This window comes from Acinetobacter sp. 1294243, from assembly GCF_000588015.1.
Lineage (GTDB): Bacteria > Pseudomonadota > Gammaproteobacteria > Pseudomonadales > Moraxellaceae > Acinetobacter > Acinetobacter pittii.
The window spans coordinates 1-57,671 of sequence record NZ_JFXG01000002.1 but is presented as its reverse complement, the minus strand read 5'-3'; the positions used below and the strand labels follow the sequence as shown (position 1 = coordinate 57,671).

General features: G+C 37.2%; 57 protein-coding genes and 1 pseudogene (1 of these 58 running past the window's edge). 35 read left to right on the top strand and 23 right to left on the bottom strand.

The window, feature by feature from the left end:
- Positions 1–500 carry the 3' portion of a minor capsid protein gene (locus J655_RS07955; RefSeq protein ID WP_032052235.1) on the top strand. Its footprint begins 607 nt before the window's first position, so the window shows 500 of its 1,107 coding nt (coding positions 608–1,107); its start codon lies off the left edge, out of view; its stop codon occupies positions 498–500.
- Between the two features lie 162 nt (positions 501–662).
- Complete coding sequence (locus tag J655_RS07950; protein ID WP_017386735.1) at positions 663–926, top strand: hypothetical protein; 264 nt, start codon at positions 663–665, stop codon at positions 924–926.
- Between the two features lie 56 nt (positions 927–982).
- Here J655_RS07950 and J655_RS07945 read toward each other — a convergent pair whose 3' ends face one another.
- On the bottom strand, positions 983–1,837 hold the full coding sequence (locus J655_RS07945; RefSeq protein ID WP_032007432.1) for a DMT family transporter: 855 nt from the start codon (positions 1,835–1,837) through the stop codon (positions 983–985).
- A 223-nt stretch (positions 1,838–2,060) separates the two neighbouring features.
- On the opposite strand from J655_RS07945, the gene J655_RS07940 reads away from it, so the two are divergent.
- The 4 genes from J655_RS07940 to J655_RS07925 all read left to right on the top strand — a co-directional run bounded on the left by J655_RS07940 (position 2,061) and on the right by J655_RS07925 (position 4,423).
- Positions 2,061–2,930 carry a LysR family transcriptional regulator gene (locus J655_RS07940; RefSeq protein ID WP_032052234.1) on the top strand — a complete coding sequence of 290 codons (870 nt, stop codon included), beginning with the start codon at positions 2,061–2,063 and terminating at the stop codon, positions 2,928–2,930.
- 189 nt (positions 2,931–3,119) lie between these two features.
- Positions 3,120–3,251 (top strand): hypothetical protein, encoded by a 132-nt coding sequence (locus J655_RS24385; protein ID WP_002114618.1) that lies wholly within the window; start codon positions 3,120–3,122, stop codon positions 3,249–3,251.
- 274 nt (positions 3,252–3,525) lie between these two features.
- A complete protein-coding gene (locus J655_RS07930) occupies positions 3,526–3,813 on the top strand; it encodes a hypothetical protein (protein ID WP_032007430.1) in 288 nt (95 codons plus the stop codon).
- Between the two features lie 247 nt (positions 3,814–4,060).
- Positions 4,061–4,423, top strand: a complete 363-nt coding sequence (locus tag J655_RS07925; RefSeq protein ID WP_005073765.1) for a NirD/YgiW/YdeI family stress tolerance protein — start codon at positions 4,061–4,063, stop codon at positions 4,421–4,423.
- A gap of 90 nt (positions 4,424–4,513) precedes the next feature.
- Here J655_RS07925 and J655_RS07920 read toward each other — a convergent pair whose 3' ends face one another.
- Positions 4,514–5,020, bottom strand: a complete 507-nt coding sequence (locus J655_RS07920) for a GNAT family N-acetyltransferase (RefSeq protein WP_017480907.1) — start codon at positions 5,018–5,020, stop codon at positions 4,514–4,516.
- Positions 5,021–5,079: 59 nt separating this feature from the next.
- Here J655_RS07920 and J655_RS25115 point away from each other — a divergent pair.
- A pseudogene (locus tag J655_RS25115) lies at positions 5,080–5,190 on the top strand (hypothetical protein); the annotation flags it as partial.
- A gap of 37 nt (positions 5,191–5,227) precedes the next feature.
- Positions 5,228–5,656 (top strand): hypothetical protein, encoded by a 429-nt coding sequence (locus J655_RS07915; protein ID WP_017480908.1) that lies wholly within the window; start codon positions 5,228–5,230, stop codon positions 5,654–5,656.
- A 68-nt stretch (positions 5,657–5,724) separates the two neighbouring features.
- On the opposite strand, the gene J655_RS07910 is transcribed toward J655_RS07915, so the two are convergent.
- Positions 5,725–7,308, bottom strand: a complete 1,584-nt coding sequence (locus J655_RS07910; RefSeq protein ID WP_032007428.1) for an ATP-binding cassette domain-containing protein — start codon at positions 7,306–7,308, stop codon at positions 5,725–5,727.
- A 260-nt stretch (positions 7,309–7,568) separates the two neighbouring features.
- Complete coding sequence (locus J655_RS07905) at positions 7,569–8,012, bottom strand: universal stress protein (RefSeq protein WP_002115225.1); 444 nt, start codon at positions 8,010–8,012, stop codon at positions 7,569–7,571.
- Between the two features lie 290 nt (positions 8,013–8,302).
- Between J655_RS07905 and J655_RS07900 the strand changes: the two genes are divergently transcribed.
- The 3 genes from J655_RS07900 (at position 8,303) to J655_RS07890 (ending at position 9,590) form a co-directional block, all read left to right on the top strand.
- A complete protein-coding gene (locus J655_RS07900) occupies positions 8,303–8,530 on the top strand; it encodes a hypothetical protein (protein ID WP_002115208.1) in 228 nt (75 codons plus the stop codon).
- Between the two features lie 175 nt (positions 8,531–8,705).
- Positions 8,706–8,879, top strand: coding sequence for a hypothetical protein (locus J655_RS24380; protein WP_005068723.1), 174 nt, complete (start codon positions 8,706–8,708; stop codon positions 8,877–8,879).
- A 267-nt stretch (positions 8,880–9,146) separates the two neighbouring features.
- Positions 9,147–9,590 carry an RDD family protein gene (locus J655_RS07890; protein WP_005073782.1) on the top strand — a complete coding sequence of 148 codons (444 nt, stop codon included), beginning with the start codon at positions 9,147–9,149 and terminating at the stop codon, positions 9,588–9,590.
- Positions 9,591–9,650: 60 nt separating this feature from the next.
- Here the strand turns inward: J655_RS07890 and J655_RS07885 are convergent, their stop codons facing one another.
- A complete protein-coding gene (locus J655_RS07885) occupies positions 9,651–10,826 on the bottom strand; it encodes a benzoate/H(+) symporter BenE family transporter (protein ID WP_017480911.1) in 1,176 nt (391 codons plus the stop codon).
- A 186-nt stretch (positions 10,827–11,012) separates the two neighbouring features.
- Here J655_RS07885 and J655_RS07880 point away from each other — a divergent pair, with 186 nt between their 5' ends.
- The gene (locus J655_RS07880; protein WP_032052233.1) at positions 11,013–11,486 is read left to right on the top strand and encodes an Lrp/AsnC family transcriptional regulator; all 474 of its coding nucleotides are present in this window, start codon (positions 11,013–11,015) and stop codon (positions 11,484–11,486) included.
- A 53-nt stretch (positions 11,487–11,539) separates the two neighbouring features.
- Here the strand turns inward: J655_RS07880 and leuE are convergent, their stop codons facing one another.
- The 3 genes from leuE to J655_RS07865 form a co-directional block, all read right to left on the bottom strand.
- A complete protein-coding gene (gene leuE, locus J655_RS07875; RefSeq protein ID WP_016803130.1) occupies positions 11,540–12,190 on the bottom strand; it encodes a leucine efflux protein LeuE in 651 nt (216 codons plus the stop codon).
- Between the two features lie 75 nt (positions 12,191–12,265).
- Positions 12,266–13,255, bottom strand: a complete 990-nt coding sequence (gene tal / locus J655_RS07870; protein WP_017480912.1) for a transaldolase — start codon at positions 13,253–13,255, stop codon at positions 12,266–12,268.
- Positions 13,256–13,385: 130 nt separating this feature from the next.
- The gene (locus J655_RS07865; RefSeq protein ID WP_032007421.1) at positions 13,386–14,279 is read right to left on the bottom strand and encodes a LysR family transcriptional regulator; all 894 of its coding nucleotides are present in this window, start codon (positions 14,277–14,279) and stop codon (positions 13,386–13,388) included.
- A gap of 90 nt (positions 14,280–14,369) precedes the next feature.
- Between J655_RS07865 and aceI the strand changes: the two genes are divergently transcribed.
- Positions 14,370–14,804: a chlorhexidine efflux PACE transporter AceI gene (gene aceI, locus J655_RS07860; RefSeq protein WP_130625944.1), complete on the top strand. Its 435-nt coding sequence runs from the start codon at positions 14,370–14,372 to the stop codon at positions 14,802–14,804.
- Positions 14,805–14,868: 64 nt separating this feature from the next.
- Here aceI and J655_RS07855 read toward each other — a convergent pair whose 3' ends face one another.
- Positions 14,869–16,437: an acetyl-CoA C-acetyltransferase gene (locus J655_RS07855; protein WP_032042458.1), complete on the bottom strand. Its 1,569-nt coding sequence runs from the start codon at positions 16,435–16,437 to the stop codon at positions 14,869–14,871.
- A 235-nt stretch (positions 16,438–16,672) separates the two neighbouring features.
- Between J655_RS07855 and J655_RS07850 the strand changes: the two genes are divergently transcribed.
- The 3 genes from J655_RS07850 to J655_RS07840 all read left to right on the top strand — a co-directional run bounded on the left by J655_RS07850 (position 16,673) and on the right by J655_RS07840 (position 20,324).
- Positions 16,673–18,064, top strand: coding sequence for a 3-oxoacyl-ACP reductase (locus J655_RS07850; RefSeq protein ID WP_032007417.1), 1,392 nt, complete (start codon positions 16,673–16,675; stop codon positions 18,062–18,064).
- A gap of 74 nt (positions 18,065–18,138) precedes the next feature.
- Positions 18,139–18,993: a MaoC family dehydratase gene (locus J655_RS07845; protein ID WP_032052232.1), complete on the top strand. Its 855-nt coding sequence runs from the start codon at positions 18,139–18,141 to the stop codon at positions 18,991–18,993.
- Between the two features lie 71 nt (positions 18,994–19,064).
- The gene (locus tag J655_RS07840; RefSeq protein WP_032007414.1) at positions 19,065–20,324 is read left to right on the top strand and encodes a serine hydrolase domain-containing protein; all 1,260 of its coding nucleotides are present in this window, start codon (positions 19,065–19,067) and stop codon (positions 20,322–20,324) included.
- 48 nt (positions 20,325–20,372) lie between these two features.
- Here the strand turns inward: J655_RS07840 and J655_RS07835 are convergent, their stop codons facing one another.
- On the bottom strand, positions 20,373–20,951 hold the full coding sequence (locus J655_RS07835; protein WP_032007412.1) for a TetR family transcriptional regulator: 579 nt from the start codon (positions 20,949–20,951) through the stop codon (positions 20,373–20,375).
- A gap of 124 nt (positions 20,952–21,075) precedes the next feature.
- Between J655_RS07835 and amvA the strand changes: the two genes are divergently transcribed.
- The 6 genes from amvA (at position 21,076) to J655_RS07810 (ending at position 30,061) form a co-directional block, all read left to right on the top strand.
- The gene (amvA, locus tag J655_RS07830; RefSeq protein ID WP_032007411.1) at positions 21,076–22,554 is read left to right on the top strand and encodes a multidrug efflux MFS transporter AmvA; all 1,479 of its coding nucleotides are present in this window, start codon (positions 21,076–21,078) and stop codon (positions 22,552–22,554) included.
- 258 nt (positions 22,555–22,812) lie between these two features.
- Entirely contained in the window at positions 22,813–24,594 is a 1,782-nt protein-coding gene (gene cpaA / locus J655_RS07825) for a metalloendopeptidase CpaA (protein WP_032007410.1), read from the top strand.
- A 22-nt stretch (positions 24,595–24,616) separates the two neighbouring features.
- A complete protein-coding gene (cpaB, locus tag J655_RS07820) occupies positions 24,617–25,249 on the top strand; it encodes a metalloprotease secretion chaperone CpaB (RefSeq protein ID WP_032007409.1) in 633 nt (210 codons plus the stop codon).
- 123 nt (positions 25,250–25,372) lie between these two features.
- On the top strand, positions 25,373–27,508 hold the full coding sequence (locus J655_RS07815) for a DNA polymerase III subunit gamma/tau (RefSeq protein WP_032052231.1): 2,136 nt from the start codon (positions 25,373–25,375) through the stop codon (positions 27,506–27,508).
- Positions 27,509–27,653: 145 nt separating this feature from the next.
- Positions 27,654–27,806, top strand: a complete 153-nt coding sequence (locus tag J655_RS25110) for a hypothetical protein (RefSeq protein WP_155279910.1) — start codon at positions 27,654–27,656, stop codon at positions 27,804–27,806.
- A 26-nt stretch (positions 27,807–27,832) separates the two neighbouring features.
- Positions 27,833–30,061: a phosphocholine-specific phospholipase C gene (locus J655_RS07810; protein WP_032007407.1), complete on the top strand. Its 2,229-nt coding sequence runs from the start codon at positions 27,833–27,835 to the stop codon at positions 30,059–30,061.
- Between the two features lie 48 nt (positions 30,062–30,109).
- Here the strand turns inward: J655_RS07810 and J655_RS07805 are convergent, their stop codons facing one another.
- Together J655_RS07805 and J655_RS07800 are read right to left on the bottom strand one after the other, a co-directional pair.
- Entirely contained in the window at positions 30,110–30,544 is a 435-nt protein-coding gene (locus tag J655_RS07805; protein ID WP_032042460.1) for an acyl-CoA thioesterase, read from the bottom strand.
- Complete coding sequence (locus J655_RS07800) at positions 30,544–31,701, bottom strand: iron-containing alcohol dehydrogenase (protein ID WP_032052230.1); 1,158 nt, start codon at positions 31,699–31,701, stop codon at positions 30,544–30,546. The genes J655_RS07805 and J655_RS07800 overlap by 1 nt, the downstream gene beginning before the upstream one ends.
- Positions 31,702–32,042: 341 nt before the next feature.
- On the opposite strand from J655_RS07800, the gene J655_RS07795 reads away from it, so the two are divergent.
- Together J655_RS07795 and J655_RS25385 are read left to right on the top strand one after the other, a co-directional pair.
- A complete protein-coding gene (locus J655_RS07795; protein WP_029767006.1) occupies positions 32,043–32,372 on the top strand; it encodes a YcgJ family protein in 330 nt (109 codons plus the stop codon).
- 289 nt (positions 32,373–32,661) lie between these two features.
- A complete protein-coding gene (locus J655_RS25385) occupies positions 32,662–32,892 on the top strand; it encodes a hypothetical protein (protein WP_005068773.1) in 231 nt (76 codons plus the stop codon).
- 181 nt (positions 32,893–33,073) lie between these two features.
- Here J655_RS25385 and J655_RS07790 read toward each other — a convergent pair whose 3' ends face one another.
- A complete protein-coding gene (locus J655_RS07790; RefSeq protein WP_017480922.1) occupies positions 33,074–33,541 on the bottom strand; it encodes a winged helix-turn-helix transcriptional regulator in 468 nt (155 codons plus the stop codon).
- Positions 33,542–33,603: 62 nt separating this feature from the next.
- On the opposite strand from J655_RS07790, the gene J655_RS07785 reads away from it, so the two are divergent.
- The 5 genes from J655_RS07785 (at position 33,604) to J655_RS07765 (ending at position 37,802) form a co-directional block, all read left to right on the top strand.
- Positions 33,604–33,831: a tautomerase family protein gene (locus tag J655_RS07785; protein WP_002115197.1), complete on the top strand. Its 228-nt coding sequence runs from the start codon at positions 33,604–33,606 to the stop codon at positions 33,829–33,831.
- 256 nt (positions 33,832–34,087) lie between these two features.
- Positions 34,088–34,591, top strand: coding sequence for a low molecular weight protein-tyrosine-phosphatase (locus J655_RS07780; protein WP_002115216.1), 504 nt, complete (start codon positions 34,088–34,090; stop codon positions 34,589–34,591).
- A gap of 19 nt (positions 34,592–34,610) precedes the next feature.
- A complete protein-coding gene (gene murB, locus J655_RS07775) occupies positions 34,611–35,645 on the top strand; it encodes a UDP-N-acetylmuramate dehydrogenase (RefSeq protein ID WP_017480924.1) in 1,035 nt (344 codons plus the stop codon).
- A gap of 4 nt (positions 35,646–35,649) precedes the next feature.
- Complete coding sequence (locus J655_RS07770) at positions 35,650–36,774, top strand: YdcF family protein (protein WP_002115205.1); 1,125 nt, start codon at positions 35,650–35,652, stop codon at positions 36,772–36,774.
- Positions 36,774–37,802 carry an alpha/beta hydrolase gene (locus J655_RS07765; RefSeq protein WP_002115207.1) on the top strand — a complete coding sequence of 343 codons (1,029 nt, stop codon included), beginning with the start codon at positions 36,774–36,776 and terminating at the stop codon, positions 37,800–37,802. Before J655_RS07770 ends, J655_RS07765 begins: the two co-directional genes overlap by 1 nt.
- Positions 37,803–37,858: 56 nt before the next feature.
- Here the strand turns inward: J655_RS07765 and J655_RS07760 are convergent, their stop codons facing one another.
- The 3 genes from J655_RS07760 to J655_RS07750 form a co-directional block, all read right to left on the bottom strand.
- Complete coding sequence (locus tag J655_RS07760) at positions 37,859–38,353, bottom strand: hypothetical protein (RefSeq protein WP_017480925.1); 495 nt, start codon at positions 38,351–38,353, stop codon at positions 37,859–37,861.
- 62 nt (positions 38,354–38,415) lie between these two features.
- Positions 38,416–39,471, bottom strand: a complete 1,056-nt coding sequence (locus tag J655_RS07755; RefSeq protein ID WP_017387349.1) for a linear amide C-N hydrolase — start codon at positions 39,469–39,471, stop codon at positions 38,416–38,418.
- A 211-nt stretch (positions 39,472–39,682) separates the two neighbouring features.
- Positions 39,683–41,356, bottom strand: coding sequence for an FMN-binding glutamate synthase family protein (locus J655_RS07750; RefSeq protein ID WP_017480927.1), 1,674 nt, complete (start codon positions 41,354–41,356; stop codon positions 39,683–39,685).
- Positions 41,357–42,038: 682 nt separating this feature from the next.
- Between J655_RS07750 and J655_RS07745 the strand changes: the two genes are divergently transcribed.
- The 6 genes from J655_RS07745 to J655_RS07720 all read left to right on the top strand — a co-directional run bounded on the left by J655_RS07745 (position 42,039) and on the right by J655_RS07720 (position 49,209).
- The gene (locus J655_RS07745) at positions 42,039–42,569 is read left to right on the top strand and encodes a spore coat U domain-containing protein (protein WP_005068793.1); all 531 of its coding nucleotides are present in this window, start codon (positions 42,039–42,041) and stop codon (positions 42,567–42,569) included.
- Between the two features lie 82 nt (positions 42,570–42,651).
- Complete coding sequence (locus J655_RS07740; RefSeq protein ID WP_002115167.1) at positions 42,652–43,359, top strand: molecular chaperone; 708 nt, start codon at positions 42,652–42,654, stop codon at positions 43,357–43,359.
- Between the two features lie 40 nt (positions 43,360–43,399).
- On the top strand, positions 43,400–45,808 hold the full coding sequence (locus J655_RS07735; RefSeq protein WP_155762634.1) for a fimbria/pilus outer membrane usher protein: 2,409 nt from the start codon (positions 43,400–43,402) through the stop codon (positions 45,806–45,808).
- Complete coding sequence (locus J655_RS07730) at positions 45,799–46,827, top strand: spore coat U domain-containing protein (RefSeq protein ID WP_017480932.1); 1,029 nt, start codon at positions 45,799–45,801, stop codon at positions 46,825–46,827. Before J655_RS07735 ends, J655_RS07730 begins: the two co-directional genes overlap by 10 nt.
- A gap of 556 nt (positions 46,828–47,383) precedes the next feature.
- Positions 47,384–48,550: an MFS transporter gene (locus J655_RS07725; protein ID WP_205625442.1), complete on the top strand. Its 1,167-nt coding sequence runs from the start codon at positions 47,384–47,386 to the stop codon at positions 48,548–48,550.
- Between the two features lie 155 nt (positions 48,551–48,705).
- Complete coding sequence (locus J655_RS07720) at positions 48,706–49,209, top strand: hypothetical protein (RefSeq protein WP_002115710.1); 504 nt, start codon at positions 48,706–48,708, stop codon at positions 49,207–49,209.
- A gap of 48 nt (positions 49,210–49,257) precedes the next feature.
- Here J655_RS07720 and accC read toward each other — a convergent pair whose 3' ends face one another.
- The 7 genes from accC to J655_RS07685 form a co-directional block, all read right to left on the bottom strand.
- Complete coding sequence (accC, locus tag J655_RS07715) at positions 49,258–50,625, bottom strand: acetyl-CoA carboxylase biotin carboxylase subunit (protein ID WP_002115704.1); 1,368 nt, start codon at positions 50,623–50,625, stop codon at positions 49,258–49,260.
- Positions 50,626–50,642: 17 nt separating this feature from the next.
- Complete coding sequence (gene accB / locus J655_RS07710) at positions 50,643–51,062, bottom strand: acetyl-CoA carboxylase biotin carboxyl carrier protein (RefSeq protein WP_000354611.1); 420 nt, start codon at positions 51,060–51,062, stop codon at positions 50,643–50,645.
- A gap of 17 nt (positions 51,063–51,079) precedes the next feature.
- Positions 51,080–51,535, bottom strand: a complete 456-nt coding sequence (aroQ, locus tag J655_RS07705; protein WP_017480934.1) for a type II 3-dehydroquinate dehydratase — start codon at positions 51,533–51,535, stop codon at positions 51,080–51,082.
- 235 nt (positions 51,536–51,770) lie between these two features.
- A complete protein-coding gene (locus J655_RS07700) occupies positions 51,771–53,096 on the bottom strand; it encodes a Y-family DNA polymerase (RefSeq protein ID WP_032052228.1) in 1,326 nt (441 codons plus the stop codon).
- 267 nt (positions 53,097–53,363) lie between these two features.
- Positions 53,364–55,613 (bottom strand): TonB-dependent receptor, encoded by a 2,250-nt coding sequence (locus J655_RS07695; protein ID WP_032052227.1) that lies wholly within the window; start codon positions 55,611–55,613, stop codon positions 53,364–53,366.
- A gap of 153 nt (positions 55,614–55,766) precedes the next feature.
- Positions 55,767–56,540, bottom strand: coding sequence for an HpcH/HpaI aldolase family protein (locus J655_RS07690; RefSeq protein ID WP_032003848.1), 774 nt, complete (start codon positions 56,538–56,540; stop codon positions 55,767–55,769).
- Positions 56,533–57,671, bottom strand: a 1,139-nt coding sequence (locus tag J655_RS07685) for an IucA/IucC family protein (RefSeq protein WP_032052226.1), incomplete at its 5' end; no start/stop codon positions are given. The genes J655_RS07690 and J655_RS07685, both read right to left, overlap by 8 nt.

Genomic DNA, 57,671 nt, shown 5'->3' with positions numbered 1-57,671 from the left:
GAAGTCATATATCCAATCAGGCCTATTTAAACAGCTATAAACAGTTAAAGTTTGCATATGTCAGATTTGTAAGTGTTCTTGATGGTAGAACCTCAAAAGTATGTGCAGCCCTTGATAGTAGTGTGTGGAATATCAATGACCCTACAAAAAAAGTTCCGCCTTTACATCCTCATTGCCGCAGTATTCTAGTTCCAACTCATGAGGACGGTCAGCTAGTCGGCAGCCGAGCCTTCATTATGGATGAGAGAAAATTTAAGGATATTCCTAAAAATGAACGTGAACAGTTAATTGGCCAATTAGATGCAAATATGTCATTTAAAGAGTTTTTTAAACTAACAGATGATTTCTTTCAAAAAGAGTGGTTAGGGCCTAAAAGATATCAATTATATAAAGAAGGACAATTCGACTTTGATAAGTTTTTTGATCCAGAAGGACGATTGTATACACTTGAGGAGCTAAAAGAACTTGATGAGCGAGCTTTTAAAGTATTGGGATTGTGAGAGAGAGTAGAAGTATTAGAAATAGGATTTTTATCTTGAACAACTTTTTTAGTTTTAACTAAATACACACACTTAAACAATTAGTTGAAAAAAGTTTCAATAATCTAGCCAGATAGCATGTTAAGTTTTTCTCAATCATAAAAATTTAGAAAGGATCAAAACATGAAATTTTCCTACCAAGATCTTGCTGGAAATAATATTGAAGTGGAATGTGAAAGTTATATTCATATTCCATCAGGAGCAGCTGTAAAATCTACAGAAGCTGGCAATTACCACATTACTGAAAATTTCAGCTTCTATAAAAAAACTGAAGCTGATTCTGTGCCCATCTATCGATTTGCTATTGATCGTAATTCTAATGTTTTTAATAGCGATGAACTGCCAGCATTAGCTCAAATTGGTAAAGACTGGAAAAATTTAGACTAGTCTTTAACTCAGTATAAAGCCCTCAGTCGAGGGTTTTATAATCTACTTTAAATGATTTATTTCTTTTTAAATACAAGTGTTAAGCCTATTAAAATCGCAATCATTCCTATTAAGCCTGCAAGCGGCAACTTATTTTTTAAAATTAAAAAATCTAAAAGTGCAGTAACAACAGGGACTAAATAGAATAGGCTTGTCACATTTACAAGATTGCCCTGATTTAGAAGACGGTAAAGTAAAAGTTGAGCAACTACAGAAATTAAAATTCCAAGGAATAAAACCGAAATAATGAGTTGTGAATTCCACGTTATTTCAAAATGTTCAAATGGAACTATAAATAAACAAACTAGAAGGCTAACTATATATTGGAGCGGTAAGACATCTGTTGGGGCTTGTTGAATGTTTTTTTGCATGATGGCACCAAAAGTTATACAGATCAGTGCTGCTAAGGCAAAGAATATTCCGATTGGAGCGATAAAAGACATAGTTAAGCTTTTCCACACTAAAAGTATGAGTCCGGCTAAAGCAATCAATAGACCTAATAATCTCTCTTTTTGTAAATTCTTTTCTAAAAGACAAAGCGTCAAGATTGGCTGTATTCCCATGATTGTGGCCATTAAACCAGGGGTGACTCCGTGAGCCATGGCTTTAAAATAACAAATTGAATAACCTGCAATAATCAGTAGTCCAGTTAATAAAACTTGCTTTCGAGTTCCATACTTAGGTAAAAGTCTTTTTCTAAAAATAGCAATTAACAACAGAACAAACAAAGCTGTGGCAAAGCGTAGAATTAATAATGCTATAGGTGAGGCACTGTCGAGCCCCCATCGAGTAAAAATCGCAGCACTTCCCCACAGTAAAACGAAAGTGGATGTCGCACTTTGTGACGCAAGCAACTGTTTATTTAGGCGCATAAAACCTCCTCCTAGTGCGTAATACCTAAGAAATACGAAGTGATAAAATGGTTATTAAGGACAGTGATTAACGAGTTATTCAGTTGTTAATCAATTCATCGTTAGGGACGTTTAAAAATGAACTGTTTTAACTTTTTATAAGTTCAGTATGAGAGAAGCAATAAATAAAGAAAAGCGCATAATTCTTTTATATACTATTTGAAAATCGAATAGATAAATCGTAATGAATATAAAAAACTTACAGATTGATTGGTTAAAGTGTTTTGTCACTGTCGTTGATACAGGCTCATTGTCGAATGCAGCCCCTGAGTTATATCGATCACAGTCAGCGGTTAGCATGCAATTAAAAAAACTTGAAGAAGCCCTACATTGCCAACTTTTAATACGAACGCACCGACAAATTGAATTAACGTCTCAAGGACAGCTACTTTTAGGTTATGCACGCCGTATTTTAGATTTGCATGCTGAAGCCCAAATGGCATTTCACGGAGATGAATTAAAGGGCCGTATACGTCTTGGTGTACCTGATGACTATGCTTCTAAATATTTAACGCCCGTACTTAAACGTTTTGCACCACGTTACGGAGGGGTTGAAATTGAATTGATTTGTGAACAGTCGACTTCTTTAATTCCACGAGTAGAAAGCGGTGATATAGACTTAGCATTAATTTCGAGAGATAACGCTCGTCAAGGAACACTATTATTCCATGAACCAATGGTATGGGTTGGCTCTCCACAATTTGAACTCTGGCGAGAAGACCCGCTTCCAATTGCAGTTTACGAAAGTACTAGCCAAGCTAAAAAGAGTGCTATTCATTCTTTGGCATTACAAGGACGCCGTTACCGTGTGGTATACAATAGTTCAAGTTTGGCTGGTCAAATTGCAGCGGTGGAAAGTGGTTTAGCAATTGCCGTGTTCACACAGTGTAGTGCGCCTGAGCATTTAACTATTTTAAGTGCTGATCATGGCCTAGGACCTTTAGAACCTATGGAGGTCGCTGTTTATCGGAGTCGGGCATCTTTGGATTCTAAAGCTGTAGATCACTTATATGACTTACTCCTCAAAACGCTCAGGCACTCAGTTAATATTTAATTTAAGTTTATGTTAGGTGCTCGGCTTTGAACTTGTTGAGTTAAATTTAAATGAGCGCTTAAAGTCAAAACTAAATAGCTTTACATTTTTGCGCTAAATCTACAAAAAAGCCTAGAAACCTATGCTGATCGTAAAACTAATAAAAAGTATTTATTAACTCATCAATCTAAACAATTCATGAGGTGAAACATGACAAAAATTATAGCGACCTTGGGTTTAGCCGCCTTTATTTCTTTGAGTGTGAGTGCTTGCCAAGGTGAAAACGACACAAAACAGCAAGATAAAACCACAACTCCTCATTCAATGGATAAAGATTCATAATCTAGTTGAATGCCCAAAGCCCATCGTAAGATGGGTTTTTTTATATCTTTTTATTTTTGTCTTAAAGTGTGATTTGTAACTCAAAATATTTATTTTTAATGGCGCCGTTCAAAATATGTTGACTAATACACTTGGTTTTAAATATATTTAAATTCGAAACTCATTATTTTAAATAGAACTCTATATTTAAAGTAAATTAGTTCAAATATCCTCAGATCAGAAATTTAACCTTTAAGTTTGATTATAAAAATATTAACTAATCAAGGAGGTAGGTATGGACGCTAAATTTCATTCTGAAAATGAATATGGTTTTATTTTAAGTATATTGAACAACTATGTTGTTATAAAGAAGACATTAAAAGATGATCATTATCCTTATGATTCATTTGGTTATCTTCTTGCTCTTTATCAACCACTAAAAGTCTATATTCCTCAGCTTCCACATCCAAAAATTTATATTGAGGTTGGTGGAATTTCTTATGACAGAATGATTGTTATGCAAACAGAGGATGAGACAGAAGCCATAAATATTTTATTGAGTTTAGGACAACTTGTTGCCTAACAATGAAGTGATATTTTAATGCTGAGTTTAATTTACTTAAGAAAAAGCTTTCTTAAGTAAATTCACGAAAAAATAAAGGCCATAAAATAGTTGTTGGAAAAGAGAACTTAAAGAAATTTTTTAATGTTACTATTTATTATCATTAAACAAAGAACTTAATAAGATACAAAAAGCCACAAAAGCTAAATCTATAACTTTAAAAGAATTTGTTTATATAACTAAGAATATTAAAAAGTAGGTAATCGTCATGAAAAAAATACTTTTAACAGCATTGGCTGGATTTGCTTTATTAGGAAGTAGTGCTGTGATAGCTAAACCAGATGCTGCTTTATTAAACGAAGCAACAAAAAATGTAGTCACAGTGTCCAAAGTAAAAACTTTGGCTGATGAATCTGGAGTAACTTTAACTGGTACGATCGTAAAGCATATTGCTGGGGATCATTTTGAGTTAAAAGACGCTACGGGTTCAATCATAATTGATATCGATGATGACTTATGGAAACCTCTTGAACTAAAAGCAGGGGATAAAGTACGTGTCGTTGGTGAGGTAGATAAGCATAGAGTTAAGCCTACCGATATTGAAGTTTTCCAAATTGAGCGTGTTAAATAAAAGCTAATATTTTAAGTAAATATTGTTCAAAACCAATGAAAAAGAAAACTCCTATTTTAGGAGTTTTCTTTTAAAGATAGTAAGTTTTTATTATTGCATCGCATTAAAAGCCTCTTGGTATTTAACATTCGCTTTTGGAATATTGCCCGAGAAAGTTAGAGCCTGAAAATATTCACTCGGTACATCAGGCAAAATTAGCTCAGGATAATTTTTAAAACCAAATCGGCTGTAATAATTTGGATCACCTAATAAAACACATCCTTGAGCGCCAAGTTGTTTTAATTTTCCTAGTGATTTATTGATGAGAAGAGAGCCAACACCGCATCCTTGTTTATCTGGATGAACTGAGATAGGACCTAAACCATACCAACCTATTTCGCCTGAGCTAATCTCAACCGGAGAAATAGCAATATGTCCAATAATAGACTCATCTTCAATTGCAACTAGAGAAATAGTAAGTTGTCCGTGAGCTCTTAGACTATTAACAATAAAATGCTCGGTATGACTTGTGTGCTCAGCATTTTCAAAAGCTGCTTTTGTCAATTTTTCAATGGCTTCAATATCTTCGGCTTGCTCATCACGAATAATAATATTCATTAAAAACTCTTCCAGATGTATAAATTATCCATATACTTTAACTTTTAAATAATTATTGAAAAGAAGATAATTTAGATTTCTAAGATACTTTATTTGTTACTGGTTATAAAAAGCAACTACTACTCATCAAACTCATACATAAAGTAAAATTTTATAAAAATCATTTTTAATATAATCACTTTAAAAATAATTTTGAGGGTCAATAAGTTGAGAAAAATCATTAAAACATTATTACTATCTACGCTTATTTCAGCTACTTCGTTCACTGTCTATGCCAAAAATACTGAGCAAAAAGTTAATTTTTTACAAAGTTCACCACATACCATTTTAACTGGAAAATTTCAGGGCTACGATGATGTAAGGTATAGAATTTATGGAAAAAAAGGCCAAATATTAAAATTTGATATTAATAGTCTGGGGAATTTAGCCTACATAAATATTTTTTCACCTGGTAAAAAACCAGGTAAAGATAATGCACTATTGATTGGCTCAACTATAGGTTTTAAAGGAGAGCTTACTTTACCAGTTGACGGCGATTATATTATTCAAGTTTATCAAATGCGTAATAGTGCTCGTAAAAATAAAACTGTCAAATATACTTTAGAGCTCGAGTTATTAAGCAAAGTGAAACAATAATAACTGATGAAATTTACTAGCTCTCAAATGAGAACTAGTAAATTTGAAACTTGGTATATTACTAACTATTACGTTAAGGAAAATGACTCATGAATGCCCGAGCTTTCAACAAACAGTTGATCGTGTGAAACGAGCAATAACGCACCTTCATAACTCTGAATTGCATGAGCGAGTAACTCCCTAGATTCAATATCCAAGTGATTTTCTGGTTCATCTAATAACAGAAGTTCAGGTGCAGGGTTTAACTGGCTAAGAGCTAATAAAGCTACTTTTAATTTTTCACCACCACTTAACTGAGACAATAGTTGGGTACCTTTATCCCCACGAATTCGAAGTTGACCTAGCAAATTTCTCCATTCGAGTTCTGAAAGTTCATTATTCATGTGAGATAAATTTTCAATAACATTGATTTCATCACACAAAAAGCTAAAGTTCTGGTCGAGGTAGAAACACTCTACAGATAAGTGAATGCTGTCACAGGGTTGATTGTTTTGTGCATGAATTGCCTTAAGTAAAGTTGATTTTCCAATACCATTTTGTCCTGTTATGTGAATTTTTTGAGCTGCTTGTACAGCTAGATCGATGGGTTTTTGAGTACCATGTTTCAGTTTCAACTTTTTAATCCGCAGAATTTCACCAGATTTCTTATGAAAAGACGGGAAGACAAAATGTTGAGGTTTAACAGTTTCGAGAAGCAATTTCTTATCTTTTAAATCATTTTGACTGTTCGAAATCTGACGTTGGTGTTGAGACTGTATAGCAGCAATGCTTTGGCCTGCTTGTTCCTTTTTAAAGTCGAGCAAAATCTTGGCTTGAGAATTTGATTCTCTTAATTTATTTCCAGCACGCTCACGTTTTTGAGCTTTCATTAATACATCATGTTGCTTTTGCTTCATGTGTTTAACTTCACGTTGGTTCTGTTGAATAGATTGCTCTAGAGCTACAATATTGGTTTGATACTGCCCATAAAATTTTTCATAGTTTCCGGTGGTGTGATGTAGACCATGTTCATTTAAATGATAAATATGGTCGACTTCATTTAATAAATTCCGATCATGGCTAATGATAAGACTACCTGCCGGATGTTTTTTTAAATGATCGATTAACCATTGTCTAGATTCCTGATCTAGATGATTACTAGGCTCATCAAGTAATAGATAGTGGTCTGATTTTAAAAATAAACAGCTTAAAGCCAACTTGGTTTTTTGGCCTTCACTTAAATTTTTAACTGGGAAATCTAAATCTGTTGGTAGACCAGCTGATTGTAAGAGATTGTTCCATAAAATGGGCAGGTCCCATTTACCTTCCAATAAATCATAATCATCGAAGTCGGCATTACCTTGTTCAACTCTTTTAAAAGCATCGTAAATATCTAAAATATCTAAGGCTTCAGCAATTGTAAGTGCTGTCAAACGATGCAATTGAGGTAAATACGCATGTTTTACATGCCAAGATATTTGCCCTGATGTAACAACTGAATCTAATGCAAGCGTCTCATTTAACATTTGCATAAGCAAAGATTTGCCTTGGCCATTACGACCAATTAGGGCAGAGACCTGATTCGATTCAAGACTAAAATTTAGATGCTTAAACATTACCTTTGAAGGGAACTCTAAGGTAAGTTGCGATATTACACATGCCTGCTGAGTCATAAAAAACCTCATAAATACAGGATGTACAAAATAGGAAAATGATAATTTTTAATAGAGATGGTAAATCACAAAAATAGTCTATTTTGCACATCAAAAAAAGAAAAAATTGATGAGAAAAAAGACTTACTTCATTGGCGTGACTCACGAAATTGATGGAATAGTGAACTATTCTATAGAGTTTTTTAGTGGGTGTAAAATTTCTATAAGTTATTTTATTAAAAAGCCCAATTATTAGATTGGGCTTTTATCTTTCAAGTATTTTACTCTTTTACGACTAAAACTTGAATCTTGGTGCTATTTAAAACATCTTGAGCAAAGCTTCCCAAAATTAGTTTTTGGAAACCTTTACGGCCATGCGAACCAATCACAATCAAATCAGAACCTAAGTCTTCTACGGCTTTCAAAATACCATCTGAAGAAATTTCACCTTGAATGATTTGAGTTTCTGCATCAATGCCTTCTTCAGCACATAAAGCTTTAACTTTTGCGAGAGTTTTTTCTGCATTAGCACGTGCTTCAACAAAATAATCTTTTACAACAGGTGAGATATAATAAAAATCTACGCCACTAAAAGGATCTACCGCAACCAAACTAATGGCGGTCAATTTACTACCAAATGCTTTTGCAATATGAGCTGCTTGTCGAGCTGCTGCTAAAGAAATCTCAGAACCATCTACTGGTACAATAATATGTTGGTAATTCATGATCTTATTCCTCTTATTTACAGTTGTTATATGTATGAAGCTTTTATTAATTAAAGATTAACATATTTCATTCTTTGGAGACATCTCTTCAATTAAAAGTTATTGAAATTAAATAAAATAAATATAAATCAAATAATTGAGTTGATTACTTTGCTAGTTTTGAACTGGTAGGTAAGCTATAGACCTATAATTATTAATATTTACATGAAAATTACAAAAAATTACGGTTCATATTTCTGTCACAAAGAAGCCGTATAACAAAATAGTGAATTAAAGGGGGGCTAAGAAAGATGGCAGATTTAACAGCAAAGAAAGTCAATAAACTCATTGAAGAGTTTAGTCAAACAGGTAAAGAACCTCAAAAGTTAATCATTGGCTACAAAACTTATGCAAGACTGATGACTGAAGATAAATTTGCAGAAAAAGTTGTTCCTTCACTAGAAGACTCAAAAGAACGCTTATATAAAAACTTAAAAATTAAACTTGTGACTGAAAAACATTATTTTGAAATTAAATAAAACTTATGTGAACTTCATCACTGTCTATTAAACTAAATTAACACTAAATAAGTTTAATAACATTATTAATGTATGATGATACAAATTAATAGTGTAATCAACATTTGAAAACAGCAATCGTTTATAAACTCGATAGAATAAATTGCTTTTATTTTAAGTAGTGGAATAAATTGAAATGCCAACAATCAGTGTAATTATTTTTTATATTTTAGCTATATTAGGCGGTATAACAATTGTTTATGGATTAATCAGTTTAAGTGTTTTTTTAATTACAATCGGATTGGCTCTATTATTTGCAGCACTTTTATTAAAAAAAGAATTTAAAATAGATATTTTATTTTGGCAATAAATATAATATTTATTTGTAATTTAATTTATATATAAACGTATTTCGATATAACTGACATAAAAAAATGTCAGTTTTTAAAAGATTAAATTAAGTTTTTGTAGAGATATGTGGTTAATGATGTTTTTTGATCAAAATAATTACAATAAAATATAAAAGTAAGAAATTTAAAATTTATTTAAGTATTTAAAAATAAAAAAGTTTCAATTAGGATAAAAGTAAAGTAGTAAGACCATTTTAGCTATTAAACAATAACAAAGTGAGGTAGGCATGACTTATAAGTATGAGTATGCAGGGTTCTGGTTAAGATTTGGCGCAATGATTATTGATAGTCTTATTCTTTGTTTAGCAATTATTCCAGCCGCATGGATTTTTTATCGGGGAGATTACGACTTAGTATTTGCTACAGGCTTAAGTAGTCAGCCACAAAACTATTGGTTTGACCTGATTGTGAACTACGCATTTCCTTTTTTATATTCAGTTTTATGTTGGTTGTATTTTGCAGGTACACCTGGCAAACGTTTGATGCGCTTAAAAGTTTTAGATGAAAAAACAGGTAATAAGCTCACAGTCATGCAAAGTATTATTCGATATATTGGCTATATTCCATCAATTTTAGTATTTGGTATTGGTCTTTTTTGGGTGGCATTTGACGCTAAAAAACAAGGCTGGCACGACAAAATGGCAAAAACAGTCGTAGTAAGAGAGTTATAAGAAACTATACTAAAAAGCGTTCATAGCATTGAAAATAGGGAGCTATGAACGCTTTTTTTATTAGCTTTTTTTGGCTTTAAATTTGAGAACAACAAATACAATAATTCCGACCACCAATCCCCAAAATGCTGAGCCGATTCCGAAGAATTGAATACCCGAAGCGCTACATAAAAAGGTAAATAATGCAGCTTCACGCTCTTCAATTTGAGCAAAAGCAATCGCAATGTTGTGGCTGATCGTACCAAGTAATGCAATACCCGCTAAAGCTACAATAAAAATATGAGGGAAAGACATCAATAAACTTGTGAGTGTTGCAGCAAACAAACCCATTAAGATGTAGAAAAAACCGCAGCTTATACCTGCAATATAGCGTTTGCTTGGGTCAGGATGAACTTGGTCATCTAAGCTTACGGCAGCACTAATCGCAGCAATATTTACGCTATAACAGCCAAACGGTGCAAGCACAACTTGGGTTAAACCTGTCCAGCCAATGAGTTGATTCACGTGTGGTTTGTAGCCATAACTTTTGATCATGGCAATGCCCGGTAAATATTGAGAAGCCATACTAATCACAAACAGTGGCAGTGCTAAGCCCAAAAGTGCTGACCAGCTAAAGTCAGGACTAATCCAAACAGGTTTTGCTAAAGACCACTGAATTGTAGGTATATGAAATTCTAAAAAGACAGGACACAGGGCAATACCTGCAATTACGGTAAATACAATGCTATAACGTGGCCATAATCTTTTTGTAATGACATAAATGCTAAGTAAGGACAAAACAAATACCCAATCATTTTGTAAACTTGCGAAAAGTGTAATACCAAATTTGAGTAGGACGCCTGCCAGCATGGCACTTGTTAAACTTTGAGGAATGTATGACAGCGCTTTTTGAAAAATACCTGAAAAGCCTAAAATCGCAGTGAGTAAACCACCAACTAAAAAAGCACCAATCGCTTCATTTAAACTATATCCACTACCTGTTGCCATAATTAAAGCAAGACCTGCGGTTGACCACGCCGTCGCTACAGGATATTTAAATTTCCAAGAAAGAATGAGTCCTGATAAGCCAATACCCAAACCTAAAGCCCAAAACCATGAAGTGATTTGTTCAGGTGAAGCACCTAAAGCTTGAGCCGCCTCAATCACTAAAACGGCCGAAACACTAATACCAATGAGAAAGGTAATAAAACCAGCAAATACTGCTGGAATTGAAAAATCTTGAAGAATTTTTTGCATGATACGTGTTCTAAATCCAAGAAAAATTAATAGGCTTCTGCCATTGCTTCCAGTTGGGGTGAATTTAACAATTTTTTTTAAGAAGGTGCTTTCTATTTTTAGGTTAAAAAATAAATAATATTTTTAAATTCTTAAATAATGCTATTATTCGTTCCATAAATAACAATGAATCAAGAATATTATTTTATGGATGAGAAAGCCGAAAATTTAATTCCACTAGAACTGAAAATTATGCGTGCCTTACAGGAAAATGGGCGTTTAAGTAATGCTGAATTGGCTAAACTAGTAGGTATTAGTACATCATCTTGTTGGAATCATACTCAGCGTCTTTTTAAGATTGGAGCAATCTTGGATGTTCGTGCTCGGATCAATCCCAATACGGTTCAACGTGGTACAGTGGTGTTAGTTGGTGTAGTTTTGGACCGTTCAACCCCTGACAGCTTTCAAGCATTTGAACAAGCCTCGGGTGATTTGGAAAATGTTTTAGAGTGTTATCTAGTGGCGGGGGAAGTCGATTATTTTTTTAAAAATCGTGTTAAAGATTTGGCTGCGTTTAACCGATTTCATAGTGAAAAGATTATTGCCTTACCCGGAGTAAGACAAGTCAGAACTTTTTTTGTACTTAATGAAGTTAAAACAGATGGCATGCTGGACTTTTAGCAGTTCATAATGTTTTAACTTTCTAATCCAAAAGCTTATTAGAGTAAAAATAATTAAATCGTTGAGGTTGCTAGTTTTAAACCAAATCCGAAAAATAGAATTCCTACTAAAAAGATTCCGCTTGCTGCAATTTTATGGTTTTCTTTAAAAAATGCCGAGAGTTTAATTCCAGAGAAGATTAATGCAGTTAAATAACTAAAGCTAATGATCTGTAAAATAATCGCTAAAATTAAAAAGCTCAGAGCAGGATAAGCGTAGTCTGGTTCAACAAATTGAACAAAGAAAGAGAGGAAAAATAAAATCGCTTTAGGGTTGAGTAAACTAATACTGAGGGCTGTTTTATAAGGATGAACTTTATCTAAAGCTGGTAAATCAGCCATTTCTGGTTGAGTTTGATTACGTTGTTTCCAGCGTTGAATACTGCCTTGTAACAGTTTAAAGCCTAAATAAGATAAATAAAGTGCACCTGTTAATTTAAGAATGACAAATACCCATGGGAATGCCTTGAGTAGAGACGCAGCTCCGAGTACTGTACATAGCATTAAAATAAGGTCACCGGTGAAAATACCGAATGCACCCATATATCCGGTTTTAATCCCGTAGCGCGAAGCGATTGACATCACATAAAGAGAATTGGGTCCTGGCAATAACACAATTAGGAATGTACCAATAATATATGTTGTTAAATCTGTTATGCCGAACACGAGAAACCCAATAAAAAAAACCGATTTTTGTCATGATAACAAAAATCGGCAATTTTGTATGAAAAGTGCAGTTTTTTAAGATTTTATTTCCGCATCAATTCCAAAAGACTGACGTAACAAAAGGCTTAATTGGTCACGTGCTTTAATAAAGCCATCGACACCACCTTGTAAAAGCTGGAATGCCATTAAGTCATGGTTAAGTTCATCTTTAAAACTTTGCTCATCTTGAGCTGGTCTAACCATGGCTTCTGCTTGTTTTGCTTGAGATGCATCAAGTGCCGCATCAACTGTACGGGTATCTTGCTCAAGCTGGGTAAGTAAGTTTGGCGAGATCGTCAGTAAATCACATCCAGCAAGGCCAAGCACTTGATCGATACTACGGAAGCTCGCACCCATCACTTGAGTTGGAATATTTTGTTGTTTGTAATAGGTATAGATTTTCTTAACTGAAACTACGCCTGGATCTTTTTCGATTGGATAAGCGTCTACACCTTCAGCTTTTTTGTACCAGTCTAAGATACGGCCTACAAATGGTGAGATTAAAGTCACTTTTGCATCTGCACACGCTTGGGCTTGATGTAAACCGAAAAGGAGAGTGAGGTTACAAGCAATTCCTTCAGCTTCGAGCACTTTGGCAGCTTGGATACCTTCCCAAGTCGATGCAATTTTAATCAGAATACGTGACTGATCAATACCATAACCTTTGTAAAGTTCACATAATTCATGCGCTTTTTTAATGGTCGCTTCAGTATCATATGAAAGTGCTGCATCGACTTCTGTCGAAACACGACCTTCAATCAGTTTTAAAATTTCTACACCAAATTTTACGGTTAAAATATCAATGGTTCTTTCGATTAACTCATCGTTGCTATAGCCTTCTTCTTTGGCTTGATAATAAGCATCTTCAATGAGCTCTTTGCTTTCTGGTTGTTCTGCTGCTGCCGTAATCAATGAAGGATTAGTCGTTGCGTCTAATGGACGGAATTTACGAATTGCATCAAGGTCACTACTGTCGGCAACAACGGTCGTTAATGTTTTTAATTGGTCAAGTGCTGTATGAGTCATTGATATTCAACATCTTCAGTAATAAATCTTATGTTTTCTTTATAGCACAAAGTCTATTCATGCTGTCGATATATCAATTGTTATATTTCAAAGAAAAACGTTTAGGTTCTGCATCTAATTTGAAATATTTTTAAGGCAGTGGTTGCATTCGTTGCTTACGGATATGTTCAATCAAAAATCTAGCAGCGGCACCAAGCTCACTTTCTCGACTCCATACCAAGTCGACATAATATTCAAATCGGGGAGTGAAATCTAATAAATCCAATACTTTAAGTTTATTTTTTAATTCAGGATTTTCTTTAAACATTTCTTGAGGAAGTACACCCCAACCCAAATTGCGCAAGATCATTAAACAAGCGGAGTGGTGGTTATCGGTGCGCCAATAATGTTTCGAAAAAAGTAATTCTGGTTTTAACGTCTCATCTCGGCTTGCAACTACAATTTGTCGTGTAGTGAGGATCTGCTCATAAGAAACCTGATTTTGGCTTGCTAGAGGATGGCTGTTTGAAATAACTGGAATTAGAGCTTCCTGCTTGAGCTCTACGAATTGTTCTCTGTTATCTAGATGCTCACGTTCAAACATCAGTGCTAGTTGGGCAGAACCATCTAATAACATTTGCAGAGCATCTTCTTGAGGGGCAGACACAATATTAATTTGTAAGTCTGGAAAACGACTTTCTAAAAGACAAATATAGTCGGTCCAATTGGTGTGTAAAAGTTCAGAGACAATCACAAGCGTTAAATTGGCTTCTAACCCTGTACTTAACGCGTGAGCGTGTTGTTTCCATTGATTCATCTCAATCAAAAGCTGAGAGGTCTTTTCATATAAAACCCGTGCTTCGTCAGTAGGGACGGGTTCGCGGCCTTTACGGTCAAATAAAGTTAAGTCCAGATCAATTTCTAAATTGGCAATAGACATGCTTACAGCCGAAGGAACTTTGCCAAGTTTACGTGCTGCTGCTGAAAAGGATCCTGTTTCAATCACTGCCTGAAACATGAGTAGTTGTTCTTGATTAATATTCATCTGTCAAAAAAACTGAAAGAACCTGATTGGATTAATCAATATTATAAAAATAAAATGCACATTATCCAAGTTATTATTGAGTATTTAAAAATGTTGATTTCCAAGAGAAGACTCATTCATGCAATCAGTTATGAAGGAATTTTATTGGTCATCATTGCGATTGCATTAAGTTTTATTTTTGATATGCCGATGGACGTAACAGGAACACTCGGTGTGTTTATGGCAGTGGTTTCAGTTTTCTGGAACATGATTTTTAACCACTATTTTGAAAAAGTAGAGCATAAATATAATTGGGAAAGAACAATCCCTGTTCGGATTTTACATGCGATTGGTTTTGAGGGCGGTTTGCTGATTGCGACTGTACCGATGATTGCCTATATGATGCAGATGAGTGTCATTGATGCACTTATTTTAGATATTGGTTTAACCTTATGTATTTTAGTTTATACCTTTATTTTCCAGTGGTGTTACGACCATATTGAAGATAAGTTTTTCCCAGATGCCAAAGCTGCATCACTTCATTAAGCCAAGATATTGAAATGAAATAAGCACCCAAATGGGTGCTTATTTTGTTAGGTCGTTATAGAAATTATTTTTCTACAATCGCAACCACACCTTCACCACCTGCCGTACAGATCGAGATTAATGCACGGCCTGAACCTTTTTCATTAATCAATTTAGCAGCAGTTGCTAAGATACGACCACCAGTTGCAGCAAATGGATGGCCTGCACCTAAAGATGAACCATTTACGTTCAGTTTAGAGCGATCGATTGAACCCAAAGGTGCATCTAAACCAAGACGTTCTTTACAGAATTTTTCATCTTCCCAAGCTTTCAAAGTAGACAATACTTGAGATGCGAATGCTTCATGAATTTCGTAGAAATCAAAATCTTGAAGTTTAAGGTTTGCACGCTTAAGCATACGAGGCACTGCATAAGCAGGAGCCATTAACAAACCTTCTTTAGGGCCGTTTTTACCAATGAAGTCAACAGCTGCTGTTTCAGAGAAAGAAAGATAAGCTAAAACTTCATGACCGTTTTCTTTTGCCCACTCTTCAGAAGCAAGCAAGACAACAGAAGCACCGTCAGTTAACGGAGTTGAGTTACCAGCTGTCATTGTTGCAGTTTCGCCTTTACCGAAAACTGGCTTCAATTTAGCAAGTTTTTCAACTGTGCTGTCTGCGCGTAAGTTGTTGTCACGGTTAAGACCTAAGAATGGAGTCATTAAGTCATCTAAGAAACCACGCTCATAAGCAGCAGCAAGTTTTTGATGGCTGCTAGCAGCTAACTCATCTTGTGCTTCGCGAGTAATACCCCATTCTAAAGCAGTGATGGCTTGGTGCTCACCCATTGAAAGGCCAGTACGTGGCTCACCATTGCTTGGTGCATCAAGAAGCTTTTTAAAATCAATTTTTGTTAAGGCTTTAAGGCGGTCTTTACCCGTTTTAGCTACATTGAGCTCAAGTAAAACTTTACGTAAACCATCACCCACAGCGATCGGAGCGTCAGAAGTTGTGTCTACACCACCTGCAATACCTACGTCGATTTGACCAAGCGCAATTTTGTTTGCAACTACAAACGCTGCTTGTAAACCTGTACCACAAGCAATTTGAATGTCATAAGCAGGAGTTTCAGGAGCAAGATCTGTGCTCAATACAACTTCGCGAGTCATATTAAAGTCACGGCTGTGTTTTAAAACAGCACCAGCAACGACTTCACCAATACGCTTACCCTGTAAGTTAAAGCGTTCAACCAAACCATTCAATGCTGCTGTCAGCATGTCAGAATTTGACGCTTTGAAATAAGCAGTATTTGAACGTGCAAATGGAATACGGTTGCCACCAATAATTGCAACGCGGCGAACAGTGTTTTGGCTCATGGTTTTATCCTGTTGAACAGAAGTTTTGGTTTTTGTTGCTTTTGGTGCTGCAGCTACATTTGAAGATGTAGACGAGGTTTCTGAAGCAGCGCTCTTGGTACGAGGGCTACGTGCAGGTGCAGTCGTTGAACGAGTACGTGTCGTTTTTGATGTATTAGTTGCTGCTTTAGGAGTAGTGCTGTTACGCTTAGCCGTGTTAGAAGCCGACTTTGATGTATTTGACACTTTTTCCTGAGCAGAATTCTCGACTGCTGGATTTTCTTGAGTTGTTTTGCTCATAAGGCTTTTCCAAGCATAATAACGATATTCTTGTAAGCTACCTTAACACAATTCAAATAGACCTGTATTGACTAGAATGACATTGTAGATAGCATTCAGGTCAAGACATCCAAAGATGAAGTCAAGTATGATTTGGAGTAACTCTAATGAACGACTGCTTTCATATTGTTGCTATTCATCTCATAACATAATGAAGCCTGTCGTAGAAAATTCATTTCTTTGAGAGATAATAATCATGACTGATCAATACCAAGCATTTACACAATCTCCTATTGGTAAATTCGTTGTTAAAAATCTGGGTTTACCATCGCCAGTTGTATTAGAGCGTTTTGAAAGTGCTCAGCCAGTAGTGAATGGTGCAGTATTGGTTGGCGCAGCGCCGTCAAGTATATTGTCTGGTGCGATTGCACAAGTACTTAGCAATGTTCATGCAGATAGCTATGTAGGCAATAACGTTGCTTTGCAACAAGAAGCTGCAAAAGTTGGTTTAAATTTACGTCCGTTCAATGCAGGCGACAAAGAATCAAAATTCAAAGCAGTTGTATTTGATGCATCTGGTATTCAAAACTCAGAACAGTTAAACGAACTTTATAAATTCTTTAACCCAATTGCACGTCAAGTTGCGACTTCTGGTCGAGTGATTGTGATTGGTACAACTCCTGAAACTGCGAAAACTGTAAAACAAGCGATTGCTCAGCGTGCACTTGAAGGCTTTATCAAATCTATAGGTAAAGAATTTAAAAAGGGTATTACTGCTCAAGTTGTTTATGTTGATGAAGGTGCTGCGGCAAATCTTGAATCAACATTACGTTTCTTGCTTTCTCCGCGTTCGGCTTATGTATCTGGTCAAGTGATTCGTGTATCTAAAGCAGATGTGGTTGATGTTGATTGGGCAAAACCACTTGCTGGAAAAACTGCATTAGTAACTGGTGCAAGCCGTGGTATTGGTGAGGCAATTGCACATGTATTGGCTCGAGACGGCGCGCATGTTATTTGTTTAGACGTACCACAACAACAAGCTGACCTTGACCGTGTAGCAGCTGACATTGGCGGTTCTACATTGGCAATTGACATTACAGCTGCTGATGCGGGCGAAAAAATTAAAGCTGCTGCGGCAAAACAAGGCGGTTTAGATATTATCGTTCATAACGCAGGTATTACACGTGACAAAACTTTGGCAAACATGAAGCCGGAGCTTTGGGACTTAGTAATTAACATTAACTTGTCTGCTGCTGAACGTGTAAATGACTACTTGTTAGAAAACGATGGTCTAAATGCAAATGGCCGTATTGTTTGTGTATCATCAATTAGCGGTATTGCTGGTAACCTTGGTCAAACCAACTATGCTGCGTCGAAAGCAGGTGTAATTGGTCTAGTGAAATTTACTGCGCCTATCTTAAAAAATGGTATTACCATTAACGCAGTAGCACCTGGCTTTATCGAAACTCAAATGACTGCTGCGATTCCATTTGCAATTCGTGAAGCTGGTCGCCGTATGAACTCAATGCAACAAGGTGGTTTACCTGTTGATGTAGCAGAAACAATTGCATGGTTTGCATCAACTGCGTCTACAGGCGTAAACGGCAACGTTGTACGAGTGTGTGGTCAAAGCTTGTTGGGCGCTTAAGCACTTTTAGCGAAATAGGGGTGCTTGTGCATCCCTTTTTTATTCAAGAATTTATAAATTATAAAAGGTTAGGTATGAATACTCGTCATTTTAGCCAGCTACCAAAAGCGGCATTGGCTTATCCAAAAGTAGTGCAAGGTTTAATTTTTAAAAAGCCGAAAGGTCCAAAAATATTACCGCAAGTTGAATATGTGGTAGATACTTTAGAAATTGATCAGAACCACCTCAAAGCTTATAACGAAGTATGTGGTTTTCAAAATAATGGCTTTGTACCCGCAATTTATTTGGCGGTGCTTTCTCAAAGTTTGCAAATGCACATGATGACAGCAGAAGCCTTTCCATTTCCAATTTTAGGTTTAGTCCATATTCGTAACCAGATTAAACAAACTAGACCAATTGGTGTAACTGAAAAACTCACTCTGTCATGTAAGTTTGGGGAACTAAAACCGCATGATAAAGGTGTTCAGTTTGACTTTATTACCACGGCAAAAGTTGGCAATGAAGTGGTGATGGAAGGTTTAACGACTTATTTATCTCGCCAAAAAGTTGAGAAAAGAGTAGGTGAGAAAGCTAAAGAAGAACAAGCACCAGCTTATGTTCCAAAGGCAGAGTGGAATATTTTAGAAAACACAGGTCGCCGTTATGCGAAAGTGTCTGGTGATTTTAACTTAATTCACATTCATGCCATTACTGCAAAAGCATTTGGCTTTAAGCAAGCAATTGCACATGGTATGTGGAGCAAAGCTAAAGCATTAGCAAACCTTGAATTACCAAATGCTTATGAAGCAGATGTATGGTTTAAGCTGCCAATGTTCTTACCATCAAAAGTTGAGTTTTTAACTGCCAATACAGATAAAAAGACTGATTTCTTAATTCGTAATGCTAAATCACAAAAACCGCATGTTGCAGGAACTGTAAAAGCATTATAAAAATAGCAGCAGCCTGAACAGAGGTTTGGGCTGCTTTTGAGCAAAATAACAAAAAATGCAAGGAACTTCATGTGATTAAAGAAATTTTACTGGCCGATACCCATAACTATCACGGTATTTTAGATGAACGTTTTATTGATTTAGCTCATCAGTTTAGCCGTCTTCAAGATGCTAGAACGGGACAAGGTGGAGCTGCTTTAGCGGTTTATTTTAGAGGTCAGAAAGTTGTAGATATCTACACCGGTCTAAAATCACAAACCGAAGCTTGGCAACCTGACACATTGGCAGTTTGCTATTCTACAGGTAAGGGCATACTTGCAACTTTAGCGCATATTTTAGTAAGTGAAGATTTTTTAGAATACGACAAACCAATTTCGACTTATTGGCCTGAGTTTGCTCAAAATGGAAAAGAGAAAATGACATTGCGTCATGTGCTCAGCCATCAAAGTGGCATGTTTGACGTGCGAAATATCATCGAAAGTGCGCGAGAAATGCTCGACTGGTCACATATGTTAGATGTGGTCGCGGCGACTAAGCCAAGATTTCTTGCAGGAGAGGGTAATGCTTATCAAGCTTTAACATTTGGTTGGCTTGTGGGTGGTGTACTTGAAAAAGCAACTGGCCAATCTTTAGATCAGCTCATGCAAAATTATCTTGTTGAACCATTAAAGTTAGATGGGGCATATTTTGGGACGCCTGAAAATGAGTTGGATCGTGTAGCACGTTTAATTATTCAACCAAAACCAGAAAAACCAGCGTCTACTCAAGTTGAAAAACCTAAAAAGCCACAGACTCGCAAGAGTTCACTCTCTGAAAAAATGATTACGTGGACTGGACAAGACCCCCAAGACTTTCAAGATGCCATGATTCCAAAAGGAATGAAACATCTTAGTTTCTTTAGTGACGAGGGGTTGCAAGCAGTTATTCCAGCGGCGAACGGCACTTTTACTGCAAATAGTCTTGCTAAAATTTATGCGATGCTGGCAAATCAAGGTGAATGGGACGGACAGCAAATTATTCGCCCAGAAGTATTTAAAGAGCTCAGCACCATCCAAAGTTATGCACGTGATCGTGTTATGCCAATTCCGATGAATTGGCGTTTAGGCTATCACCGTATTATTACCATGGGTAAACGCGCTAAAAATGGCTTTGGACATATTGGTTACAATGGTTCAGGAGCGTGGTGCGATCCTGAGCGTGGCCTCAGCTTTGCTTATACGCATAACTTCCAAATTGGTTCAATCACGGGTGATTACCGTTTGTGGGGACTGACTCAAGAGACTTTACGTTGTACCGACCAAATTTTAAAAGGCCGTAAAGGCTGGTTCTAATTTTAGTATTTTTAAAGCTGGTATTTTTAAGCAATGCCAGCTCAACATTTATAATAATTCTAGGCGAATAATTGCTTCGGTATGGCGCTTGAAGTCTTGCTCAGCTAAACCTTGTAAACCAAGTTTATAAATCCCTTCTAATCCGCATACAAAGGCAATGAGTCGCCATGCAATGTCTGTGGAATTTGATCTGTTTTTAAATTCGCCTTCTTTTTGGCCACACTCAATCGCTTGCACAATTGTTTCATGCCAACTTTGCATGGCAAGGTTATAAGCCTTTTGTATTTCAATATCTTGCTCAATCAAGAGTTCAGCTTCATTCCATAAACGTAAGTAGGGCTGAAGTTTGTCGATATTTTCTGCACCTAATAAGATGAAGAGTCTTTGAAATTGACTGGTTGTTTGGAGAGTTTGTTCAATTTCATCGAGCTGTTCCATCAGCTTTAAAAAAGCTTCAGCTTTTAAATGGGATGCCGAAGAAAAGTGGTGGTGAACTTGTCCGGTAGAGGTTTGTGCTTCTGTTGCGATTCGGCGCACCGTCATGGCTGTAAAACCTTCAGCCAAAGCAACTTGCATGGCAGCTTGCAGAATCATTTCTCTGCGTTGATCGCGATTAAGATAGGCCATGTTTTTTCACCTGACTGAATTCGACACAAATTACATTAAAACTAAAACTTGGACAAGTGTCCAATTGTGTATATAATATCCATAATTTGAACACATGTCCAAGTTTTGGATATTGAAGATCGTTATGCAAAAAAAATGGTTAATCCTGACAATTATCGTCCTTATATATTTACCAGTTACGATTGATGCAACGGTGATGCATGTTGCAACACCATCTTTAAGTGCAGCATTGAATTTAACTGCCAATCAGCTTTTATGGGTTATTGATATTTATTCACTGATTATGGCGGGTTTGATTTTGCCAATGGGTGCACTTGGCGATCGTATTGGCTTTAAAAAATTATTATTTATTGGAACTGCAGTTTTTGGTGTGGGTTCGTTAGCTGCGGCTTTTTCTCCAACTGCCTATGCCTTAATTGCTTCTCGTGCTGTCTTAGGGCTAGGGGCAGCTATGCTTATTCCTGCCACTTTATCCGGCATCCGTAATGCCTTTACTGAAGAAAAGCAGAGGAATTTTGCACTTGGTCTTTGGTCTACAGTGGGTGGTGGCGGAGCTGCTTTTGGTCCATTAGTTGGTGGATTTGTACTAGAACATTTCCATTGGGGAGCTGTATTCCTCATCAATATCCCGATTATTTTAGTCGTTCTGGTCATGATCGTGATGATTATTCCTAAACAACAAGAGAAAACTGATCAGCCAATTAACTTAGGGCAAGCTTTAATTTTGGTTGTAGCCATTTTAAGCCTCATCTATTCAATCAAATCGGCGATGTACAACTTCTCGATGCTTACGGTTGTGATGTTTGTGGTTGGAATAAGTACTTTAATTCACTTCATTCGAAGCCAAAATAGAGCTACGACACCAATGATTGATCTGGAATTATTTAAACATCCAGTGATTTCTACCAGTATTGTTATGGCCGTTGTTTCTATGATTGCTCTGGTTGGGTTTGAATTACTCTTGTCTCAAGAGTTGCAGTTTGTACATGGGTTTTCACCATTACAGGCAGCCATGTTTATTATTCCATTTATGATCGCAATTAGTTTGGGTGGTCCATTAGCAGGAATTTGTTTAAATAAATGGGGACTTAGACTTGTATCTACTGTTGGTATTTTAATAAGTGGATTTAGTTTATGGGGGCTTGCTCAGCTTAACTTTTCGACCGACCACTTCTTAGCGTGGACGTGTATGGTCTTTTTAGGCTTTAGCATTGAGATTGCCTTATTGGCTTCAACTGCCGCCATTATGTCATCTGTACCTCCGCAAAAGGCGAGTGCAGCAGGTGCCATTGAAGGCATGGCCTATGAGCTTGGGGCTGGTTTGGGCGTTGCTATATTTGGATTAATGTTGTCTTGGTTTTATAGTCGTTCAATTATTTTGCCAGAACAGCTCCCAACGGACTTAATTGAAAAAGCGAGTATCTCGATTGGAGAAACCATGCAATTAGCGTCTAACCTTGAAAATCCTTTGGGAGGACAATTAATTGCAGTTGCGCAGCAAGCTTTTAGCTATGCCCATAGTTGGGTGCTTACCATTTCAGCTATTTGTTTCTTCCTTTTAACTGTATTTGTCTGGTTTAGCTTTCCAAAGAAAGTAAATTAAAACTAAAGAATAAAAAGAGAGGCTACCTTTCTTTTTATCCTTAAATATCTTTTTAATATTTTCTACATATTAAAAATTGGTTATTTAATTCTCATAAATAAACTATTCTTTAAAAAGGTTCATATTTTTATTTCAAAATGATTCAGTTGTCATGTAATTGAAATTTAATGAAAAATTAATTGTTGTGAAATTGACTGTGTAAAAATGGTTTGCTAACCTGCTATTCGAAAAATCTAAAAACAAATAAAAGAGGCTGCTGTGAATTTTAAATTAAAAACATCACTCATTATTGGAGCAATTGTTGCGTCTTCACTTGTATATGCCGCAACTGTACTTTCACCAAATCAGAATAATAATAGTGGATCAATTCCATCCGGTTATTCAGATTTAGAATTTAATCTAGCAAATGGGAATTGGGTCAAAAACCTTACTTTACCCACAAGCGCTAATAATTTGGACAAAATTACAATTCGTTCTAGTGCTGCCTATAGTAGCTATTTAGATACTTCTAATACCAATATTCCGTTAGAAGTATTAAAGATAAATAGTGGTGATGTTTACCAATTCATCTTTAATAGTAGTCAAAATAAATGGATCGCTCAGTTAGCGACAGTGAGTCCTACTAATGGTGCGACCTATGAAGTCGTTCCATTAACAACTGCATCAATGCAAAAAGTACTTATTCAAAATGACAAATGGGCACAAACCATAGCATTACCGAGTGATGTCCGTGATGGAACAACCGTACAAGTTGTTTCTACAGCAAGTGCAAGTTCGGACATTGATAAAACAAATTTACTATTCCCGAGCAGTTTTACATTAAAAAATGGCTCTGAATATTGGTTCAAATATTATTCTGCTTTAGGAAAATGGGTTCCAGAGTATATAAAACCTCAGAAGTTAAATGTTCAGCAAATTGGAACGTCATTAGCGATAGTTAATAGTCCACTTACAGAAATTTCATTTGGAGATGGAAACTGGGTTTCCAATTTCACTTTGCCGACCACTGCAAGTGATCGAGATAGAATTATTATTAAGTCTACTGCAACTTGGTCTGCAAAAATTAATAATACAAATATTAATAGCCAAGCGACCCTAACGCTTAAAACAGGCGATCAATATGAGTTTATGTATGTAAGCGACAAAGGCTATTGGCAGTTGATCTCTTCACCTACAAAGGTGATTGATTCAGCCGCAACAATCCCTGCAACTTTACCGAATATGACTCAGCCTACTTTAAAGGTAAAACTTTCTACCTCAAATTGGCAGCCAACCTTACAACTACCTGCTAAAGCTCAAGTCGGCGATAAAGTTGTTATTGTGTCAAATGCATCGGCAGACACCTATATTAATGCTGCTAATGGCTTGTCTACCGCAATTAAAAATGGGGAAAATCGCCGTTTTATGTACACCGCTCAAGGCTGGACAGTAGATAGTTATACAATTGATATGTTGTTGGTTTCTAGTCCAGAAGTAAATGCAATTTTAGGAGAGAGCGCTGCAAAACTTAGAATGATTGAAGGCGTAAATTTAACAAATTTAACCTCTGAAAATTCAAATGCACGTTTTTACTTAAGAGAGGTGGGCTATTTAACCTATAAAATTCCTGCTGCTACTCTAAAAGAAGCAATCTCTACTGGACGAGATGACACCACGGTACAAAATGAGCGAAAACGTGTATTGGCAGACGGTGTTTATTATCAAGGTAATGAACCTGGTGACGGTGGTTGTGGTTGGGCTTGGATTAATGCTTCTGCATATAACATGATTGGCGCAAATGATATTGCAGGTTGTTCTTTCGCGGCCATGCGTCATGAAGTCGGGCACAATCTTGGTCTGTACCATAATGGTTCAACTAATATTGGCTCAGGTTTTGCCCATCCGTTAGGAAGTACTGCAATGGGTGGCAATAATATTAATTTCTATTCGAGTCCATATCTATACAACCCGAAATATGGTGTACGTTTAGGTGTAGAAGGAAAAATTGATGCGGTTAGTGTGATTAACCTGAATGCGCAGAAAATTTCTCTGTATAACTAATCTCTATTTTTAGCTGTAAATAATGAAGAAAAATAAATTGTTAATAGGAACTGCTATCGCTTGTGTGGCGTTAGCAGTTTTAATCTGGTTTGCCTTTTCACAGCAGAGCTCTTCTGCTTTAACGTCGTCTTCAGAAAATGGGCAAGGGACTGGGCAAAAACTGGCAGATAATCAGAATGAATTTGCTCGTCAAAATATACTGAATTTGAGTCCGTCCGAAAAAGAAAGATTGTCTCAGCAACAGATTATTTTTAATGAAATAGAAAAGGATCAACTGCCTTCTAATGTTAATTTTCCACTAATTAAAAATGCAGAAGGTATGGTCATTAAATATGATCCAAATGTGATTGAACTTAAAAAAGTGGGCGACACTGTTAAGTTCCAAATGTTGCAATATGGCATTAATCGCACGGGTAAAATTGTAGAGATCGAACCTGTTGACCAAGATATTGTTCGATGGACTGGGAAATTTGATCAGGGCGATCCGAATCAGAATTTCTTTACCATTACTCAAAGTCAAAAAGACCATTATACAATCATGCAAATTTTTACCGAGAAGGGAAATTATTCGGCTGAAATTAAGGATGGTGTGGGGCTCGTGCAAACGATGGATGAGGGTGTTACAGATCAGGAGTTACACCATGATCATCCTTAGACAAATAAACGGTTCTGGTAGAGAAAAGAAGCCAGTTCGCAGTTTATCTGTACGGATATGAGCTTTATGCGTTCACACTCTTTTAAAAACAAAGTATGCTTATGCCTGTAACAAGGAGCATACATGTATCAAGTACTTGCTAGAAAATACCGTCCACGTAATTTCAATGAGTTAGTGGGGCAAAACCACGTTTCTCGTGCATTAAGCAGTGCATTGGAACGCGGTCGTCTTCACCATGCTTATTTATTTACAGGAACCCGTGGTGTAGGTAAAACTACAATCGCACGTATTTTAGCCAAGTGTTTGAACTGTGAAACGGGTGTAACTTCTACACCATGTGAAGTCTGTGCAACCTGTAAAGCGGTAAATGAAGGCCGTTTTATTGACCTAATTGAAATCGATGCTGCTTCAAGAACCAAAGTAGAAGATACGCGTGAACTTTTAGACAACGTTCCTTATGCGCCAACGCAAGGTCGTTTTAAAGTTTATCTGATTGACGAAGTACATATGCTATCGACGCATTCTTTTAATGCGTTATTAAAAACACTAGAAGAACCACCGGAACACGTTAAGTTTCTGTTTGCTACGACTGATCCACAAAAGCTACCGATTACAGTCATTTCACGTTGTTTGCAATTTACTCTACGACCTTTAGCCGTTGATGAAATTACAAAGCATCTTGGCGCTATTCTTGAAAAAGAGCAAATTAATGCTGATCAAGATGCAATTTGGCAAATTGCTGAATCTGCTCAAGGTTCACTGCGTGATGCATTATCTTTAACTGATCAAGCCATTGCTTACGGGCAGGGTTCTGTACATCACCAAGATGTTAAAGAAATGCTTGGTCTAATCGACCGTACGATCATTTATGATTTGATTTTGGCGATTCATCAAAACCAACGTGAGAAAGTTAGTCAGCTTTTATTACAATTTAGACACCAAGCGCTAGATGTTTCACTTGTGCTTGATCAGTTGATTTCGACATTGCATGAATTGGCAATTTTGCAATATCTACCTGATTTGAGTTTGAAATATAGCGATGAAATCAATCGCAAGATCATGCAACTGTCTAAGCTGATTTCTGCTCAAGATTTACAGCTATATTACCAAATCGCATGTAAAGGTCGTTCAGACTTGCAACTTGCCGTGACGCAAGAGCAAGGTTTTGAAATGTGTGTTTTACGCTTGTTGGCATTCCGTCCTTTAGCACCAAATGAAATTGTGGTGTCAGAGCCTGTTCAACAAAATGGACAAGCAGAAGTAGGTCTAAATTCACAACCTCAGCCAATAGTCCAAGAGATTACTCCAGTAAATACGGTTCAACCTGTTGAAGTTATTAGCCAGCCCGCTATGGTTGAACCTGAACCTGAACCTGAACCTGAACCTGAACCTGAACCTGAACCTGAACCTGAACCTGAACCTGAACCTGAACCTGAACCTGAACCTGAACCTGAACCTCAGTCTAATCAGGATTTAATGGTATTTGACCCAAATCATCATGAGCTGATTGGGCTTGATTCAGCAGTTGTTCAAGAGACTGTTAGTGTTAGTGTTCTTGAAGAAGATTTCATTCCGGTACCAGAACAAAAGTTAGTACAAGTTCAGGCAGAAACACAAACTAAAAATATTGAACCTGAACCAGCTTTCACTGCTGAACCTCAAGGTTTGTTTGAGACATCTAGCGCTAAATTTTCCCTTGGTCAAGATGTGCCTATAACTCCTGATTTGTCTTCTGAACCTGTTATTGAACAACAGTCATTTGTACAAGCCGAAGTAATGGTTCAAACAGAAATAGTTGCCGTTGTAAAAGAGCCTAGTGCAACTGATCACGGTCAGTTGATGCCTCAAGATATCTTGAAGCTTTCTCCTCAAGTTTTGGAAGGTGAGTGGACACTCGAAAAGTGGGAATATTGGTTTAGAAATAGTCAGCTTTCTCCAGCCGTTCAAGAACTTGCTCAACATGGTGTGATGACTGGTGAAATTGGTGGCAATACTATTTTCCATATTCCTCAAGAATATGAAAATATGCTGACCCAATTACAACAAGGCCTTATTGATGCATTAAATGAGCAATGGCCGAATACTCAGTTTACAGTTGAATATGGTGCTTTGAATACATCTACTCCCTACACTATTCAAAGTGCACGTAAAGAAAAAGCCTTTCACCGAGCAGCTGAGCTATTACAGCAACAGCCAGTTATTAAGAGTCTCATAGAAACTTTTGATGGCGAACTACAAAATATTCAATTAAAGCCTTAAATTCATCTGATTTTTGATCTGGTGCAGAATATGAAAATAATAGAGTTTTCATATTCTTCATTGGATTGAAATATTTGGGTCATGTCACTGTCATTGTACTTTTCTATGTTAGCCATTTTAGATTTTAAATGGACTATATATCGTCATGAAAAGGCAATGCATTGGAATAAATTGTTTTAAATATTCATATTTTTTATTAATCGGCGCGATTCTGCTGAGTGGTTGTAACGACTCTGCAAATGATAGTTCAAATACACCAGAAACAGGTAAAAAGCCTGTAATGCGCTGTGCTCCATAAACTTAAATAATAAAAAGAACCTGATCATGATTACACGTCGTAAATTTTTAAATTACTCTTTAAATATGGGTTTTGGTGCTGCGGCATTGGCAACTTTCCCATCTAGTATTCAAAAAGCTTTAGCAATTCCTGCAAATAATAAAACTGGAACCATTCAGGATGTCGAGCACGTTATTATTTTAATGCAGGAAAACCGATCTTTTGACCATTACTTCGGAACATTAAAAGGCGTCCGAGGGTTTGCCGATCGTTTTACGATTCCTTTGCCAAGTGGCCGCCGTGTTTGGGAGCAGCTTAGAAGTAATGGGCAAGTTTTAACGCCTTTTCATTTAGATGGTACAGCCAATAATGCGCAGCGTGCAGATGGTACGCCACATACGTGGAATGACAGTCAGCTGGCTTGGGATAATGGGCGTATGGCGAATTGGCCAGCTCATAAAACTGATATCTCAATGGGTTATTTTAAAGAAAAAGAAATTCCATATCAGTTTGCGCTTGCAAATGCTTTTACGATTTGTGATGCCTACCATTGCTCTATGCACACTGGAACAGATGCAAACCGTTCTTATCATTTAACGGGTACAAATGGTGCAACACCGACCAAGCGTTCATTTGTAAACAACGAGTGGGATTGGATTGATGGTAACCCAGCGACGGCAGACCGTGGTTATACATGGAAAACTTATGCCGAACGCTTAGAAGAAGCAGGGGTAAGTTGGATTTGTTATCAAAATATGCCAGATGAATGGGGCGATAATATGTTGGGTGCATTTCGATCGTTTAGAAAGGCCAACATTGCTTCTGGTTATCCGGTTGCAAGTGGCGGCGAACCGAATAAACCGTATGCTGATACGGGTCAAAAACTACCGTATAAAGCCTATGATGCTGCAACTGATAATGCCAAAAATCCATTATATAAGGGCATTGCAAATACGCTACCGGGTAATAAACCAGAAGAATATCTTGATGCTTTTAAACGCGACATTCGTGAAGGGAAGTTACCTCAAGTCTCTTGGATTAATGCGCCATCGATTTATTGCGAACATCCAGACCCTTCAAGCCCAGTTCAAGGAGCTTGGTTTATTCAAGAAATTATTGATGCATTAACTGCTGTACCAGAGGTGTGGAGTAAAACTGCGCTACTTATCAACTTTGATGAAAATGATGGTTACTTTGACCATATGCCATCGCCATCAGCGCCATCTCGACTTAAAAATGGTCAGTATGCTGGCAAATCGACATTAAGTAGTGCCGATATGCAGGACGAATACTTTGACCATGCCGCGCCTGAAGGAAGTCATTCACAGCCTACACCGGATGGACGAGTTTATGGACCAGGCCCTCGTGTTCCGTTATATGTGATTTCCCCATGGAGTCGTGGTGGTTGGGTGAACTCACAAGTGTTTGACCATACCTCTGTGCTCATGTTCTTAGAAAAACGTTTTGGTGTAAAAGAGCCGAATATCAGTGCGTATCGCCGTGCAGTGTGTGGTGATTTGACCAGTGCATTTAACTTTAAAACACCAAATGCAGATGTTTTACCGCAGCTGAATGGTAAACAAACACGTGTGCAAGCAGATGAGTTAAGAGAAAATCAAGAAGCTTTACCAGCTGTGCCTGTACCCACGGATACGAAGTTACCGATTCAGCAAAGTGGTATACGTCTTTCACGTGCGTTACCTTACGAGCTACACACCAGCGCACGCTGTAGTACTGATGGCAAAGTGCAATTGATTTTCTCTAATACGGGTACGCAAGCAGCGGTTTTCCATGTTTATGACAAGCTCAATTTAGACCGTATTCCAAAGCGTTATATTGTCGAGCCGAATAAGACTCTAGATGATGTATGGGACGCTTTAAAAGATAATTTAGGTCGTTATGACCTATGGGTACTTGGTCCAAATGGCTATCATCGTCATTTCAAAGGGGATACTCAACGTATTGTTGATAGTGGCGTTAAACCTGAAATTCGAGTGTGCTATGACATTGCCAATGGCGATGTATACGTTGAACTCATGAATGATGGTACTAAGGATGCAATATTGACGGTAAAACCTTGTGCATATCGACAAGATACGCCGTTACAACTTACCGTAAAAGCGGGACAGGTTGTTAAGCAGCATTGGGCTTTGGCCGATGTAGGGCATTGGTATGATTTTGAAATTACCAGTCAAAGTGATCCATATTATTACCGACGTTTTGCTGGTCGAGTCGAAACGGGTGAAGATTCCTTTAGTGATCCTGCAATGATGTAAGCTAAGACGAGGCAAAAAGAGCTGTGTATTTTCTTTTTGCCTCATTTTTTATAATAAGAAATTCTCTAAAACCTCACGAACTGTCTCGGAAATTGGCACAGTCTTACGCGTTTCGCGATCAACAAAAACATGCACAAAATGTCCTTGAGCTGAGGCTTGATCTTGACCTTGTTTAAAGATTGCTAACTCATAGCGTAGAGAAGTCGTGCCGATTTTGCCAATCGCAACACCTACTTGAATAATCTCAGGAAATGATAACTCTTGAAAAAAACTACACGCTGAATCGACCACTAACCCAATTGCTTTTGCTTCATGAATATCAAAACCTGTTTTTTGAATCAATAAAGCATTGGCTGCTGTATCAAAATAACTATAGTAAGTCACATTATTTACATGACCATAGATGTCGTTATCTGCCCAACGCGTTTGAATGTCTAAAAAGAACTTAAATTGATCACGGTTTTTTAAAACTGGTTTAGTCATTAATGAATCGCCTGATAAATTGCCAAAGCAGCGGCTTCTGTCATGTCACGTGGGTTATTTTGTAGTAAGCGGGTTTGCAACATGGCATCTTGAGCAAGTCGAGGTAAACTGGACTCATCAATACCCAAATCACTAAGTCTTAAAGTCAAACCACTACGGTCTAAATGGTTCTGCATATGGTCAATAAACAGATCACATAAACCATCTGTGCTGCCATTACTATATGGATCAAGCCATTGCATAAGCTCTGCATAGTATTTTTTTGCATTTGGTGCATTAAACTTTAATACTTCAACCAATACTAAGGCATTGGTATGACCATGCGACAAATTAAAATGTCCACCCAGTGGATAAGCTAAAGCATGTACCGCAGCAACGGGCGAGTTTGCAAAGGCTTGACCCGCGAGCATTGAACCGAACAGCATGTTTTGACGTGCTTCTAAATCATTACCATCTTTAAGAACTTTCGGTAAGTTATGGTTTAACAATTTCAAAGCATGCTTGGCTAAAATATCCGTATAAATATTTTTTTTATGTTTTGAGGTATATGTCTCAATAGCATGTACCATCGCATCAATACCTGTGGCGGCCGTAATATGAACAGGTAGATTTTGGGTAAAATTTGCATCAAGAATTGCAGTGTCGGCGTAGAGTACTGGAGAGACAATCCCCATTTTTGTCGTCTCACCAGTGGTGACAATGGAGATTGGCGTTACTTCTGAGCCTGTTCCGGCTGTTGTTGGAATCAAAATAAGCGGAAGGCGAGCTGTAGTGACTTGGTTTACGCCGTACATCTCTTGCAAACTTTGGGTCTGGTTAGGGTGGGCGAGTAAAGCAATAACTTTTGCAACATCTAGAGAACTACCACCCCCAAAACCAATAATGACATCAACATTTTGCTGTTTAGCGTAATTGGCTGCATCTAGTACTACTTGTTCAGGTGGATCAGCTTGCACATCAGCATAGATGACATATTCAATGTTGAGGTTATCTAAAATTTGCAGGATGGGACGGTGTAATTGATTTTTAACCATGCCTGCATCGGTGACTAGCAATAACTTACGGTAAGCTTTTGACGACAAAACATTTTGTAATTCTTGTATAGAGCCTAAGCCAGAGATGATATTTGGAACGGTTTGAAATTGAAAATAGCTCATATACATTATTTCCTTATTTTTGAACATTATTGTTGAATGGCTCTATAAGATTCAATCTCTAAATAAGTTAGCATAAGAAACTTTAAAATAAAGTAGTTCTGACGTGACTATGCTTTTCTTAAGCCTTGTGCCACCCATAGATAAATACTTTTTTGCAATGTTGGGTCCCATATGTAAGTGAGGATTACCAAAATATTTAAACCCTCGTTGAAAAGTGGGCTTTTTGTTATTTATAGGGTTCTGTAGATTTTCTGACAAGCTTCTAATTTATATAATGCCTTAACAATTTATAATTTTATCGGTTCTAAAAAGTGAAAATTTCTAAAACTTTTCTTAGTATTATGGGATGTACGTGTTTGATGCTTAGCTCGGCAGCAATCGCGAAAACCAGCTCTAGTGTATATTCGCCTACAAAAGGTGTAATTTGTGACAAATATATTTGTGCTGACAAAAAAGGTGTTTCTAAAAAGCTTACAGCTAAATATTTAGGCACTTATAAAGCGAATAAAGCCTTCTCTCAAGGTGATTTTGATACTTCAGCGTTTACGCTCTCAAACGGTGTGTTCTGTGATACTAAAACAAAACTATGCCATGTCGATCGATACTTTGAGAATGGGCATCGCAGTAAAATTGATAGAAAAATGACAGATAAGCTTTTTAAAAATAAATAATTTTTCTATTGCAGAAATGAGGTAAATATCTCTGATAGATGAGTCTATAAAAGTAAAATTAAATCGCAAAAGACCCCGCTAACTATCGACTAATGGCGGGGGTTTTTATTATTAAGTATTTCTGTAATATCAATTTAATAGTATAGGGTGAAAAAATACTAAATGATCAGGGGTAATAATTAATAAGGGAGGGTTTAGTTTTCGGTAGGATCCTTTCTGATTGGGAAGGAAAAAAGGATCTTTTTATTATTAAGAAAAAACATAATTTTTAGGTGGAATTTAAATAGTGATGTACACAATTAGATATGTTCATCGGAACAACACTTACTATATTGCTTCGAACAATGAAGGAAATTTTATTATTCTTGAGTCACTTGATTCAGAGTTTCGTATGGGCCACCAAATTTCATATGATGGTGAAAAAGTATTTAACCTGACACTAAATGACGAAACGGATGCAGTCATTAAACTTGAGAGTAACGAAAAAGGAGCCTATGAGTACTTACATTCAGTTAAGTAAATAAGCTTTTTTATTCTTAAGTATTTCTGTAAGATCCTTCCGTTGCTTTAAACAACAATAAACCTGAATGATCAGCGCAAAAGTCATAAGGGGAAAGCCTACTTGAAAGAGTAGGCTTTTTTTATTTCTTTATAAAAGCATACTGAGGACTTTATGATCAGGGTAGCTGAGTTATAAAAATTTATTTTTTGCTATGAATGAGCTTAAGTTCCAAATTCTTAAAATCTATAACTTGATTAGAAGAATCAACAAGTTTTAATTTAAGTTCATCATCAGTACTCTTATTAAAAACTTTCACCACATCTTTACCAGCTTCAATAAAATTACCGCCAGACTCAAGCATGGCGAGTAAGACAATATTTAGACTTTTGCCTTTTTTAGTGAGTAAGTATTCTTTACGTTCTCGCTCACCAACTTCTTTATAAATTGATAATTCAAATATTTCTAATTGGATGAGATGCTTTAGACGATTAGATAAAATTTGCTTTGATATGCCTGTATTTTCTAAAAAATCATTAAATTTTGTTACCCCATAGAAGGCTTCTCTTAGCAAGAGGATCGTCCATCTGTCATTCAATATTTCTGTAATTTTGAAGATCCCACATACATCTACTGGAAATTTATGATCTGGAATAATTTGATTTGACATCAGTGGGAGCTCCAATTAGTATGGGTCTATAATTTAGACCTAGCATTAATTCAGGTAGCATTATGCCATTTATAAATATACAAACTATAGAAGGTTTACTAGATAAAGATAGTAAGGCTGAGCTTTTCAAGCGAATTACGGATTTATTTGTAGAAATAGAAGGAAAGGGAAATCCTGCTTTTCGTGAACATGTTTGGATAAGAATTGATGAGCATCCTCCTGAACATTGGCAGTTAGGCAGCTTAAGACCAACAAAGGAAATGATTGAATTAATCACTGCATCAAAGTGATGTTTGTAAAGCCCTATAAATTAGGGCTTTATTTTTATTTAATTACTACAAAAATACAAGATTAGCTAATTTATCGTCTGATTTATCAACTTTTAATCTATTGATAAACATTATTTTCCTTTTCAACCCAAGGGAGTTTTGACAAAATGCAACAAGTCACAATGGTCAATTTGGTTCTTATAAACTTATAGTCTGTTAAGATTGTGCATGATCCCGTTTATTTTTATGTAATTCAAATGTTTGGAAGTAATTTCTAATGGAAACACAATATAAGGTGTTATGTGTCTGTTTAGGAAATATTTGCCGTTCTCCCACGGCTGAAGTGGTTTTTAGACATTATTGTGACGCGCATCAACTCAATGTTATTGTCGATTCAGCTGGAACGAGTAATTATCATCCAAATAAATCGCCTGATCAGCGTAGTCAGTTGCATGCCAAAAAAAGGGGTTATGACCTATCATCTTTACGTGCAAGACAACTTTCAACTCAAGACTTTTTAGAGTTTGATTTGATTTTGGCAATGGATCATCAAAATTTTGAAGATATTCATGACGTGTTGCAAAGAGCCGTTTCCCAATTTGGCGCACATCAAATTCGTGCAAAAGTAGCTTTAATGAGTGAGCATGATCCTGAATACCCACAACAAGCGTTGCCTGATCCTTATTATGGCGGTGCTGATGGTTTTGAACGTGTACTCAATCAATGTGAGTCCAGTAGTTTGGCGTGGGTCAATATTTTAAAAAAACAATTGAATGTTTAAGAATAGGTTTTTCAATACAATGCAAATTCAGAATCAAGTACAGCTTAAGCCATTCAATACTCTAAGTTTAGATGCAACTGTTTCTCACTATACTAAAGTTGGCAGTATTCAAGATATTGAATCAGCTTTAGAGTTTGCTGAGCAGTATCAGTTAAATGTACTTGTATTATCGGGCGGTAGTAATATGTTATTACCGCAGCAGATCAATGCTTTAGTGATTCATCTTGATATTCAGGGAATTGAAGTTTTATCAAACGATGATGATTTTGTGCGGGTTAAAGTTGGCGCAGGCCAAGTCTGGCATGATTTTGTTTTATACAGCACTGAACAGAACTGGTTTGGTTTGCAAAATTTAGCCCTTATTCCAGGTTTAGTTGGTGCTTCACCCGTACAAAACATTGGGGCGTATGGGGTAGAGGTAGGCGAGTTTATTGAGTCAGTACAAGTGTATGACCGTAAATTAAAGCAAACTCAGACAATTTTAGCGGCCGACTGCCATTTCGCTTACCGCCATAGTATTTTTAAAGATGATCCGAACCGTTACATTATCACGCATGTTACTTTTAAATTGCTTAAACAGCCGCACTTAAAACTTAACTACGGCGACTTGAAACAAGCAGTTGGAGACAATCAGACTGCCGAAAATTTACAAAATCAGGTCATCCATATTCGACAAAGTAAACTTCCTGATCCAAAAGAGTATCCTAATGTCGGGAGTTTCTTTAAAAATCCGATTGTTAAACCTCAAGAGTTTGAACGCTTAGTCACACAATTCTCAACAATTCCACATTATCCTCAAGCTAACGGAAACGTTAAAATTGCAGCAGGATGGTTAATTGATCAGGCGGGTTGGAAAGGGAAGCAACTCGATATGGTAGGGATGTTCCATAAACAGGCATTAGTTCTGGTGAATTATGCCAATGCATCTCTAGCTGATGTAAGGAAAACTTATCAGGCTGTACAACATGATGTTGATCAGCTTTTCCATATTATGTTAGAACCAGAGCCTGTGCTTTATAACAGTTTAGGTTTAATTGAAAATCATACGGAATAGTTTTATGCCAAAAGTACACTTAATGGTACGTTTAGTACAAGTAGTCACCGTGCTATTTGTACTATTAGGCTGTTTCGTGGTTTTTTTATATTCGCCATTTTATTCAAAACTTATTGTAGCTGGGCTTAACTATTTTGTACCTGTTGATGTTAATCAAGTCGCTGCTGAGAGCCAGAGACAGGCTGCATTAAGTGAGCATGATAATTTAGAGCCGGGTTCAAATTTATGGATCGCTCGTCAGGCTTATTTAAAACTGACAGAGCAAGCGTTACGTGAAAAAAGAACGTCTGATCTGACCTATATTCAAGAGAATTATAAAGCCTTGCAGCAAATTATTCTTTTAGAAGAAAAGGAGCAGGATTCGGAAGAGCAAGCAGCATCTGTAACGGTTCCTTTAGTCGCTAAAAACTCAGAAATTGATGCCGCAGATGAGGCGAGTAGTCCTGTTGACGAAGCACTTTTTATTAATAGTTCTGAAAATAAAGCGCTTACTGAGCAATATACAGAGTTTTTAGCAAGAAAACCTGTGGTGCCAGAGCACCAGAAAGCTGTTAGTGAACCTGAACAAAAAGTCGAGTATGTGCGTAAAAATCCATTACCTGTACAACCTAAAAAGTTATCAGAGCCTTATGCAATTGTTGTGTTGGGTGGCGGATTAACCTTAGATAAAAATGGTAAGGATATTGTTGTTAATGGCTATACGCGTTTGCGATTAGAAAAAACTTTAGAAGTTGAAAAACAAAATCATCTGCCTATTGTGCTTAGCGGTGTAGAAGCACCTTATATGCAAGCTTGGTTAAAAGAGCGCGGTGTTGATGCAAAGCTATTAGAAAAGCGTAGTATGAATACCTGTGAAAATACCCGTTTTAGCTCTTTATTGCTTCAGAAAAAAGGCGGGGCACCGACAGTCATGTTGGTTACAGATGAATATCATATGCCGCGTACACGCCGACTTTTTGCTTTAAATGGTATAGAAACTATTCCTGTTGTGGCTCCAATGCCAACTCCACTGACACGCTGGCAACCAAGTGTGCAAAATTACGATCATAGCCGCCGTGCAAATTATGAATTACTTGCGACAATTCGTGACATGTTGTTTGGCTCAAGTGATTGTCGAGAGGTTCCTTAATGTCAGATATTCCATTTCTCAACCCTGCCGTATTAAAACAATTAGATTTACCGGTTCCTAATCGTGATCTTACGCCGCAGGTTTTGAGTCCACTTAATTTAAACACATTAGAAGAACCTTCTCGTGATTTGCTGGCCTATCGCAAATTGTATGGTTTACATTTACTTGAATGTGACCATTGGCAAGGCTATGTTCAAATGCCTTTATTCCGTTTGCATGTGCAAGTTTTCAAACCTAAAGTAGAAAAAATACAAGGTACAGTTTGTCTATTGCATGGCTATCTTGAGCATAGCGGTATTTACCAGCCAATTATTCGTGAAATTCTTGAGCAGGGCTTTAGTATCATTACTTATGATTTGCCGGGGCATGGATTAAGTGATGGTTCACCAGCCAGCATTAAAAACTTTGATCATTACCAGCAAGTTTTGATGGCTGTTTATCAATATGTGAAACATGCAGATCAGTTACCTAAACCATGGGTCGGTATTGGTCAAAGTACGGGTGGAGCAATTTGGATGCATCACTTATTAGAATATGCTGAAAAACGCCAAGATCCGATTGTAGATCGTGTACTTTTACTTTCTCCGCTAATTCGCCCCGCAAAAACCGCATGGTGGCATAACCCCGTTGGATTAGGCATTATTCGCCGTATTAAACGTCAAGTGCCAAGGCATTTTAGACGTAATAATCATAATCCTGAATTTTTGCGTTTTATTCGTTTAAAGGATCCTTTGCAACCCCGAATGATGGGCATGGACTGGATTTTGGCCATGTCAAAATGGATGCAAGAAATGGAAGAGCGACCTGCTTGCCGTATCCCAGTCTGGCTTGCACAAGGTGCTCTCGATCAGACGGTTGATTGGCGTTACAACATTGAATTTATTCGTCGTAAATTTAGGCTCCAAACGTTGTTAATGCTTGAAGAAGGCTCTCATCAATTAATTAATGAACGTGCAGATATACGTGCGGCATTAACAGGATTGATTCCAGCCTTTTTGCATGCAAAGCCAAAACATTTTTATTATTAGAAAAATAATGCATCTATCCAAAATTCTAGATAGATGCATTATTTAATCTTTGTAGTTTATTTTGAATTTTGATAAAGCTGCATAAAGTTTTTATAAACCGAAGACTGCTTTTGTGGACTATACATATTGCGCTCGATTGTTCCTTTATCTGTTTTGATTAAAACATTCACATTTTGAGCATTTTTAAATTCTTGTAGGAATTGACTTGGAATAACAAAGTAAGTGGTTGAATGTTTAGGTACTAATCGGCTCACATTTGTCTTTTCAGTGGCTTGAGCTGGTTCGTAACTGAATCGTTTACCATCAATATCAAAGGTCAAAGCGTTAATATCATAAAAGTTATAACTACTACTTAAATGAACATCTACACGAAGCTGATTTTTTTGATTTTCGTTCCATTTAACCAATAAGCTTGGGCATAGTTCAGTTGGTGAGCAGTTTAGTTGACCAGCTGTCTTTACCTCTTTAGGAGCTGGTGTACTAACCTGTGTGGTGCTACACGCTGCAGTAAGTAGACATGAACCCAATAAGAGTAGAGATTTCTTCATCATATAAATTCCAAGATCGTATGTTTAATATTATTTATGTTAAGAGTAATAAATTTTGACATAAATTAACGCGTAGTTGGACCTAAAAATACAAATGGTTTTGCAATTTTAAAGGAAGAGGTGGCATCACCTGCATAGATATGGCTTTGATCAGGTCCTAAATCCAGTCTACGAGTTTTACCATCTTTAAAGTTAATCTTTTTTAAGTCAACCCAAAATACATTTGGTGAGAGAGCGGATTCAAAAAAGTAGAGCATCTGTTTGTGGTCGGCAACAGTTCGCCAGCGAGTCGAAGAGATATTAGGTTCTTCTTGAGTATTTAGCCCATAGGGAACAGATGCATTGCGAATCACACTAAATACAGAGGCTTGTGCTTGTTTTGTATTATCATTTTTAGGAATAGCGTTAATATAAAATGATGCACGTGCAAAGCGATCAGATGCTCTATTCGTACCGGGAAGCATAATCGTTCCGCCAATTTGCTTCCAATATTCAACAAGTGCAAGTTGTTTATCGAAAGTAGGTGAATTGGTCATGACTTGATAGCTTCGGCTATGGTGAATCACTTGTTTTCCACCAATATATTCGATAATTGCGCTATCACCTGTTTTATCAGAAATAGATAAATGTAAGGTGGTGAGCCGTGTTTCACCGGGAACATTGTCGGTAATAATAGTGTAGGGTTCTTTTTCTAAGGCCTTAACGGCTTCATCTACAGTTGCAAAATTATCGAGTACATATTGAGCCCATGCTGCAATACTTAATAAAGGCTTATCTGTCTTTTTTGCATCTGGGTATTCAGACTCTACTAACCATAAAATATTAGCAACCAAACCTGCTTCATTCATTCCATCTGTTGTGGAAACTTCATAACCTGTAGCAATTACACTTCCATATTTCGACGTCCATTTTATTGAATTGGGACCAGCGCTACCGTCACGGCTAACCCCGCTTGGCATAATCCATAAGTTGGTACCTGTATCAACCTTCCAGTCCATTGAGCGAGCAGTAATAATATGTTGATTATTACCTAAATATACGGCACGTGTACAAGCAACAGCATAGCTACTTAAGCCTACAGCGATTGCAACAAAAGAAGAGATGAATGTTTTTTTCAACATGATGAGGTACCTTCTTGTTATAAGCATTAAAAAATTTTTATTAAATAAAATTAAAATGTGTACGTTATTTATACTTTTATATTAGGTGAAAAATCTATTAAATACAAATTAAAAGGGGAGTGAAATTTAAGCAAAAATCACATATTAGGTTTAAATATGGAAGAGCATCACACTATAAAGGTGATGCTCAACTTATAAAAATTAATATAAATTAAAAATGATTGGCATCAGCCATATTCCACATTCGATAGTAGAAATTATCATCGTCATTATTAAGTTCAGATTGTAAAAGTTCACCTTCTTTCAAGAAAAAATGCAACTGAGCATAGTTCTTAATTTCACGGTCATTTACTCGCTGAGCCAAATGATGAGCTTTAATATCAGAAGGATGGCGTAAACCCGCAGCAGCGATCATTTCTGATAATGCATGCAAGGTATTTTTATGAAAATTAAATACTCGTTCTGATTTAGTCGGTACATCAATTGCTTTTTGACGATCTTTGTCTTGAGTCGCTACACCTACAGGGCATTGGTTGGTGTGGCAGCTTTGTGCCTGAATACACCCAACTGCAAACATGAAACCACGTGCTGAATTAACCCAGTCTGCACCGAGTGCAAAAGTGCTAGCGATATCAAAAGCACTAATGATTTTACCACTTGCGCCAATTTTAACTTGATCTCTTAGTCCTGCACCGACAAGAGTATTATGGACAAAGCGTAAGCCCTCTCGTAATGGGGTACCAATATTGTCACTAAACTCAATTGGTGCTGCACCAGTACCACCTTCGGAACCATCTACAACAATAAAGTCAGGAACAATTTTTGTTTCAAGCATTGCTTTAACAATACTCATGAATTGCCAAGGTTGGCCAATACACAGTTTAAAACCAACTGGCTTGCCGCTAGATAATGTTCGCAGCTTCTGTAAGAAATGCATCATTTCAATTGGGGTAGAAAAACTAGAATGCTTAGCAGGAGAAATACAATCATGATCGCGTGAAACGCCACGGATTTGAGCAATTTCTTCGGTAATTTTATGCTTAGGTAAGATACCGCCATGGCCCGGTTTTGCACCTTGTGAAAGCTTTAATTCGATCATTTTGATCTGTGGCAATTGAGATTGTTTAGCAAATTTTTGCTCGTCAAATTTTCCATCTAGGGTACGGCAACCAAAATAACCACTGGCAATTTGCCAAACAATATCTCCACCATTTTCGAGATGATAAGGGCTTAAGCTACCTTCACCAGTATCGTGATAAAACCCACCTAATTGCGCTCCTTTATTGAGTGCTCGAATTGCATTGGCACTTAAACTACCAAAGCTCATGGCAGAGATATTCATAATGGATGCGCTATAGGGTTGAAGGCATTGCGCATTACCCACCTGAATGCGGAAGCTTTTTGGATCAGCTGGTGGGCAAGGGCTTATTGAGTGGACAATAAAGCGGTAATTCTCTTGATAGACATCAATAATTGAGCCAAAAGGTTTATCTGCATTTTCGTTTTTAGCACGTTGATAAACTAAGCTTCGTTGCATGCGAGAAAAAGGTAGAGCATCTTGATCCGCTTCAATAAAGTATTGACGAATTTCGGGGCGTATATCTTCAAACAAAAAACGAAAATGTCCCATAATTGGGTAGTTTCTTAAAATAGAATGTTTATTTTGTAAAACATCATAGAGGCCTAATAGGCTTAAAGCGCCTGTAACTACCCATAAACCATTAAGGAGAGTATCAGAAATAAAATAATAGATACTATGAGGGGTATAGACGGTTCGAAACCATGTGATGCTGAGCGCAGTAAAAATACATAAAAACCAGAGAGAATGGCGTGAAAAGAATGTATTGAGAAATTTATGTCGAATGATTTGTGCTGGACTCGCCATATTGGAACAAATTCCTAATGTTTTACTGATACATACCTTGCCAAGAAGGAACTAAAACCACAAGTATGGAATTGTTAGCTTAAGGACGGTATAACAAAATCCAAAGATTATTGGGTTTGATTTTTCATTTAATTTTTAGAAATAGTTGAGCTAGCAATACATACTTTTTAGTAGTGAAGACCTGCCACTAGTCATTGAAATCTCAAAAAAATTATAAAGATGTGATAAAACACTTAGATTTCTTATTCATAAAGTATTATTTTCTTATTCATTTAAAATATATAGAATAATCAGGTGCTTACTTTTTATTCTTATTTTTTTGACCAAACTTTAAAAAAATATAAAATATGAATGTTGATGGTAAATTTTAACTAATGAAAAATTAAAATTTTTTAGAAAAACTAATAAAAATATAAATGAAATTATCGAAACTTAATAAAAAGAGTGGGGCCAACCATAAAAATTTTTATAATTGAGAAATCAATCAAAATTTTGATTATTAATTGATATTTGGAATGAAACAAATATTAGTGTTTTTGTTGTTTTTTTGTATTATGCGCAACTAGTAGAGTAAAAAAATAACGCTTTGAAAAAACAGTCAGAAGAACTAGTGATTGTGATGGGGAAGGCTAATTTTTACATCTATTAATTTTATTGGCGTAATGTAAAAAGGTTTTTAACCATGAATAAGTCTCTCATTTGTTTATCAGCAATTGCTATGGGTTTAACGTCTATCAATGTTGCAAATGCAGCTAACGCAACCGGTACACTAACTGTTAAAGCAACGATTACAAACAGTTGTGTTCTCAACACTTCTGCAACAGGTACTACGTCAAATGCAATTTTAGACTTTGGTACGTTAAGTTCGCTTGCAAGCAACGTAGATGCAGACACCACAACAACAGGTGGTACTGCAATTAAAGTGTTATGTAACAACACTGTGCCATGGACTTTGGCTTTTGACGCAGGGAAAAATGCTCAATCGACACAACGTCGTATGATTGGTGGGGCGGCTAGCAACGAATACATTCCTTACAACCTTTTCTCAGATACTAACCGTGCAACAGCAATTGGTATTGCAACAACTGCATATAGCGGTACTGGTACTGGTGCAGCACAAACAGTTAACGTCTATGGTCGTATTCCTGCTGGCTCAACTTTACCAAGTGCAGGTAGCTATGTTGACACTGTGACTGTAACAGTGACTTATTAATTTTTAATAAGTTTTATTGCGTCATCGCTAGCTCTTTTTAAAGGAGCTAGCTCAATTTGAGAAAAGTAGTTCTGGGCAAATCATGAAAAAAAATATCTTTGTTGTGACAAGTTTATTATTATTTTTGCCTAGTATGCTAAATGCAGCATCAATCCGCCTTTCACCTGTTAGTGTTGAAATATTGAGTGATCAGGCTGCCTCTTCCATTAGTTTATATAATCAGTCAAATGAAAGCGCTGATTTGCAGGTGCGTGTATTTGAATGGAGACAAAATGCTGGTCAAGATCAGTTAATCCCTACGGATGAGATTGTAATTAGTCCACCATTTTTAAAACTACAGCCTAGTGACTCTTATAACTTACGTGTAGTTAGAATTAACCCAGAACTTATTTCTGGTGAAAAAACTTATCGTATTATTATTGATGAGTTACCAAAACCAATTGATAGTCGTAAAGCTGATCAAGGGGTTAACGTACTACTACGTTCGTCATTACCTGTATTTGTAGTGAATAAAGATGCGATTACTAAACTGAATTGGTCAATACAACAAGAACAAAATAACGCTTATCTCACCATAAGTAATGTTGGTAATCGACATGCGCTTTTAAATAACTTAATACTTGTGGATACAACAGCAAATAAAAGCTATACCATTAAAGTAAATACCGTGAATGGTTATATTCTTGCTGGGAAAGCGAGAAATTTTAATATTAGTCCTGATTTTAAATTTCAAGCAGGTCATAAATATAATATTTTATTAAATATTAACGGTAAGCAAACATCTCTTTAAAGAGGCACATATGAAATATATCGTAAGTGCCTTATGTGTTATGTACTTGCCGATTCATGCCGCTGCTGAATCATTACAAGATAGTACCAATGCTGTCTTACCAAGTATTCCCGAAGTTCCGAATTCTGCTCATCAGGCATTTGGTTCTGATCAGGGATATGTACAGCTATTTTTAAATATTTCTGTTAATTCAAATGTTTCTAAAGATTTAATATCGGTACGGCAGGATCAAGATAAAAAATTATATATCCGCTCTCGTGATTTAAAAACTTTAAGACTAAAAATGGGTGAACATATCCCAGATAATCAGTGGGTGTGTATTAATGATCTAAACGGAATCCAGTTTAAATATCTCGAAAATGAGCAATCTCTAAACTTAAAAGTTCCGCCGAACATGTTAACGGGTTACTCAGTTGACTTAAATGGCCAGCAGATCACTAGCCCGAATTTGCTAAAGATGAAACCCTTAAACGCGGCTATTCTGAATTACAGCCTGTATAACACCATAACCAATGATGAGAATGTTTTCTCAGGTACGGCAGAAGGGATCTTTAACAGCGCAATCGGTAACTTTTCTTCAGGCGTTTTATATAACGGTAGTAATGAAAATAGTTATAGCCATGAAAAGTGGGTGCGCTTAGAAAGTAAGTGGCAATATGTCGACCCTGAAAAGATCAGGATATATACCCTAGGGGATTTTATTTCTAATAGCCCAGACTGGGGCAGTAGTGTCCGTCTTGCCGGTTTTCAGTGGTCGAGTGCTTATAGTCAACGCGGTGATATTGTCACTTCGGCACTCCCGCAATTCTCAGGCTCGGCAGCACTGCCTTCAACGCTAGATTTATATGTCAATCAGCAAAAGATTTATTCGGGGTTAGTGCCATCAGGTCCATTTGATATTAAACAGCTCCCGTTTATTTCGGGAAATGAAGTCACACTGGTGACTACCGATGCAACGGGACAGCAGAGCATTACCAAAAAGCCGTACTATTTTTCCTCCAAGATTCTGGCAAAAGGTATAAATGAGTTTTCAGTAGATATGGGTATTCCGCGTTATAACTATGGGCTCTATTCAAACGATTATGACGATGCCACTTTTGCCTCAGGTGCGATCCGATACGGCTACAGTAACTCACTGACCTTAAGTGGTGGAGCAGAGGCTTCAACCGATGGGTTATCGAACCTAGGCACAGGATTTGCCAAGAATGTTTTGGGGATTGGCGTGATGAATGCCGACATTGCAGCGAGCCAGTATAAAGATGAAAACGGCTATTCTGCCTTGTTGGGTTTAGAAGGGCGCATCAGTAAGAACATTTCATTTAACACCAGTTACCGCAAAGTATTTGATAACTATTTTGACCTAGCCCGTGTGTCTCAAGTGAGATATTTAAAAGATAACCAGATCAATGCCGAGACACAGAACTACCTGAACTACAGCGCACTGGCAGATGAGATTTTTAGGGCAGTGGTTAACTATAATTTTTATGCAGGCTATGGGGTTTATCTAGGTTATAACCAGATCAAATATAGCGATAACTCTTATAAGTTACTGTCTACCAATTTAAGTGGAAGTCTGGACAAGAACTGGGGCTTTTATGCATCAGCGTATAAAGATTATGAAAACCACAAGGATTATGGAGTTTACTTTGCGCTGAGATATACACCGTCCAGTAAAGTGAATGCGATCACGAGTGTATCTAGTGACAGCGGTAGCCTACGGTATCGCCAAGAAATATTCGGTTTGTCAGAACCACAAATTGGTTCATTTGGCTGGGGTGGTTATGTTGAGCGAGATCAGGATGCAAATGAAAACAATGCATCGGTCTATGCCTCTTACCGTGCCCGAGCAGCTTACCTGACAGGACGCTATAACCGATTTGGGGATAATGATCAGGTTGCACTTTCGGCAACGGGATCATTGGTTGCGGCGGCGGGACGTATCTTTGCGGCCAATGAAATTGGAGATGGCTATGCGGTTGTAACTAATGCCGGGCCACAAAGCCAAATTTTAAATGGTGGGGTTAATTTAGGTGCGACCGATAAGTCTGGCCGATTCTTAATTGCAAATTTAAGGCCCTACATGTCTCATCATATCTATCTAGACCCATCATATTTACCTTTAGAGTGGGAAGTTAACTCTACGAATCAGACAGTGTTTGTAGGTTACCGTCAAGGAACTTTGGTTGACTTTGGTGCTCATCAGGTCATTTCTGGATTAGTGAAACTGGTTGATCAAAACAACTCACCATTAATGCCAGATTATACCGTTCGAATTAATGGTCAGCAAGATGGAGTGGTTGGTTATGACGGTGAAGTATTTATTCCAAACCTATTAAAGCAAAACAAACTTGAAATCGATCTTCTAGATCATGGTTCATGCCAAGTTGATTTTGCGTATGAAAATAAGCAATACAGTGCTAAAAAATTGGGACCTTATGTATGTCGATAAATATTGCTAGCTTTAACCAGCCGACAACTTTTAAAGGTCTTTCATTTATCCTGAAATATTTTTTGGGAATGAGTCTGTTATGCCTAATCTTTACATTTTTTAACTCTGCCCATGCAAGTTGCATAGTTACAGGGACAACTTCTGGTACATACACATATACTGCCGCAACAATTAACAATGATGCAGTTCTGACATACACTGGAACAATACGTTGTTATGGGGGGCGTACAACACCAGAAATTTCAGGTTATATGTGTATGAAAACCGTATTTACGGGAACCACAAATGCAATTAACAGTGTTTCATTACCCTATACGGTAACTGCCACTGTAGGTGGGGCTGGGTCTTCTACCACCAATCAAAATTCGAATGTCTGGTATGGTCCAGTAAGAACAGTCGCTACAAATAATGTTATTAGTTACTCTGTAAATATAAAAGTACCAGCCCGTACAGGGTCGCTCATGGCATACCCTAAAGGAACCTATACTGGTACGGTTCAGCTATTTTGGGACATGCAAGCAAGCTCTAGCACTGTGTGTGAGGGGGATAGTGGTGGAGGTTGGGACTCGGGTAATACCACTATAACTGCTAATTATGTTGTGCCAAGTTTGTGTCAAATAGATTCAACATCAAATGTCGATTTTGGAAATATTAATGATATTGGTAAGACTACTCGTGATTATACAGCTCAAGGAGTGGTAAATACGACCTGTAATAATGGACTGCCATATAGTATTTATTTGGGGGATGGAAATAACCGTATTGCTGGTGGCTTTAGGCAGATGACAAATGGTAGTGGTCAATATATCCCATATCAGTTATATCAGAACTCGAATTATAGTGCGGTATGGGATACTACTGGTGGTGTAAGCGTAGTTGGAGGTTCTGGGGGTGTTTCTAAAACAGGTTCGGGCAATTCTCAGGGTACAAATGTCTATGGAAAAATTCCGCAAGGTACCACTATTTCAACAGCTCCGGGTAATTACTCAGATGCGATAGTTGTTACAGTAACTTATTAAGAATTTATTGGAATTTTATGTTGAGTATATTTTTTAGAATTTGAGTTGAACACTTAGCATTTAAAAAGTGGTCTATAAATTTGGTGTTTAATTGCTCTAATTTAAAAGAGGCAGATAGATTTTTTTTAAGCAAAAGGTAAGGGTGATAAGTGGTTAGCGGTAATGTTGTTTCAGGATGAGTAAAAACAGAAAAAGACAAATTAAAAAAATAAGAAAAAACATCTGATAAATATATACCTTATGAATATTAAATGTATTTTTACACAAGTTAACAGATTGTACAAATTAAATTACAGTTCTCTTTTCTTTATTTATTCTTTCTTATCAATAAAAAATACTTATAGAGATAAGTCGATTCTCAATAATTTAATGATTTGTAATGGAAAACAAAGTGTTAAAATTGAAAGGCTGAGATGCTCTGATATGTTTAATTGTATTTTATTCGGTGAATCTACGAATTGAAATTTGTGGATGCTTAGTAGTACTAAAGACAAATGGCTACAAGCGTGACAGCTATCCCGAATTTTAACCTCATGAAAATACAAAGGTTTATAAATTGTTTCAACCACTTACTATCCAAACTCGACTTGGTGGATTCTACTTCTTTTACTATTCCATCGTGGGCACATTCATGCCTTATTGGAATTTATATCTTCAAGATCAGGGGTTTAATTATCAAGAAATTGGTGTTTTATCATCAATTGCGATTGTAACTCGCTTTTTTGCGCCTTTAGTTTGGGGTTGGATTGCTGATAAATCTGGTAAGCGGATGTTGCTTGTTCGGATAGCAACTTGGATGGAGTCATGTATATGGTTGGCTATTTTTATAGTGCCAAATACTTTTCAATCAGTTGCTTTGCTTATGCTTATTTTTAGTTTCTTTCAAAATGCGATTTTAGCTCAATTTGAGGGAGTGACTTTATTTTGGTTGGATGATCAAAAAGCTAAACTTTACGGCAAAATTCGTAAGTGGGGATCGGTTGGGTTTATTGTTGGGGTATTCACTATTGGGGCTATTTTAGAAATAGTGCATATTTCAATGCTCCCAATTTTACTATTAATTATCGCGTCGCTAGCGTTTATTTGGTCTTTTACAATCCGAGAACCTGATAGCGCGCCTACTTCCCAAAAACATTTAGAACCTTTACTTCCTGTTCTTAAGCGCCCAACAGTGGCTGCATTTTTTGCAATTGAATTTATTCTACTTTTTTCACATGCGCCTTTTTATAGTTTTTATAGTAATTTTCTGAAATCTTTGAATTTCAGTACGACTGAAATTGGATTTTTATGGGCCATGGGCGTTTTTGCTGAAATTTTTATGTTTTCAATTGCCTCAAAGATTTTTCAACGTTTTTCGTGGCGCAGTTTAGTGATAGTGTGTCTGCTAGTGACGAGCATACGTTGGATGCTAGTTGCAGTATTTTCACATTATTTTATTGGTCAACTTTTTGCGCAGTGCTTACATGCCTTTAGTTTTGGTTTATTTCACTTGATCGCAATGAGAGTTATTTTTCAAAACTTTTCTGCTGGACAGCAAGGGCGTGGACAAGCACTTTATAGTACCATGTGGGGGTTAGGTGTAGCTTTCGGTAGTGTTCTGGCTGGGCATTTCTGGAAAATTCTTTCTGGTGAACTCATCTTTATGTGTGCCAGCGTGGTTGTGCTCTTAGGTTTGTGCTTTGTAAAGTGGCTTCCGAAACAAGTCGATTCTTCAACTACCTAAGCTTGAGATCATGCAAAACAAAGAATTTATATTGAAAAAAGCAAGTAAATATAAAATTGTTTGATGACTTGTTGTGACACGTTACAGTTGAAAAATATTGTTTTTATATGGTTATGGAGCAGTGATTTTGTCAAAAAATATGCTAACTTAACTTCATGCGTTTAATGATTAATAAATCTATGAAAAATATTTATATTATTGGATTATTGTGGGCTTGTTCTGGTTTAGCTGTGGCAGAAACGGCTACTCAACAGCCAGCTGAACAACCCGTTCGGACTGCAAGTAATCCTAATGCTATACGTATTGTTACGCGCCCTGAAATTATGGGATTGTGGGGAATGGAAATTCCAAATAATAAGAAATGTGTGGAATATTATAACTTTCGTAGTAGTAATGATGTAGTGATCAAAAGCGGTCAGGAATGGTCTTATGGTATTTATGAATATCAACCATCTGATGACCCTAAAGAGCAGCTAGCCGCTTTAGTAATGCAAATTAAATTTGACAATAATAAAGTAGATTGTTCTGGTCAGAAACAAGACCAAACAGGTGATGTCTCACAATATTTTGTACAATGGAAAAACGACCATACAATCAATTTCTGTTCAACGGCTAAGGGTGAGCAGTGCTTTGCGACTTTACGTCGGGTATTACCATAAAATGGTTGATATAAAAAAAAGCCTCTTAAAAATAAGAGGCTTTTTTTATTATGCAGTTTCAGCTTTCTTTTCTTCCACTTGCTTTAACAAGTGTTTTTCAAGGTAATGGATATCCATTGCTTGAGAGCAGAAGCTCTTATCTTGCAAAATAAGATCTTTATGTAAAGGAATATTTGTTTTAATTCCTGTAAGGATCATTTCATCTAGCGCTTGACGCATACGAGCAATTGAAGTTTCACGGTCTTTACCATGAGAAATCAATTTAGCAATCATAGAGTCATAGTAAGGTGGAATGCTGTATTCTGGGTAGATATGAGAATCTAAACGAATACCAGCGCCGCCTGGCGCATAGAAACTTTCAATTTTACCTGGTGAAGGTAAGAATGTTGTTGGATCTTCTGCATTGATACGGCATTCAATTGCATGTCCTTGAACTTTGATATCTTCTTGTTGAAGCTCTAGTCCTAGGCCACCAGCAATGCGTAACTGTTGTTCAATAATATCGACACCGGTAACCATTTCAGTTACAGGGTGCTCAACCTGAACACGAGTATTCATTTCAATGAAGAAGAATTCACCGTCTTCAAATAAGAATTCAAACGTACCAGCACCACGATACTGCATCAACTGACATGCATGAACACAAGCTTCTAAAATATCAGCTCGAGCTTGCTCTGGTAGGTTTGGTGCAGGTGCTTCTTCTAGTACTTTTTGATGGCGACGTTGTAATGAACAGTCACGGTCATATAAATGAATTGCATGACCATTACCATCACCAAGAACTTGAACTTCGACATGGCGAGGTTTTTGTAAGAAGCGTTCCATGTAAACGGTATCATCACCGAACCACATTTCTGCATCGCGCTGCGCTGCTTGAACTGATTCAAGTAGTGTATCTACACGCTCAACAATACGCATACCACGACCACCACCACCAGAAGCCGCTTTAACAATAAGCGGGAAGCCGATTTCTTTCGCTTCTGCCAAGGCATTGTGGATGGTTACTGCATGGTCGCAACCTGGTACAGTAGGTACGCCAGCTTTTTTCATGGCAACAATCGCAGAAACTTTATTCCCCATAAGGCGGATATGTTCTGGACGTGGGCCAATAAAAGTAAAGCCTGAGCTTTCTACAATTTCAGCAAACTCAGCATTTTCTGAAAGGAAACCATAACCCGGGTGAATAGCATCAGCACCGGTAATTTCTGCAGCAGTAATAATTGCCGGGATATTTAAATAGCTATCACTACTTGCGCCCGGACCAATACATACTGCTTCATCAACAAAACGTAAATGCATCAAATCCTTGTCGGCATCTGAATAGATACCAACAGTCTTGATTCCTAATGTTTTACAAGCCCGGGTAATACGTAAAGCGATTTCACCACGGTTTGCAATTAAAACTTTTTGCAACATAGACGTCCCCGGGGTAATTACGCGCGATAACGGAATAAAGGTTGACCGAATTGGATAACTTCACCATTTTTTACTAAAATTTCTTCGATCACGCCACTTTGAGTTGCTTCAATTGGGTTCATGATTTTCATTGCTTCAATAATACCCAAAGTTTCACCAGCAGATACTGTTTGACCTACTTTAACAAATGGTGCTTCACCTGGGCTTGGAGCAGCGTAGAACACGCCAACCATTGGAGAAGTTTCAACTGCTCCACGCGGTGTTTTTGCAACTGGTGCTTCTGCAACAGGAGCAGCCGGAAGTGCTACACCAGCTGCAGCAACGACAGGATTGCGACGAGTTAAAGCGATTGATTGATCACCTTCTTTAACTTCGATCGCTTGCAAGTCAGACTCAATCATTAAATCGATGAGTTTCTTAATTTTGCGGATATCCATGGGCGACTATTCCTAAACTAGTTTGGGTTAGATGGTTGAATTTTTTCAATAGCGTAATCGAGTGCAAAACGATAGCCTTTTGCACCTAAACCACAAATCACGCCAATTGCTTTATCAGATAAATAAGAATGATGCCTGAATGCCTCTCTTGCATGGACATTCGACAAATGTACTTCAATAAATGGAATGGCAACGCCAAGTAGGGCATCGCGTAGAGCAACAGATGTATGGGTGAGGGCTGCAGGGTTGATAATAATAAGTTCTACGCCTTCAGTTTGAGCCTGATGAATACGATCAACAATGGCACCTTCCCAGTTGCTTTGAAAAGTATCTAATGTGAGTGAAGCTTGTTGAGCTTGGCTAATAAGTTGTTGGTTAATATCATCTAAGGTAAGATGACCATATACTTCTGGTTCGCGTTTTCCCAGCAAATTCAAATTCGGTCCATGAATCACCAAAATGGTCGAACTCATTCAGATTGCTCCAGCTCTAAAGTTGCAAATATTCTTTGCAAGATGTCTGCAAAGTTTGCTTATTATGGCATATGTTTCTACAATTTTTTTATAATTTGTTTTCATCGTCGCAGAAAGGGTATACCAAATTCGGCTTATATATTGTAAATTTTGCGATGATTTAGCAATGTTAAAAAATGACAAAATTTCAAGTAATTTAATGGAGCTTATTTTAAACTGAATTGACAAAAACAGTTCATGTATTTTGTGTAACGGCTATAGAGTTCTCTCCAATCACTAATAGCTCATTCCATCGAGTTAGATAATTTTTTGAACGGTGGCATTGTTTCATGTGCCAAGATGGATTACGGGAATGATAACCGACTTGTAAATAGTGACTACCGAATCGGTTACGAACTGTGCTGAGTGTTTGCATTAATTGTTGTCTTTGCTGAATCAACTCAAGAGGTTGCCATAAATCATCAATATGATGTTGACGAGGATGCAAACCACAAAATAAAACTCCAATCTTTATATATTTTTTATTTTCTTTATATAAAACATCTATTTGCTGCATGGCTGCTTTTGTTAATATGCATAAATCATCTGTTGCATAATTTAACCCTATCGCTTGAGAAGATGCTTTTTTATAAGGTGGTTTATCTGTTTTTTCATAAAGTAAGACTTGAACACAGGCACACAACTGTTCTTGTTTCATTAAACGGCGATGGGCTCGGTTAAGATGAAAAATAAGTGCTTGTTTAATAATCTCAATACTGGACAAAGCTTGAGCAAAACTGCGTGATGCTAAAATTCGTTTGGTGACAATGGCAGGATCGTCGAGTTGAATACAAGATTGGCCTTTTAGCTCACGAATGGTACGTGCCATAACCACAGAAAAAGCTTTTGCTAGATGATGCTCATTGGCAAAAGTTAAGTCTAAGCATGAATAAATCTCATAGCTACGTAATTGTTTGACTAATTGATAGCCAATTCCCCACACTTCTTTGACTGAAGTGTGTTGCATGAGGTCTTCAAGCAGCAGAGGATCTAAAGTGGTGAAATTACAAATTCTATTAAAGCTTCTAATTTTTTTAGCATAGTGATTGGCTAATTTTGCTTGAGTTTTTGAATATCCGATGCCAATACAACAGGGTAAGCTTAACCATTCTTCTAAGGTTTCTACGACTTTGACACAATAAGAATGAATATCTAGAGATTGAAGGTAAGGGGTAAGGCGAATAAAACATTCATCTATAGAATAAGCTTCTAAATCATCGGGCGAGAAAAACTCACCAAGAACTGAAAAAAAGCGACGTGACATTTCAGCATATAAAGTGTAGTTGCTTGAATAGACGTGTACACCTGCTTTAAGAGCTTCTTGTTCGATTTGATACCATGGAATACCCATTTTGATACCCATATTTTTTGCTTCTTCACTACGTGATACAACACATCCGTCGTTATTAGAAAGTACTACAACTGGTAGGCCAATAAGTTTGGGATTAAATAGTCGCTCACAACTCACATAACAATTATTAATGTCTACGAGCGCGTAAATTTCGCGGTGTGAGATTTCCATTATGATTTGCCCCATTAAAAATATTGGTAAAACTACATATTGATATTGTTTTCATAAACACAGTGAGAAGAAGTGTTGGATGAAAAAGTTGTATCTTGAATATGTAACAAAATCAAGTTAACAAAATTTTTAGCAGAATACTAGGGTGGTTCTGTGGGTTTGCCTCAGGTTAATAATGGAAAAAATAGATAAGAAATTAATATTTTTAATAAAAAAAGGAGATCGCATTGATCTCCTTTTTGTGACACATTCAATGTCAGTTTTTGATTACCATTTATGGCTATAAGAAACTTTCAGCGTTGCACCATTTGCTACTAAATGGCTAGTGTTATTACCAGATCTTAATAATTGGCTATAGAGAGGGTAGTACTTGCGGTTAAACATGTTCTCTAAACCAATCGTCACAGTGTCTTTTTTGTTAAGCGCAAAGCTACTGATTAAATCTGCTGTTGTATAAGTTTTTACATCATAGCGGCCAAAACTATTTACACCGTTTAAGCGGTAGTCTTCTGAACCGAAGTAAGTAGCTTGTAGACGATTCGTCCATGTTTCCGTTGGGCTATAAGAAATATAACCTGTTAGTTTTAATGGTGGAATACGGAAGCCTGTCATGTCTTGTTCGGTACCGTTTTGCGGTTTTTCACGGCCTTTCATCCAAGTAACGCTACCACCAGTTCCCCAAACATTGGAATCGTCAAGATAGTCAAAAGTTGCTTCAACACCAGTGACTTTCTCTTTCGTTCTAGTCATATCCAAACTATTACTTACTGGTTGCACAGCGCCAAGGTTAGAAGTAGAGTGGAATACAGCTAAACTTGAAGAGAAGTTATTGAAGTTTCCTTTCCAGCCTAACTCATAGTTATCAACTTTTACAGGTTCTAAGAATGACGAACCAAGGTTAAAACCTGTGCTGGCATTGCGAATGACTACACCGACATCAGGCAACTGGAAACCTTGGTTGAATGATGCATAAATCGAGTGTTGATCATTTGGAGAGAAAGTCACATTAGCATTGTATAACCATGCATCAGCTTTTACTTTTCCGCCCTCAACGGTGTAAGGGTTAGGCTTACCTAATTGTGATAATGGAACAAAGCTATCAATTTGGGCATAGCTGTCTTCATAACGCATACCAGCTTCTGCTGACCATTGGTCATTAAAGCGGTGTTTTAACTGTACAAAGCCACCCAAACTTTGCGTGGTAAGTTCAGGTAAATAAATAAGTTTTCCAATTTTTACAAACTCTAAGCCACCAGATTGATCATAAATATCAGGATCGAAAATATCTAAAGGCATTTCGCTTTTTTCGCGGCTAAAGTCACCACCCCAAACTAGGGATGTATCACCTAAAAACTCAAGCGGTGTGGTTACAGTTAAGCGGCTACCGAGTATGTTATTTTCTTGATAAACCTGATCCACTTGTCCGCCACGTGGGCTGACTTTACCTGGAGCAACACGTGCGTCAAATGGTGAAAAACGGGTAAAGAAGTCACGGTAATAAATTTGAGCATCAACTTTATTGCCAAAAAAGTCTTTATGGTTATAAGTTAAATTGTATATCTGGTTTTCGTTTTTAGTCTGGTCTTTAAGCTTTAAGCCTTTAATTGCTTTGGCTGGTACAGTTCCGGCAGGGGTATTCTTAACACTTGTGTCAGATGCATAATCTGAGTCTTGCTCGGCATTATAGTAGTTTGCAGCAAATTGTAAGTATTGATTGTCATCAATATGATAACCAAGTTTACCACCTACGCTGTAAGCATCGGCATCATATAAATCGCCCTGACTAGGTTCAGGTGCAACACGGTCACCACTTGCATCGTAAGGGCTACCAATACGTTGGTAACCAAAGTCGAGTGCATAGTCAAAAGCGTTAAAGCTGCCTGTGAAATATTGATGAATATCGCCACTTAAAGCATTAGAACGGAAATTTGTTAAAGGTGTTTGAAGCCCAACGACTGTTTTTGCTGTAGGTTCGCCACCAGCCGCTTTCGTAGTAATTGAAATAATACCGCCAGAAGCACCGCCACCATAAATTGCGTTACTGCCTCGAATGACTTCAATGTTGGCAATGCTTTCAGGGTCAATTGCTGAAAGTCCGCGTGATGTGTCACGTGTCAGGTTCATTGGAACGCCATCGACCAAGATGAGAGCATTACGACCACGTAAAGTTTGACCATAATCGGTAATGGTGCGGCTTGAATCGGATAAACCCGGTACGGCTTTTGCTAAAACGGTTGCAATACTGCCAGATGAACCATTTCTTAAAAGTTCAATTTGTTTTTCATCTAGCTTGGTCACTTGCTTGGCAGAAGTAGAAAGTTCATCTGCACGTGAAGCGGTAATTGTAATTGTAGGAAGTGCCTCAGGCTTTTTTTCAACATCTGTTGTCTCAGAGGTTGAGGCTGCAAAGGCCGAGTTTGAGAGAAAGATGGCCCCACCAAGTGAAAGGAGTGGAATGATATTTTTTACTTCAGACTTCCTCGTAAAAAGTTTGTGACTTTTTATCTTATTTCCCATTGTCTCGCCCTGAGAGTGATTTTAAATTTGTCGAATTATAAGTGAGAATGATTGTAATTCACAATATCGTTGTTGGACAAAAAATAATAAAATTTATTTTTATTAATTGTTGTGTAGAGGAAGGTGCACCCATCGCTCTACACAACTGAAAATTTATGAGATTTCTTTATAAGAATTCAAATGATTTTGATGAGCACGGCGAATAATGCTGCGGTCATCACCGAGTACAAAAAGCTGAACGGATTGTTGTTTCCACGCTGCAATATCTTCAGGTTGTCGAGGAATAGCACAGAAATGCTTTTGACTATTTTTAGTCTTTGCATACATCTCTTGAACTTTTTCTTTCACTTTTGGATGACTAGATTGCCATGGCATTCCCATTGATTGGGAAAGGTCGGCAGCACCTTCCAGAATAATATCAATACCTTCAACTTTTAATATTTCATCTAGTTGTTCTAGTCCTTCTAAGCTTTCTATCATGGCAACGACAACCGTTTCGTTTGCTGCGTGTTGAACAAAACTAGCTAAATCATCTATGCCATATCGATTTAACCTTGTCGAGTTGAGTCCTCTTTGACCAAGCGGCATATAGTGACAATAGTTCACGGCTTCTTGTGCTTGCTGAGCATTTTCTATACGTGGAAAAACAATACCCGTTACCCCTGCATCGAGCAGAGGTAAAACTAAATGGTTGGCGTTTAACGACACCCTCACAAAGACATCAAGACTCATGGCTCTAGCAGCTAAAATCATGGTCTCGACTTGAGACGTACTAAATAAAGTATGTTCCAAGTCGATAATAATAAAGTTGTAGCCCGCAAGTGCCATTTGCTCGACATTAATCGGAGAAGCTACGGAACAAAAGATTCCGTAGAGCGTCTCGCCATTTGCTATTCGTTTCTTAAAAGAAATCGAATGCTTATTCATATTCAATTTCCTTAATAAGGCTGAGCGGGTTCGGCGTGGTTTGTACTCTTAAGCGAATTTCCGGAAGGAAACGGCGGCTTGCGAGTTGTTCAATATCGATGGTGTCATCTGTAAAGTTAAACAATTCATATCGCTCGGCAAACTCTGGGTGAGTTTCTTTATGCTGATTAATAATGGTTCTTAACATGGTCCAGAATTTCATTTCATCGAAGTCATAATGTTCATTTAAGAAAATTGCTAACTCGGCCAAATTTACAAACCAAAGTGCATCTTGAGTAAAGTCTCTTAACTCATTTGGAGAGTGGGTTTCCAAGAACGAGTTCGGGTTAATCTTGGCGTGCTCTTTTGGCGCATCTTGTAAGTTAGGTAAAAGGTTCGGCTCACGTAAAAGATGACGGCTAAAACGAATTCCATCATGGAAATCTTTCAAAGCCGCTTTAACGGGTAAGCCATTTTTATGAATCAGTACCATGTTTTGTGCATGTGACTCTAAAGCGAGGCCGTGACACCACAAAATATGCATGATTGGTAAATAAGCATTGGTGAGTAATTTTTCTAACCAGAACTCGATACCGTACTCTTGAATCCACTCATCAATCAGCGGTTTTTGGTCTGTATCGAGTTGCATTAGTCCTGTTACTGGCGTTGCCGATTCGCCTTCTTTTAAGTAGCTGTAAATACTTTCGCGCCAAATGCAAGCGAGTGCGCCGTATTGAACAGGTAGCGCAATTTGCTGGTTAACTGAAAGACCGCCAATCTCTCTTAAAATAACAGGCTTGCGCTGTTTTTCTAAAATATGGTCTTGCTCAACAATGTTATAAAGCCAGTCACTCATTTTCGCCGCATTTTGAACGGTATGCGGTGCCAATACACGAGAGGTAGAAGTATTGACCAAGTTCATTGCCAATTTAAGAGAAAGCGCCGAGATATCACTAATATTTGATAAGGTTCGAATCGACTGCTGCGGTAAATAAGTCGGTCCTTCAATATCTAACGGGATGATCAGTTGGTTGCTAATCGCATCTTGATAATATAATTCAATAATTTTATCCCACTGCCACGGGTGAATTGGGGTGAGGATATAATCTTTAAAATCTACATTTTGCTCTTTCAATTGATCAGTAATGGCTT

Bases quoted from the DNA above. Each gene is read 5' to 3' on its own strand.
- J655_RS07950 (WP_017386735.1), top strand. From the start codon at position 663: ATGAAATTTTCCTACCAAGATCTTGCTGGAAATAATATTGAAGTGGAA.
- J655_RS07945 (WP_032007432.1), bottom strand. From the start codon at position 1,837: ATGCGCCTAAATAAACAGTTGCTTGCGTCACAAAGTGCGACATCCACT.
- J655_RS07940 (WP_032052234.1), top strand. From the start codon at position 2,061: ATGAATATAAAAAACTTACAGATTGATTGGTTAAAGTGTTTTGTCACT.
- J655_RS24385 (WP_002114618.1), top strand. From the start codon at position 3,120: ATGACAAAAATTATAGCGACCTTGGGTTTAGCCGCCTTTATTTCTTTG.
- J655_RS07930 (WP_032007430.1), top strand. From the start codon at position 3,526: ATGGACGCTAAATTTCATTCTGAAAATGAATATGGTTTTATTTTAAGT.
- J655_RS07925 (WP_005073765.1), top strand. From the start codon at position 4,061: ATGAAAAAAATACTTTTAACAGCATTGGCTGGATTTGCTTTATTAGGA.
- J655_RS07920 (WP_017480907.1), bottom strand. From the start codon at position 5,020: ATGAATATTATTATTCGTGATGAGCAAGCCGAAGATATTGAAGCCATT.
- J655_RS07910 (WP_032007428.1), bottom strand. From the start codon at position 7,308: ATGACTCAGCAGGCATGTGTAATATCGCAACTTACCTTAGAGTTCCCT.
- J655_RS07905 (WP_002115225.1), bottom strand. From the start codon at position 8,012: ATGAATTACCAACATATTATTGTACCAGTAGATGGTTCTGAGATTTCT.
- J655_RS07900 (WP_002115208.1), top strand. From the start codon at position 8,303: ATGGCAGATTTAACAGCAAAGAAAGTCAATAAACTCATTGAAGAGTTT.
- J655_RS24380 (WP_005068723.1), top strand. From the start codon at position 8,706: ATGCCAACAATCAGTGTAATTATTTTTTATATTTTAGCTATATTAGGC.
- J655_RS07890 (WP_005073782.1), top strand. From the start codon at position 9,147: ATGACTTATAAGTATGAGTATGCAGGGTTCTGGTTAAGATTTGGCGCA.
- J655_RS07885 (WP_017480911.1), bottom strand. From the start codon at position 10,826: ATGCAAAAAATTCTTCAAGATTTTTCAATTCCAGCAGTATTTGCTGGT.
- J655_RS07880 (WP_032052233.1), top strand. From the start codon at position 11,013: ATGGATGAGAAAGCCGAAAATTTAATTCCACTAGAACTGAAAATTATG.
- tal (WP_017480912.1), bottom strand. From the start codon at position 13,255: ATGACTCATACAGCACTTGACCAATTAAAAACATTAACGACCGTTGTT.
- J655_RS07865 (WP_032007421.1), bottom strand. From the start codon at position 14,279: ATGAATATTAATCAAGAACAACTACTCATGTTTCAGGCAGTGATTGAA.
- aceI (WP_130625944.1), top strand. From the start codon at position 14,370: ATGTTGATTTCCAAGAGAAGACTCATTCATGCAATCAGTTATGAAGGA.
- J655_RS07855 (WP_032042458.1), bottom strand. From the start codon at position 16,437: ATGAGCAAAACAACTCAAGAAAATCCAGCAGTCGAGAATTCTGCTCAG.
- J655_RS07850 (WP_032007417.1), top strand. From the start codon at position 16,673: ATGACTGATCAATACCAAGCATTTACACAATCTCCTATTGGTAAATTC.
- J655_RS07845 (WP_032052232.1), top strand. From the start codon at position 18,139: ATGAATACTCGTCATTTTAGCCAGCTACCAAAAGCGGCATTGGCTTAT.
- J655_RS07835 (WP_032007412.1), bottom strand. From the start codon at position 20,951: ATGGCCTATCTTAATCGCGATCAACGCAGAGAAATGATTCTGCAAGCT.
- amvA (WP_032007411.1), top strand. From the start codon at position 21,076: ATGCAAAAAAAATGGTTAATCCTGACAATTATCGTCCTTATATATTTA.
- cpaB (WP_032007409.1), top strand. From the start codon at position 24,617: ATGAAGAAAAATAAATTGTTAATAGGAACTGCTATCGCTTGTGTGGCG.
- J655_RS07815 (WP_032052231.1), top strand. From the start codon at position 25,373: ATGTATCAAGTACTTGCTAGAAAATACCGTCCACGTAATTTCAATGAG.
- J655_RS25110 (WP_155279910.1), top strand. From the start codon at position 27,654: ATGAAAAGGCAATGCATTGGAATAAATTGTTTTAAATATTCATATTTT.
- J655_RS07810 (WP_032007407.1), top strand. From the start codon at position 27,833: ATGATTACACGTCGTAAATTTTTAAATTACTCTTTAAATATGGGTTTT.
- J655_RS07805 (WP_032042460.1), bottom strand. From the start codon at position 30,544: ATGACTAAACCAGTTTTAAAAAACCGTGATCAATTTAAGTTCTTTTTA.
- J655_RS07800 (WP_032052230.1), bottom strand. From the start codon at position 31,701: ATGAGCTATTTTCAATTTCAAACCGTTCCAAATATCATCTCTGGCTTA.
- J655_RS07795 (WP_029767006.1), top strand. From the start codon at position 32,043: ATGGGATGTACGTGTTTGATGCTTAGCTCGGCAGCAATCGCGAAAACC.
- J655_RS25385 (WP_005068773.1), top strand. From the start codon at position 32,662: ATGTACACAATTAGATATGTTCATCGGAACAACACTTACTATATTGCT.
- J655_RS07790 (WP_017480922.1), bottom strand. From the start codon at position 33,541: ATGTCAAATCAAATTATTCCAGATCATAAATTTCCAGTAGATGTATGT.
- J655_RS07785 (WP_002115197.1), top strand. From the start codon at position 33,604: ATGCCATTTATAAATATACAAACTATAGAAGGTTTACTAGATAAAGAT.
- J655_RS07780 (WP_002115216.1), top strand. From the start codon at position 34,088: ATGGAAACACAATATAAGGTGTTATGTGTCTGTTTAGGAAATATTTGC.
- murB (WP_017480924.1), top strand. From the start codon at position 34,611: ATGCAAATTCAGAATCAAGTACAGCTTAAGCCATTCAATACTCTAAGT.
- J655_RS07770 (WP_002115205.1), top strand. From the start codon at position 35,650: ATGCCAAAAGTACACTTAATGGTACGTTTAGTACAAGTAGTCACCGTG.
- J655_RS07765 (WP_002115207.1), top strand. From the start codon at position 36,774: ATGTCAGATATTCCATTTCTCAACCCTGCCGTATTAAAACAATTAGAT.
- J655_RS07760 (WP_017480925.1), bottom strand. From the start codon at position 38,353: ATGATGAAGAAATCTCTACTCTTATTGGGTTCATGTCTACTTACTGCA.
- J655_RS07755 (WP_017387349.1), bottom strand. From the start codon at position 39,471: ATGTTGAAAAAAACATTCATCTCTTCTTTTGTTGCAATCGCTGTAGGC.
- J655_RS07750 (WP_017480927.1), bottom strand. From the start codon at position 41,356: ATGGCGAGTCCAGCACAAATCATTCGACATAAATTTCTCAATACATTC.
- J655_RS07745 (WP_005068793.1), top strand. From the start codon at position 42,039: ATGAATAAGTCTCTCATTTGTTTATCAGCAATTGCTATGGGTTTAACG.
- J655_RS07740 (WP_002115167.1), top strand. From the start codon at position 42,652: ATGAAAAAAAATATCTTTGTTGTGACAAGTTTATTATTATTTTTGCCT.
- J655_RS07735 (WP_155762634.1), top strand. From the start codon at position 43,400: ATGTACTTGCCGATTCATGCCGCTGCTGAATCATTACAAGATAGTACC.
- J655_RS07730 (WP_017480932.1), top strand. From the start codon at position 45,799: ATGTCGATAAATATTGCTAGCTTTAACCAGCCGACAACTTTTAAAGGT.
- J655_RS07720 (WP_002115710.1), top strand. From the start codon at position 48,706: ATGCGTTTAATGATTAATAAATCTATGAAAAATATTTATATTATTGGA.
- accC (WP_002115704.1), bottom strand. From the start codon at position 50,625: ATGTTGCAAAAAGTTTTAATTGCAAACCGTGGTGAAATCGCTTTACGT.
- accB (WP_000354611.1), bottom strand. From the start codon at position 51,062: ATGGATATCCGCAAAATTAAGAAACTCATCGATTTAATGATTGAGTCT.
- aroQ (WP_017480934.1), bottom strand. From the start codon at position 51,535: ATGAGTTCGACCATTTTGGTGATTCATGGACCGAATTTGAATTTGCTG.
- J655_RS07700 (WP_032052228.1), bottom strand. From the start codon at position 53,096: ATGGAAATCTCACACCGCGAAATTTACGCGCTCGTAGACATTAATAAT.
- J655_RS07695 (WP_032052227.1), bottom strand. From the start codon at position 55,613: ATGGGAAATAAGATAAAAAGTCACAAACTTTTTACGAGGAAGTCTGAA.
- J655_RS07690 (WP_032003848.1), bottom strand. From the start codon at position 56,540: ATGAATAAGCATTCGATTTCTTTTAAGAAACGAATAGCAAATGGCGAG.